Genomic DNA, 57,671 nt, shown 5'->3' with positions numbered 1-57,671 from the left:
CGGCGAGGCCGGCATGCGTCATTTCATGCAGCAATTCGGCCCGGCGCTAGAATTACCGTGGACCAAGCTGGTTGCGCCGAAGCTGACAGACGAACTTATCGACCGGGTCGTGGATGGCACGACGGATCAGCAAGGCACGCACTCCATCAAGCAACTGGAGCGTTATCGCGACGACTGCATCACGAGCGTGATGACTGCCATTGCGGAAGCGAAATCCCGCCACGGCATAGCGGACTAGAAAGGGCATTCGAGTGACGCAAAATCGCACTATCCATCGCGACACGGTGAGGCCCGAATGGGTCGACTACAACGGCCATCTCCGTGACGCGTTCTACATGCTGATCTTCAGCCTCTCGACCGATGCGTTCATGGACCGCATCGGTTTGGACGAGGCCGGCCGCGCGTCGCGAGGCCGTTCGTTGTTCACGCTCGAGGCGCACATCAACTACCTGCACGAGATCAAGGAAGGCACGGCGGTTCGCGTGGAGGCATCGGTGCTCGCATTCGATGCCAAGCGCGTCCACTTGTACATGGAGATGTTCGCGGACGAGGGAACGGAGCCCATCGCGGCGAGCGAACAGATGCTGCTTCACGTCGACACAACCAACGGCGCGAAGTCGGCGGCCTTCGATGCGGACATCGCCGGCCGTATCGAAGCGATGTTTCGCGATGCACCCAAGGAAGCGCGTTATGCGGGCCGCGTGATCGGCTTGCCGTCCGGGCCGCGAGCTTCGGCGTCCGCTGTTACCGGAACCAAGCCCGCCTGAGCACGCCATGTCCGCAACAACAACGCGTTCGTCACCACGCTCACGCTTGAAAACGCCATGGCGGCACCCGCGAGCATCGGATTGAGCAAACCGAACGCGGCGAGCGGAATCCCGATCAGGTTGTACACGAACGCCCAGAACAGGTTCTGCTGGATCTTGCGATACGTGCGCCGCGCGATATCGATAGCATCCGCCACCAACGCGGGATCGCCGCGCATCAGCGTGATGCCGGCGGCTTCCATGGCGACGTCGGTGCCGGTAGCCATCGCAATGCCGATATCGGCGGCGGCGAGCGCGGGGGCGTCGTTGATGCCGTCACCGGCCATCGCCACCGCGCCTTGCGCCGATGCCTTCAGTTGCGCGATCACGCGCGCCTTGTCGGCGGGAAGCATGTGCGCGTGAACCGCGTCGGCTGCAATGCCAAGCGATTTTGCGACGCTAGCCGCGGCGCCGGCGTTATCGCCGGTGAGCAGGACGCTTTTGATGCCCATCGCGCTCAATCGTTCGATGGCGGCGCGCGCCCCGGGTTTCAGCGAGTCGCCGAAAGCGAGCAGGGCGAGCACGCGCGGTGTCACAGCGCTTGAGAGACCGCTTCCGCCCAGATCCACCAGCCACGACACCGTATTTCCAAGCTGTTCCAGTTCCGCCGCCCGCGCAGCCAACCGCTCCGGCGCGGCGAGCCGCAACTCGTCGAGCCAGCGATCACTGGCTATGGCCAGATGGCGTTCACCCACGCGCGCCTCGACACCGCGGCCGGCCACCGCTTTCGCATCGGTCGCGGTAATAGCCTGAACTCGCGCCTCATCGGCGGCAGCAACGACTGCACGCGCCAGCGGGTGATCGCTGAGCCGCTGCACGGCCGCCGCCAGCCCCAGAGCCTCTGCCCGGTCCACGCCTTCATCGGCCTCGAACACCGTCATGGAAGGCTTGCCGACAGTCAGCGTGCCGGTTTTATCGAAGGCGACAATCCTGATCCGATGCGCCATTTCCAGCGCCTGCGGGTCCTTGATCAACACGCCATGCCGGGCGGCCACGCCCGTTCCTGCCATGATCGCGGCGGGCGTCGCCAGCCCGAGCGCGCAAGGGCACGCGATCACGAGCACCGCGACCGCGTTCAGCACGGCAGTTTCCACGCCCGCGCCCATCAACAGCCAGCCGGCCAGCGTCACGACCGCGATCACCAGGATGACTGGCACGAATATCCCCGATACCCGGTCTACCAGCCGCTGAATAGGCGCCTTCTCGGCCTGTGCCGATTCAACCAGCCGGATGATCCGCGCGAGCGTGGTCTCGGCGCCCGTCGCAGTCGTTTCGACCGCGATCACCCCTTCGCCGTTGATCGAACCCGCGGTCACGCGAGCCCCGGTTTCCTTCGCCACCGGCAGGCTTTCGCCGGTAATCAGCGATTCGTCCACGTGCGTGCGGCCTTCGCGGATCACACCATCGACCGGCAAGCGTTCACCCGGCCGCACAATTGCCACGTCACCGTTGCGCACATCCGCCAGCGCGATATCGCGTTCGGTCCCGGTCGCCGCATCGCGAATCCGGGCGCGCTCCGGGCGTAGCGCGTCGAGTGCGCGAATGGCGTCGGTGGTTTGCCGCTTCGCGCGTGCTTCAAGCCATTTGCCGAAGCGCACGAGCGTGATCACCACCGCCGCCGCCTCGAAATAGAGGTGCGCGGACTCGCCGGGATGCGCGACCAGTTCGTACACGCTCAGGCCCCACGCGGCCGACGTTCCGAGCGCCACGAGCAGGTCCATGTTGCCTTCACCCGAACGCGCCGCCTTGAAGCCGCCGACATAAAAGCGCGCGCCGAGCACGAATTGGACGATGCTCGCGAGCGCCAGCGACACCCAGACGCCGAGATGCAGGTCCACCCCAAGCATGGGCAAAACGAGCGGCAGGGTCAGCAGCGCCGACACGATCACCGCCACGAGTTCACCCGTGTGCGCAGGCGCGGCGACAGGCGCGGCTTCCGGTTCAATGAACGTCGCTTCGTAGCCGGCCTTCGTCACGGCGGCGACGAGTTGCTCGGGCGACACGGCGGAATCGGCATGGACGGTGGCTTTTTCGGTCGCGAGATTAACTGACACCTGTCCCACGCCTGGCACCTTCCCCAGCGCCTTTTCGACCCGCCGCACACACGACGCGCAAGTCATCCCGCCGATAGCAATCTCGGCGGTCGTGGACGCGGCGGCAGTAGTACTAGAAGCAGACATGACAAAACTTCCCGGTTCAGTGCGAGCCATCGAATTCAGCTCGATGCAACCAGTATCGACATTCCAATGATTGGAAGGTCAAGGCATATTTTCAATAGGGGGAGGCGTGTTCAGCATCGCGTCGGCGAGCGCTGTCGCGGCGTCTGTTTCACGCTGTCGCACGCCGTTGATCGCACCGATCCGGTCGGCCGCCGTCTCGTCCTGGCTCAGTTTCGCCTTTCCAGCGAGGCGCGTGACCTCGATTTCGATCCCGACGATGGCTTGCAGCATCGTCTGGATGAAATCGGGCGGCGCGTCGCCCATTTTCCAGGGCGCCGTTTCGCCGGCTTCCATTTTCCGGGTAAGGCGTGCAAGCACGCCGCGCACGAAAGTCTCGTCGTCGCGGATCGTGATTCGGCCGTGCGCGTGCACGATCGGGTAGTTATAAGTCGGCACTTGCCGATGCGTTTCCTGTTTGCCCGGATAAAAAGACGGCGATATATAACCCGACGCGCCCTGGAAAATAACCATTACGTCAGAACCGCTGTCAATTTCCTTACAAATGGGATTTGCACGCGCCACATGAGCGCGCAGAATGCCGTGTTCGCCCATACTTGGGTCGAACTCGAAAGGCACGTGGTTCGCATCCAGCCCGTTGGCGCCATGCGTGACAAGGGCTGCAAGCGGATTATCAGCCATGAGCCGATGTAAAACCTCGGGGCGTTTTTCTTCGAAGTGGGGAGGCAGGTACATCGGCGGTTCGTGGACGGATTAGAAAGAACTGGCTAAATAAAGCGAAAAAAATCATGTTACGCGATGCGCCCGCCGGCCGAAATTTTTCTGAAACCCCGGCGGACGCGTTCAAGGGTGTTACGCGCTCCTTGCCTATCGTCAATGGATAAGATAAAAACCGTTTTCAAGATAGATTAAGCGCCGCGGCGTGGATTGGCAGAAGACCGGAAGACGAGGACCGGCCCGCGCACTCGACGAATGAAGTGAAAGCCTTAAACAGATCCTTAAATCGAATGAAAAATAATCGACGCTGGGCAGTTTCGTTGTACACGGCGCTATGGGTGGCCGCTGGTTTGAGCAGTTTGGCAGTACTTGGGGGGTGCGCGACGCAAGCGCCCGTTGTGACCAGCGGGGATGGCTGGCGTAAGGATCAGGTAGCGGACGCCTATGTGTTTGGATATCCGCTCGTGGTGTCGGATCTCGCGCGGGAGAAGGCGACGGGCGGCGATGCATCCCGGCCCGGCCAGGCGCCCGTGAACACGTTGCGGCATGCGACGGCGTTGCCGCCGGTCGGCGCGTCGGGGCGGCCGAGCGTGGATACGCTCGAGTCGACCGCGTGGCTGGATGTCTCCAGTGGGCTGGTGCTGGTTTCGCTTCCCACGACACCGAACGCACCGCGCGGCCGTTATTTCGATGCCCGCGCCTTCGATGCGTGGACCAACGTGATCTACTCCAGCATCCCGCACGAGCCGGATCAGGCCGCGCCGGTGAGAAAGCTGACTGGGAAGGCGGCGCGCGCGGCCAGGCTGGCGGCGCAACAGGGCAACGTGATCGCGTTTGTCCCGGCGGGTTATACGGGAACGCTTCCTGACGGCGTGACGCGCGTCGAAACGCCGACACGTTATGTGTGGCTTTCCATTCGTGTGCGTGTGAATGGCCAGCGCGACGTGCGAGAGGCCCGCAAGCTGCAGACGGCGATGACCATAGAAGCGCCGTCCGCCGATAAAACCAGCGCCGCGACAGCCGGCAGTGCCTGGCCGAACGTGACGGCCAGCACGCCGACGGTGGTAACCGGCGCGGGTGGCGACAGGGCTGATTCGCTTGATGCCACTGCGTTTTTCACGCGTCTTGCGAACGCGATGCAAGACAATCCGCCGGCGCCTAATGATCCGCACGCCGTCCGTTTGCTGGCCGACCTTGGTGTGAAGGCGGGCGAGCCGGTGCAGTTCCGTCCGGCGGATGCCGGCTTGCTCGCGACCGGTCTTGCCGATGGCCGTACGCGGGTGGACACGGTGCCGTCGAATGCGATCAGCCGTAACGGCTGGGTGTGGTTCGGCGATGGCGCGGGCAACTACGACACTGACTACACGTTGCGCGCGTTCCTGGCGCGGCGTCAGCCGGGGACGGGCACGAGGGACGATGAGGTGAGGCCGGTGGCGTACTCCGACAGCGACGCTCATCCGCTGAACGGTGCGAACGAATATGTGCTGCATTTCGCGCCGAACCAGTTGCCGCCGGTGCGTGGGTTCTGGACGTTGACGGCGTACACGAAGAACGGTGAGTTGATCGACGACAAGGCGTTGCGGCTTTCGCTGAGCGATCGCGACCGGCTGAAGAAGAACCGCGACGGTTCCGTCGATATTTCCGTTTCGGCTGCGGCGCCTGCGAAGGCGCGTGCGTCGAATTGGTTGCCGGCGCCGGATGGTGATTTTCAGTTGATGTTCCGGCTTTATGCGCCGAAGCCCGAGGCTTCGAATGGGACTTGGGCGCCACCGGCAATCGAGCGGCAATAATATTTGGGTTTTTCGCTCGCGCTGGAGGGGTGTTGGGGTTGGGCGTGGTGGTCGGGGTTTATGCCGGGGTGCCAGGTTCCTGCGGTAGCGGTCGGGGTCTATGCCGGGTTGCTGCTTTCGGGGTTAGCGGTCTGCTTGAGTTAGCTATTTTCTTTATCACTTTTAGCCACTGCGCGTGGCGGCGCGTCATTTCTTTGTCCAAAGCGACAAAGAAACGAAGCAAAGAAAGCGCTTTCAAAACGCGGGCTCATAAGTTGACCTAGCGTGCAGTTTCCGCGTTTTTGGCACCCCAAAAGCACGGTGCTCGCAAGAGCGACGGATGTTTGAACCCCTCCTTCTCGCGAATTCTTACACGCACACGCTTCGCCCCGTACGCTCTCGGGCAAGCACCCTTGCCAAGAAACCCGCACGGCCTCACGCGTATTTACGGCTTCAGGTCTTCATCGGTTAGCTGCTTCGTCGGCATGATTGGCCCGGTTATTTTTGCGGGTGGGGCCTCATCTATCCGAGCACCTTGTTTCGAGGCGGGTTGGCGACGTGGTTCGACGTACGTACAAATTTGGTGGATGGTTGTCCGCGGATAGCGCGGGGTGCACCTTTGGCAGGTTCAGTCACTGGTGGCGAAGCGTGTGGGTATCGGTGTTCGGAGAAGGAGGGTTTCACACATCCGTCGCTCTGGCGAGCACCGTGCTTTTGGGGTGCCAAAAACGCAGGAACTGCACGCTGGGTCAACTTATGAGCCCGCGTTTTGAAAGCGCTTTCTTTGCTTCGTTTCTTTGTCGCTTTGGACAAAGAAATGACGCGCCGCCACGCGCAGTGGCTAATAGTGATAAAGAAAATAGCTCACTCACGCAGACCGCTAACCCTGAAAGCAGCAACCCGGCAATGACCCCGACCGCTAACGCAGGAACCTGGCAACCCGGCATAGACCCTGACCGCCAACGCAGGAACCTAGCAACCCGGCATCGACTCCGACCGCTAACCCTGGAACCTGGCACCCCCCGCCCCCACCCCAACCCCAAGTGCCAACGAACTCCCCCCTCGGGGTTCAATTTGCGTGCTTAGAGTCGTATACTCAGGCCTCCTGTCCCAAGGCTGCGCGTGGCTCGTGCCCGCGTGCGCAGCCGCGCTACGAGGCACGCATGGCAAGCCTGAACAAGACTTCCCTGACATCCGCCGGGCGTAGCCTGCTCAAAGGCGTGAACTCGGTGACGCAAGCCCGACGCACCCGGCGCATCGTAATCGGGCTGCTGCTCGCCGTTATCGTCATTGGCTTGCTCGGCTTTTTCGCCGCCCCGCCACTCATTCGGCATATCGCCGAACAACAACTCTCCGCACAACTCGATCGCCCGGCCAGCATCGAACGAATCGCGCTCAATCCCTATACGCTAAGCTTCGAAGCCGACCGCGTGCATATCGGCGAAGCGCCCGCCAACCTGGGCCCGGGAGCCAAAAGCGGCGATTTCGTCGATATAGAACGACTGATCGTGCGCCCATCATGGTCGTCGCTGTTTCGTCTCGCGCCGATCATCAACGAACTCAAGATCGATTCACCACGCTTTCATATCGTGCGCCTCGACGCGCAACGTTTTAATTTCTCCGATCTCGTCGAAAAGTTCTCGAAGCCTTCAGCCAATCCGTCCACCAAACCGGCGCGATTCTCGGTATCGAATATTCGCGTGGAAAATGGCCGGATCGATTTCGACGACCACCTGCTTAAAACTCAACACGTAATCGATCGCTGGTCGATCGGGATTCCGTTTATCGCCAATCTCGCGTCCACCACGGACTTGTTTGTGACACCTTCGTTGCAGGCGCGCATCGATGGTTCGCCGTTGTCCATCCACGGACGCACCAAGCCGTTCTCCGAGTCGCGCGAGTCGGAGATCGCGCTGCAACTCGATGGCCTCGACGTGCCGCAAATGGCGTCGTACGCGCCGGCTTCGCTGCCGGTCGCAATCAAGAGCGGACGCTTGTCGACGAACCTCGACGTGAGCTTCGAGCTGAGCGCCGACGCCCCCGTGGTTCGCATCAAAGGGACAGCAGATCTCGCGGACCTGGCCGTGACGGACAAACAGGACACGCCGTTGTTCGCCGCGCAATCGCTGCATGTGAACGCGGTGAATCTTGAGCCGCTGCGCAATGTGTATCAACTGGACGAAGTGCGGTTGACGCAGCCGGACGTAAAACTCTCCCGCGATAAATCCGGCGTACTCAACGTCGAAAAACTGAGCGCATCAACGCCAGCCTCCGCGCCGGCACCAACGCCCGCGAGCGACGCCAAGCCCGACGCCGCCGCGGCGCAACCGCTCGACCTCGCGATCAAACATCTGGCCATCGACCAGGGCCATATCGTCTTCGATGACCGCCTGATGAAGCAACCCTCCACGCTCGGACTGACGAACCTGGACGTGACGCTCGACGACTTCTCCACGCTCGCCAAACCCCCGGCGCGCTTTACGTTGAAGACGGCCTTCGATCACGGCGGCGGGCTCGACGCATCGGGTAATTTCACATTGCCGGGCAAGAACGCCGACGCGAAACTCGCGCTCACCGACCTGCCGCTGGCGCCGTTGCAACCCTACATCGCGAACGCGGTGGCCGCGCGTATCACCGACGGTTCGCTCGGCGTAAATCTGCCGCTGCAAGTGGACTGGTCGAAGCCTGAACCGTCCATCCAGGTCGGCGCCGGCGATGTCACGCTCAAGTCACTGAAGCTCGTTCCGCAGTTGAATACCGCAGGGGATACCTCGCCGATCGCGCTGGCGTCAGCGCAAGCGAAGATCCAGAAGATCGATGTCGCGGCACGCACGGCAGCGCTGGAGAGCGTGGTGCTGAACGGCCTTTCCGTCGATGCAAAACGCCTGAAGGACGGCAGTATCGACCTTGCCGCGCTCGCCGGTCCGCACGAAACCGCGCCGGAAGTCAGCGCGACCCGCAAGGTCCAAAAGGCGAACGAGGCGGGTCCGGCGTGGCGTTACGAGATCGCGCAGGTGTCGCTCAACGACAGCAGCGCCGACTTCACCGACGAATCCACGCCGCGCCCGGTAAAACTGCACATTGCGCCGTTGCAGTTGGGCGTGAAGCAGGTTTCCGATGACCTCACGAAACCGCTCGCCATCGACGGCAAGCTGACAATGAACGGCAAAGGCGCGCTCGGCGTGGCCGGCACGCTGACCGCAAAACCACTGAGCCTCGCGCTGCATATTGATGCGAACGCGCTCGACGCATCGGCGTTTGAGCCGTACTTCGGCGGCAACCTGAACGCGACGGTCTCGAGCGCGGAGCTGAGCGCGAACGGCGATGCGTCGTTTTCGGGCGAAGGACGCTCGCTAAAGGCCGGCTACAAGGGCGATGTATCGCTGTCGAACGTGCGCCTGACCGACCGGGCGAATCAGGATCAACTGGCCGGCTGGAAACTGCTCGGCCTGACAAAGCTGAATGCCCGCTACGACGAACGGGGCGCCGACGTCGAAGCCGCGCGCGTCACGTTCGCGAACTTCTACGGCCGCGTGCTGCTCGACGCGCAGGGCAAGCTCAATCTCCGCGATATCGTGGCGAAGGACAAGGAAGCGGCGGGCACGCAGGCAGCAGCTGCTGCGCCCGCATCCGCCCCGCACGCTGCCGAGCCCGCCGTGCTGAAAGCCGCGCCGAAAACCGCATCGTCATCGTCATCGGCGAATCTGCGCTTTGGCCAGCTGGTGCTGCAAAACGGCCGCGTGACCTACACCGACAACTTCATCAAGCCGAATTTCACCGCGAACCTGGTCGCGATCACGGGCACCATCGGCGCCTTCGGCACGCACTCGACCACGCCCGCGCCCGTCGATGTCGCTGCGAAACTGTCGGCGAACGGGCCGGTATCGATCAAAGGGGTCGTGAATCCGCTGATCGCGAAACCGTCGCTGGATCTCACCGCGAGCGCTCACGACGTCGAATTGCCGAATATTTCACCGTATTCGACCAAATATGCGGGTTATCCGATCACGAAGGGCAAGCTCAACGTCGACCTGCACTACATGCTCGCTGACGAACAGCTCACCGCGAACAACCATCTTTTCATCGATCAACTCACGTTCGGCGATCACGTCGACAACACCACCGCGACCCATTTGCCGGTGCGCCTCGCGGTATCGTTGCTGAAGAATTCGAAGGGCGAGATCGACGTCAACATTCCCATATCCGGCTCGCTCTCGAACCCGCAATTCTCGATCGGCGCGCTGGTGTGGACAGCCATCCTCCACTTGGTCGAGCGGGCGGTGACTGCGCCGTTCTCGCTGCTGGCGAATGCGTTCGGCGGCAAGAACCCCGAAGAACTCGGTTACGTGGAATTCGATCCAGGCTCGGCCACGTTGAGCGACGCGGCGAAGGAAAAACTCGACACCATTGCGAAAGCGCTGACCGACAAGCCGTCGGTGACGCTGGAGATATCGGCGCGGGTCGACCCGGCGCTGGACGAACCCGGTTTGCGCGCGGCCTACGTCGACCGGCAAGTGCGCCTCTCGAAGATGCAGGATGCGAACGAGGACAATCCGAACATCAATCCATCGAGCATCCCCATTTCCGCCGATGAATACAGCAAATTCCTCACGAAAGCGTATAAAAACGCGGACTTCAAGAAACCGCGCAACCTGATCGGCTTGACGAAGAGCGTGCCCGACGCCGACATGAAAGCCGCGCTCGAGGAGCATGCGCCCGTGGACGAGGGCGCGCTCGGTGCGCTGGCGCAGCGGCGCGCGTCGGTGGTGAAGCAATATTTCGAGGGCAAGATCGACAGCAAGCGGATCTTCATCGTCGCGCCGCACCTCAACGCGGAGGGGATCAAGGACAAGGGCGCCCCTACGCGGGTAGACTTTGGTCTGAAGTGACGACGGAGCGCAGAGGCGGATTCAGGCGAGCGGCACGTGCCGAACACATCCTGGGAAGCGTCCGGGCCATCGGCATTCTCGCCAATCCGCGCTACACTCTTTTCGTGAATGCGACGGCGCATCGCGGCGCGCATGACGGAACGCGAAGTGGTGGACCAGGAGCCAGGCAGCTTGATCTTGCCCGGTGTGCTGCCAGCCCGTTCCGGTACTCATCGCGCTTCATCGCAATGCCGTCAAACGAGCCGTATAAAGTAAGCGCTTTGCGCGAAGCGCCCACGGCGTTCAGGCTCTCCACACCCGAATCCAGCGCTGCACAACCTGCAGGAGAATCCCATGCTGTTGCATGAACTGGCTGACCGGTATGGCCCGGCAATCGTCTTTTTCAACGTAATGGGCGCAGCGCTCGGCCTGCCTGTTCCCGCCATGCCTACCTTGATCGTGGTCGGTGCGTCGGTGGCCATGATGGGCTTCAACGGCCAGGCCCTGTGGCCCCATCTTGCGCTGATGCTTGGCATCGCCACGCTCGGCGGGGTGCTGGGCGACCTCGTCTGGTTCCAGGGCGGCCGGCGTTACGGCGACCGCACGCTCAAGACCATTTGCAAGCTGTCCCTGTCGCGCGATACCTGCGTGAAAAAGACCGAGCGCTTTTTCGGCCAGTGGGGCGTGCGGGTGCTGCTGGTCGCGAAATTCATCCCGGGTTTGTCGCTGGTTTCGGTGCCGCTCGCCGGCGCCATGGGCGTGCGCACGCGCTCGTTCATCGCGCACGACGGCGTGGGCGTGGCGTTATGGGCCGCGGTGGGACTCGCGGTGGGCGTGATCTTCGCGGCTGAACTCGACATGGTGTTCGCCATGATCGCGCGGCTCGGGAAGCAGGCGCTCCTGGTCGTGGCGGTCGCGCTGGCGTGTTACGTGGCCTACCGCTACTGGCGCCGGAAGATGCTGATGAAGACGCTGGAAACGGCACGCATTACCGTCGACGAGCTGTACGCGCTGATGGAAGACGAACCGCTGCCCGCTATCTTCGATATCCGTTCCGCAGAGAAACGCGTGCTCGATCCTTTCGTGATTCCCGGCTCCGTTTTCGCCGATGAACGCGAACTGCAGAAGATCGTGGAAAGCTACCAGCCGGATCAGAAGATCGTGATTTATTGCTCGTGTCCGAACGAGGTATCGGCGGCGTGGATGGCCAAGGCGCTACGCAACGCGGGTTTCAAGGACGTCGTGCCGCTGACCGGCGGCCTCGACGCCTGGCGTCTCGCCGGTCTCGACCTCAAGCCGCTGACCGACTTCGGCGGCGCGCGCGAGGACCTGGGCGAAATGGCCGCCATGTGCCCGTGGCCCGCGAAAGCGGCGGCGGCCGGCAAAGGCGCGCTGCATGACGCCGTCTACCTGCATGGAGATCGCCCGGCATGAGCACCACGCCCGAAGGGATCAACGAACTGCCCAAGCATGGCCACGGTCATCCGGATTGGCGCGACAGTCCGTCGGCCGCGTCGGAAGACCTCAACTCGATCACGAACGACACCGCCACCGGGGCGCCGGCAGAAGCTGCGGCCGACGCGCCGTTCTCGCCGCTCCAAAGCCGCAAGCACCAGATGTACCCGTTTCTCACTGGCGAGGAAATCGACCGCATGCGGCGCTTCGGCAACGTCCAGTACTGGCGCGCGGGCGAATTGATGTTCGAAGTCGGCGTGCCCGGGCCGGGCATGTTCGTGCTGTTGAACGGCCGCGTGCGGGTGACGCGGCGCGACGGACTGGGCCACGTGCATCTGGTGACCGAGGCGGACCCCGGTCAATACCTGGCGGAGGTTGGCCAGTTGTCGGGCAAGCCGGCGCTGGTCGATGGTCACGCGATAGAAGACGTGGAAGCCATCCTGATCGTGCCCGAGCGGCTGCGCGCGCTGCTGGTGGCGGAAGCGGAACTCGGCGAACGGATCATGCGCTCGCTGATCCTGCGTCGCGTCGGTTTGATCGAAAAGGGCAGCGGTCCGATTCTCGTCGGCCCGTCGAACGATGCACGGCTCGTATCGCTGCAGGGCTTCTTGAGCCGCAACGGATATCCGCACACCGTGATCGACGCGTGTACCGATCCCGAAGCCATTGCATTGCTCGAACGGATCTCGACATCGAAGGCGGATTTCCCGCTCGTCATTTGCCCCGACGGCACGGTGATGCGCGCGCCCGATGAAAACCAGCTCGCGTCGCAACTTGGCTGGCTGCCGGAATTCGATCCGGCGCATATCTACGATGTCGCTGTCGTCGGCGCCGGTCCGGCCGGGTTGGCGACGGCCGTGTATGCGGCCTCCGAGGGCTTGTCGGTTGCGGTATTCGATTGCCGCGCGCCCGGTGGCCAGGCCGGCGCGAGTTCGCGGATCGAAAATTATCTCGGCTTTCCGACCGGTATTTCCGGTCAGGCATTGGCCGGGCGCGCGTTCGTGCAGGCGCAGAAGTTCGGCGCGCACATCGCCATTCCGACGGAGATCAAGGCGCTTCATTGCGACTGCATGCCGATCCAGATCGAGCTGATGAACGGCACACGCGTGAGCTCGCATACGGTCGTGATCGCGACCGGCGCGGCTTACCGGCGGCCGGACATTGCCGGGCTCGAAAAATTCGAAGGACGCAGCACGTACTACTGGGCGTCGCCGGTCGAGGCAAAGCTTTGCAAGGGCTCGGAAGTCGTGCTGGTGGGCGGCGGCAATTCGGCGGGCCAGGCTGTCGTGTATCTCGCCTCGCATGCGGCGCACGTGCATTTGCTGATCCGCGGGCCGGGACTGGAGCTGAGCATGTCGAGGTACCTGGTCGACCGGATCGCGTCGTTGCCCAACGTGACGGTGCATACGCGTACGCAGATCGAGTCGCTGCAAGGCGATGGCCGGTTGCTTGCCGCCGTGCATTGCAAGACGCCTGACGGTCCGCTCACGCTCGACGTGCGGCATCTGTTCCTCTTCACCGGCGCCAACCCGAACACGGCGTGGCTGCACGACTGCAACGTCAACACCGACGGCAAGGGTTTCGTGCTGACGGGACCCGCTGCGCACGGTGGCCACGCGGATGGCTCGACCTCGCTGGAAACCAGCGTGCCGGGGGTGTTTGCCATCGGCGATGTGCGCTCGGCATCGACGAAACGGGTGGCAGCGGCGGTGGGCGAGGGCGCGGCGGTCGTATCGCAGATTCACGGTCTGCTGGCCGAGCGTCAGGAACTGGCGCTCAAGGCCGGCGCGGCGGGAGAGGCGCAGCTAGACCTGGCGGGGCGGTGTAGCGGCAAACCGTAGGGTGAATTCGATCCAGCCGTCCGCTGAACAACTCACCGACGCCGACCCGCCGTGCAGCCGCATGATCGCCTGCACGATGGACAAGCCCAGGCCACTTGATTCCGTGAATTCGCTGCGGGCTGCATCGCCGCGATAAAAGCGGTCGAACAGGCGCGCGAGATCATCGGGCGCGACGGGCACGCCCTGGTTCCCGATTACGATCAACGCACCCTGCGCATCTTCGCTGCCGCTCAGGCGGATCGTGGTGCCGGCTTCGGCATAACGCACCGCGTTGACTACCACGTTGCTGATGGCGCGCCGGGACATGATTGCGTTGGCGATCATCTCGCCTTCGGCATGCACCTCGAAGCTCAGATTGCGTTCGTCGGCGAGTCCTTCGAAGTACGTTGCAATGGTTTCCAGCTGCTCGCGAATATTCAGCGGCGTGCGCTCCAGGTTCTGCCGCTCATGATCCGCCTGCGCGAGAAACAGGATGTTCTGCGCGATGCGTCCAAGCCGCTCCAGCTCCTCAAGGTTCGACTCCAGCACGCTCTTGTATTCGCTCTCGTTGCGGGTGTGCGCGAGCGTGACCTGCGTCTGTCCGATCAGCACGCCGATAGGCGTGCGTACCTCATGCGCCAGGTCCGCTGAGAATTGCAGCAGCCGTTCATAACCGGTCGACAAGCGATCAAGCATGGCATTGAACGACATTGCTAAACTTTGCAATTCGGTCGGCGTGTTCTTGATATCGAGTCTCGCGGACAAGGTGTCGGGCGTGATCCCGGCGACCCTGTCGGCCATTTTCCGCAGCGGCGCAAGACCGCGGCTCGATACCCACCAGGCGAGCAGCGCGGTGATCAGCACCGCGCTCACCACGGTGATCCAGACACGCAGGAGATACGTCGACAGGACCCGCGCTTCCTGGGTCATCACGTGTGCCGCGATGATCTCGATGACTTCGCCGCTGTCGCCCACTCGTGCTTGCGCCGCGACCCAGCGCATGCGCACGCCGTCGTGGCGCGTGCCTTCATAGAGCGCCTTGAGGTTGACGGCGCGTTGCACCGGCACCGGGACGAGCGGCGGCAACGGCATGTTTTCCGGGTTCACGCTGATGAACGGCGGAAGGCCGGGGCGCTGGAAAATGATCACGTCCTGACTGTCGCCGAGCATGGTTTCGAACAGCTTGGGCCGCGCTTCAATTTCCTTGATCGTGTAGAGATCGTGCAGCAGCGAGCGGAAATGTTCGACACGTCCGATCAACTGATAGTCGGCGCGCGTGGAGAGCGTGGCGCTGGTCGCGTGATACAGCGATCCGCCGACCATGCTCACCACCACGCACACGATCAGCGCGAACAGGTACGTGATCCGGACGACCAGCGAACGCGAACGCCATAGCGGACTCAATGCGCGTCCCCGGATGCACCGAACGAATAACCGATGCTGCGCACCGTGTGGATCAGCTTGATATCGAAGGGTTGATCGAGTTTCGCGCGCAGGCGTTTGATGGCGACATCGACTACGTTGGTATCGCTGTCGAAGTTCATGTCCCACACTTCCGATGCAATCAAGGTCCGCGACAGCGCTTCGCCTTGCCGCTTGCAGAAGAGGTGGAGCAGCGCGAATTCCTTGTTCGTCAATGCGATGTCTATACCTTGGCGCGTCACGCGTCGGCGCAGGACATCGACGTGAAGATCGGCGACCTGGAATACATCGGATTCGCGGATTACGCCGCGTCGCAGCAACGTGCGGATGCGTAGTACAAGTTCGGTGAACGAGAACGGCTTGACGAGGTAATCGTCCGCGCCGAGTTCGAGGCCGTGAATACGGTCCCGGACGTGATCGCGCGCGGTCAGGAAGATTACCGGCAGGTCACGCTTCGCGCGCAACGCCTGCATGATCTGCCAGCCGTCGAGGCCGGGCAGCATGACGTCCAGCACGATCAGTTCGTACGGATGCGCCAGCGCCTGATGCAAGCCATCGGCGCCATTGCGGATCAGGTCGACCTGATACCCGGACTCGGTGAGCCCCTTCTTCAGATAGTCACCGGTCTTGCGGTCGTCTTCTATAACCAGGATGGTCATGCTGCGGGCGCTTTGCTTGTGCGTGAGGTTTGGGTTGCAATTAAAGCCCATTCTATCCACCTGCCCGGACGCGTGGAAAAGATGACAAAAAAGTCATTAACGCGTCATCCGCAGATCAGTGTGCGGTCGCTAAGATGCAATCAAGACGAGGCCTTATCGTGTGTCGCGGCTCGGCGCGCTGGCTATCAAGTCTCCCCGAATCTGCGAGCTGCTGCGTACTGGTACCGTTTTCGATCCATCCCCTACGAGGCGAGCTTGAATTCATCATCGACTCAACGTTCCATTCACGTCACAGTCCAGCCCGGCTGGATTCGCATCACGCACTGGATCAACGCGCTCGCGGTCGTGGTGATGGCGACGAGCGGCTGGCAGGTCTATAACGCGTCGCCGATTTTCCGTTCGTTTGTTTTTCCTTCAAGCATTACGTTGGGCGGATGGCTGGGCGGCGCGTTGCTCTGGCATTTCGCGGCCATGTGGGTGCTGGTCGTGAACTTCCTGCTGTACGTGGGGATGAACATTTTCTCCGGACGTTTTCGCCGCAAGCTGTTTCCGCTCAGCGTCAAAAGCCTGTTCGGCGATCTGCGCGCCGCGCTGACCGGCAAGCTCAAGCATGACGATCTCACGCATTACAACGCCGTGCAGAAGGCAGCCTATCTCGCGGTGATCGTGGACATCGTGGTCGTCATCCTGTCGGGCTTGGCCGTCTGGAAGTCGGTGCAGTTCCCGTGGCTGCGTGAGCTTATGGGCGGTTATGACAACGCCCGCGTGGTCCACTTCTTCGCGATGAGTTTCCTGGTGGCGTTCTTTGTGTTGCACGTGGCGATGGTTGCGCTCGTTCCACGTTCGTTGTTGCTGATGATCCGGGGCCGCTGAACCATGCTGAACAGAAAGAGCGAGCTCATAGCCGCTAACGCGAAGCTCGATGTCGACAATATCCTCAAGGATGCGCGCAATGAACTGAAGGCGCCGGCGCGGCGTTTGTTCGGCAAGCGCATCCTGTCGCTGGGCGGCCTCATGATGCTGTCGGGCTGCAACATCTCGGACGATAAATCCGTGAACACCGTGCTGCGGACCATGTCCCGTTTCAACGACGATGCCCAAGCGTTCCTCTTCGATCCGAATAAGCTCGCGCCGACTTATCCCGAGTCGATGATCACGCGACCGTTCCCGTTCAACGCGTTCTATGACATTGACGATGTACCTATAGTCGATGCCGCCACCTACAAGCTGCCGGTCGGCGGCCTGGTGAAGGGCAAGAACGTGTGGACGCTTGAAGAGTTGCGCGCGTTGCCGCAGGAAAGCCAGGTGACGCGGCATATCTGCATTGAAGGATGGAGTGCGATCGGCAAGTGGGGCGGCGTGCGTTTCTCCGATTTCCTCAAGCGATCCGGCGCCGACACCACGGCCAAATACGTGGCGTTCCACTGCGCGGATAACTATTCAACGAGCATCGACATGCCGACTGCGCTGCATGCGCAGACGCTCCTGACGCTGACGTACGACGGGCAGGTCCTGCCGCCGAAGTATGGATTCCCGATGAAGCTGCGCATGCCGACGAAGCTCGGCTACAAGAACCCGAAGCACATCGTCGCGATTACCGTGACGAATGAATATCCCGGCGGTTACTGGGAGAACCAGGGTTACAACTGGTTCGGTGGTGCCTGAATTTTCTCGCGTCAAATACTAAAACTGGAGCTTCCATGTCTGTTATGTCATCCACTTCTTTGCGTTTGAAACTCGGTGCATCGGTTGCAGCGCTCGCGTTTGCCGGCGTTGCGTTTGCCCAGGCGCCGGCGGCTAAACCCTCGCGCATTCGTGGCGATATCGTCTCGTTGTCCGGCGATACGCTGACCGTGCATCGTCGCAGCGGCGACACCGTGACGATCGACTTGAAGCAGGACACGCCGGTCACGGCGGTGAAGAACATCAAGCTCGCCGATATCAAGCCGGGTTCGTTTATCGGCACGGCAGCGACCACGGGTACCGATGGCAAGATGACGGCAACCGAAGTGCTGGTGTTCCCGGAAGCAGCGCGCGGTACGGGTGAAGGTCACTATGCGTGGGATCTGTCGCCGAACAGCACGATGACGAATGCGAACGTCGATCAGGTTGTGACGGGCACGAGCGGTCGTGATCTGAAGCTGTCGTACAAGGGTGGCAGCAACACGGTGACGGTGCCGGACGGCGTGCCCGTTGTGACGTTCGCGCCGGCGGCGCGCACGGATCTGGTCGCGGGCAAGAAGGTGTTTATCGTGGCCGCGCCGGTGAGCGGTACGGAGTTCGCGGCCTCGCGCGTCGTGGTTGAGAAGGATGGCGTTGCGCCGCCGATGTAATGGTGTGATGCGGCGCTAGGCTGGCCTTGGCGCTGCTAGAAGATCTTCGATCTTCACCGGAAGATCGCGCACACGTACCCCCGTTGCGTGATAGACGGCATTCGTAATGGCAGGCGCAATGCCTGCCATGCCGATCTCTCCAATCCCGCGCGCGCCGAGCGGATTCAGCGCGAAGTCCGGGTAGTCCAGGAACGTCACGTCCATCTTCGGCGAGTCGGCGTGTGTCGTCATTACGTAGTCGGCGAGGTTGCGGTTCAGCGGCGCGCCTGAACGAGAGTCATAGTGCGTCTCTTCGAACAGCGCCATGCCGACGCCCATCACGATTGCTCCTTCGATCTGATTACGACCCGTGCGTGGATTGATGATCTTGCCGGCATCGACCACGCTGACGACCCGACTTACGCGTAAGCGCGCAGTTTCCGGCTGCCACGTAACTTCGATAAAGTGCGCGCAATACGAGTGAATCGACACTTTGTTCGCATTGGCGTCTGTCTGGCTTGCGCCGGAACGACCTCTCCCCATCAAGATGCTGACCTGCGCAGGCCCAAGGATGCGTTCGAATGGCACGCCTGCTCCGGGCGATGTCCCTTTGCGATAGACCATGCCTTGTTCGAATCCCAGCACGTCCACTGACTGCCCTTTGAACGGCGAGTTGTCCGCGCCGGCGGCGGTTGCAAGAAGCTGCTGGACGACAGCTTGCGTCGCTTGCGTCACGGCCGGAACCAGTGACGCTGTCACCATCGAGCCACCGGATAAAGGTCCCGGCGGCAAACGGGTATCGCCGATCACAACAGCAATCTTGTTGAGCGCGATACCCGTCAGATTGGCGACCATCTGGGCCAGGATGGTATAGGTGCCCGTGCCGATGTCTTGCGTCGCCGTCGATACACGCGCGGTCCCATCGCCATGCAGTTCGACGTTCACTTCCGCAGGCTGCCGCCGCGCCGCCCACGACCCCGCTGCCATACCCCATCCGATCACCAGGCCATCACGACGCATTGACCCAACGGTTGCGGTTCGGTTCGACCAGCCGAACTTGTCAGCGCCGAGCGTCAGGCACTCCGCGAGGTGTCGCGACGAGAACGGCACGTTCCGGCTTTCGTCGATGGCGGGCTCGTTGATCAAGCGCAAATGCAGCGGATCGACGTTGAGTTTGATGGCGAGTTCATCGACAGCCGACTCGATTGCGAACAGGCCCGGAACCGCGCCGGGGCCGCGCATGGATGTGCTGGGAGCAATGTCCCGGCGCGCGAGAGCAGCCGTCGCTCGCAGGTTCGGCGAGCTGTACAGATAGCCCGTCGTCTCGCCGCAGTTCTCCTTGCGTGTTTCCCGTCGAGCCGTCTGATAGATGTAGTCATGCTGGAACGAGGTGAACCGCCCATCGGGAGTGGTCGACAAACGCATGCGCTGCTGCGTGCTGGTACGGTGGCCCACGTTATGAAACATCATCTCGCGAGTCACCACCAGTTTGACCGGGCGCTGCAGATTACGCGCGGCAGCGCCTGCGAGCAACGAGTGCGACCATGGAAAAAGTTTACCGCCGAAGCCGGAGCCTAGGTATTTCATGATCACGCGCACCTGATCTTCAGACACGCCAAGCATCAGCGCCATGACCTGGCGCTGGTTGACTATCGACTGAGATGTTTCGTAAAACGTATAGTTCGTGCCATCGAATGCGGCGACCGTTGCGTGCAGTTCGATCGGGTTGTGCGTTTCGATCGGCGTGGTGTAGGTCTGATCGATCTTTAGCGCATCGGGGGCAGCGGCGAAGGCGGTGTCCGAGTCGCCTCGCTGCGTATCGACGGAAGGCTTTTCTTCCGCCGACATCTCCGTGCGCACATCGGGCTGGCTTGTCGAATAACTGACCTTCACCGCGCCGGATGCAGCGGTTGCCTGCTCGAAGGTATCGGCGACTACCACGGCAAGATACTGGCCGTAGTAGTAAATTTCATCATCTTCAAACGGCGGGCGTTTCTCGTCGATTCTCGCGTCCGACGCGAAACCGATCCTGTAGAACTTGCCAATGTTCTCGCGCGTGTAGACCGCCTTCACGCCGGGCATTTTCGCGGCCGCAGCGGTATCGAGCCGCGTCACGTGCCCCTTGCTGATCGTCGCGCAAACGGGCACGGCGTACAGCATCCCGGGCAAGGCAAAATCCGACGTGTAGGTCGCAAGACCGCTCACTTTGAGCGGTGCATCAATCCTTTGGAAGTCGCCGCCAATCGATGGCTGCACTTTCTTTGAAGCTAATAGCATTGTCTTCTCCGCGACGCGAACATCGAGTCAGGCAGTCTGGGTGGCAAGCGTGAGCGCGTGCTGAATGCAGCGTGTCGCCAGTTCGACCTTGAAGCCGTTCTGGCTTTGCGGGCGGGCCGACTGAAGCGCGGCCTCGGCTGCTGCACGAAACGCAGAGGCATCGGCTGCGCGTCCAATGAGCGCCGCTTCCGCCTCGCGTGAACGCCATGGCTTCACGCCCACACCGCCCAGCGCAATCCTGACCTGATCGATCCTGCCCGACGACACGGTCACGACAACCGCAGCCGATGCCAACGCAAACTCATACGATGCACGGTCGCGCAGTTTCAGATAGACGCTGCGGCTGCCGGGCATCGGAGCGGGAAGCGTCACGTGCGTGATCAGCTCACCTGCACGCAGCGATGTTTCGTGTTCAGGCGTAGTGCCGGGCAAGAGGAAAAAGTCGTCGATGGCGATGCTTCGTTTGGTATCCGAACTTTCGGTATGGACCGTCGCCTCCAATGCCGTCAGTGCGACATTCATGTCCGATGGATTGGTCGCGATGCAATGATCGCTCGTTCCAAGGATGGCGAGATTGCGATTGAAGCCATCGATCGCGGAACACCCGCTGCCCGGTTCGCGCTTGTTGCATGGTGTTGCCGTATCGCGGAAATAGACGCAGCGCGTTCGTTGCAGAAGGTTGCCGCCGGTTGTCGCCATATTCCGCAACTGCGCCGATGCGCCCGAAAGCAACGCCTGGGAGAGCACGGGATAGCGCGTCTTGATCAGCGGATGATTCGCGAGATCGGCATTGCGCACTGTCGCGCCTATCGTGACGCCGCCATCGTCGAGTGTTTCGACCTTATCGAGCGGCAGGCGGTGGATGTCAATGACCTGGGTCGGGCGCTCCACGTCGAGCTTCATCAAGTCGAGCAGTGTCGTGCCTCCGGCCAGGAAGCGCGTGGATTGCGTACTCGACGGACTGGCCGCGCTGGTCTGCGCCGTTGCCATGTCGAGCGCCTGTTTGACGTCGGCCGCGCGCTTGAGCTGAAAGTGTTCCATTCGTTCGCTCCGCTTAGATTTTCGTGCGAACGTGCTGGATCGCGGAGACGATGTTCGAATAGGCGCCGCAGCGGCAGATGTTGCCGCTCATCGCTTCCTTGACGTCCTCGTCGCTGTGGTCGTAGGGCTCCTTGAGCAGCGCGACGGCGGACATGATCTGCCCGGACGTACAGTAGCCGCATTGAAAGCCGTCATGCTCGACGAAGGCTGCCTGCATTGGATGCAGGTTGCCTGGCCGTCCAATGCCTTCGATCGTGGTGATGGCTTCACCTTCGTGAGTGGCTGCGAGGCTCAGGCACGAATTCACGCGCCTGCCATCCACATGGACCGTGCACGCGCCACATTGGCCATGATCGCAGCCCTTCTTGGTGCCGGTCAGGCGCAGATGTTCGCGCACGCAATCGAGCAGGGTGGTGCGTGGATCGATATCCAGTTCGTGCAGCGTGCCGTTGACGTTCAATTGAACATGAACGTTGCCATTCGTGGTCGCGTCGATGCCGCCTGGCGTATCGTTCTGGCTTGCGTCGTCGGAATCTGCGCGAGCAAGAGAATGAAGTTGCCCGGTGCTCACGGCGACACCCGCCGCTCCGACGCGCGTCAAAAATGAGCGGCGCGTTACGCGTTCGAACAGCGTCGCCGGTTCATCATCGGTAATGTCCGGTTGCTGAGGCTTGTCGTTCATGAGTCGAATTCCCGTTGAAGCACGGATAGAAGAGGACCGCCGTGGTCTTGGCGTTCGATGCTCATGATAGGCAACCGCGGTGGCGTCAAGATGGCCGCGAGATGGCGGCAACATGGCGGACGGGTGGAGAGCCGGTTTTTTATCCGCGTTTATCCAGCACTTCAACCGTCGCGATCAGATCCCCAAAATCCTGGACCAGCAGGTTAAGCACGAAGGCCAGCACCGTGTATTTCTCCATCGATTCACATGCATTTTTCGATACCGTTCTCAGCTTCTCGAACGACTCACGCGCAAGCCGGACCTTGTCGTCCTGATCGCTTTGATCGGCATCGAGCGTGGCGGCCAATGTGTTGGCAGCCTCCGTAAATGCGTCAGCGGTCACGTTCAGCGCGTCGCGATTGACCGCGCTCAGTCGTCCCGCGAATTGCGGATCACCGGTGAAAGCCTGACCGAGAAACAGCGCGTCCCGATGCAGCCGGGTCAGCATGGGAGCGACTTTGTCGACCACATCCCCCCGCGTACGCTTCACCGGCTCGATGATGTGCTCGCGGCCCGCCTCGGTAATGGCATCGTCGAGTGCCTGTTCCGCGGCGGCAGATCGCCGATGCAAGCGCTCGGCTTCGTTCGCGTCTTCGGGCTTGCGCAGCGTCAGTGTGATCAACTCGCCCAACGCGAGGACGATTTCGCTCGCGCGATTGTGGGCCGCATTGATCGCGCGATTCGGCATCAGGAACGCGACGAGGAGCGCCGCGCCCGCGCCGATCAGGATTTCAAGCACACGGTCGATCGGCCGTGCGAACGGTGAGCCCACGCCGCTTGCAGGAACCAGCACAACGACAACGAGCGTGACGCAGGCAAGCCGGAGCGTCGGCCGCCACGCGGCGAGTGCCGCGAGCGGCAGGAGTGCGATGGCGAACACGATGAGCGGATGTGCGCCATGCAGGATCGCGAACAAACCGACCACGCCGACCACTCCACCGGTCGCCGCCCCGATGATCTGGTCGCGGCCGGTGTTCAGCGCCTGGTTGAGGCTGGGTTGCGTGACGACAATCAGTGTGGTGATGACTGCCCAGAAAAGCTCCGGGAGCGTGGCGAGCTTGGCGACGTAATAGCTGAGCAGGCAACTGACGAGCGTACGGGCGAAGCGCCTGAGTTCGGGCGCGGGCGTGAGTTTTTTCGTAAGCACGAGGGGTTTATTGGCTGAATTCCGTCGGGGTTGTCTGACTCGGGCTTGGCCGTTTTAATGGCGGCTGCGGATGCGCAATCCTGGAATGCCGCCGCAATCAGTTTAAGTTCAAACCGATGAGAATGGCCGACGTAAAGCCGTCCACTGCGGCCCGCGTCAATGTCCCCAAACACCACCTCCAAGCAAAACCCTCGTGATCGCGTTACCATAAACGGTTAAATCGCCGGGTTTCGACGGTCGGGAACGGTGACTCAACCCCGGCGGCAGTTTTCCCAATAACCGTGAACACCACGAACATCAGGAGCCAAGCATGAGCGAAAGCACTTCATCGCGTCATTACCCGAGCACGCAGTTGTACATCGACGGCGCATGGCGCGCGGGTAGCCGCGACACCGCCGTGGTCAATCCGGCGACGGAAGCGGAAATCGGCCGCCTCTCGCTGGCCGGCGAACAGCATCTCGCCGAAGCAGCGGAAGCCGCCGGACGCGGTTTCGCGGCTTGGCGCAAGGTATCGGCATTCGATCGCAGCAAGCTCATGCGCCGTGCCGCGCAAAACCTGCGAGACCGCGCCGAGGAAGTGGCCGCGATCATGACCATGGAGCAGGGCAAGCCGCTGGCTGAATCGCGCGTCGAAGTGCTGGGCGCGGCGGACACCATCGACTGGTTCGCTGAGGAAGCGCGCCGGACCTACGGCCGCGTGATCCCGTCACGTGCGGGCAATGTGCGCCAGATCGTGACGCGTGAGCCGGTCGGCCCGGTTGCTGCGTTCACGCCGTGGAATTTCCCGATCAATCAGGCTGTACGCAAGGTGTCGGCGGCGCTCGCGGCAGGGTGCTCGGTCGTGCTGAAAGGACCGGAAGAAACGCCGGCAAGCTGCGCAGCGCTGGTTCAGGCTTACATCGACGCAGGCTTGCCCGCCGGCGTGCTGAACCTCGTGTTCGGCGTGCCCGCCGATGTCTCGAAGTTCCTGATCGCGCATCCGCTGATCCGCAAGATCTCGTTCACGGGTTCGACGGCAGTCGGCAAGTTGCTGGCCGCCATGGCCGGCGAGCACATGAAACGCGCCACGATGGAACTCGGCGGCCACGCACCCGCGCTGGTTTTCGCCGATGCCGACATCCCGCGCGCAGCCAAGCTTCTGGCCAGCGCCAAGTTCCGCAATGCCGGTCAGGTGTGCATTTCGCCGACGCGTTTTATCGTCGAGGAATCGGCTTACGAGGAATTCACGGAGCATTTCGTCGCGACGACGAAGAAGCTCAAGGTCGGCAATGGCCTGGAAGAAGGCGTACAAATGGGCGCGCTTGCCAACGGCCGCCGTTTGCAAGCGATGGAACGTCTGGTCGCCGATGCGGTGGAGCAGGGTGCCAAGGTGCTGACGGGCGGTGAACGCATCGGCCGTGAAGGGTATTTCTTCGCGCCGACGGTGCTCGCCAATGTGCCGATGTCAGCGCGCATCATGACGGAAGAGCCGTTCGGCCCGATCGCACCGATTTCGACTTTCAAGTCTTACGATGAAGCTATCGTGGAAGCGAACCGCTTGCCGTATGGGCTGGCAGCGTATGCGTACACGCGCTCGAGCGCGACGTCGGCGGCGGTGGGCGAGGACATCGAAAGCGGCATGGTGTCGATCAACCACCACGGGCTCGGCATTCCGGAAACGCCGTTCGGCGGCGTGAAGGACTCGGGCTACGGCTCGGAAGGCGGCAGCGAAGCGATGGAAGCGTATCTCGTGACGAAGTTTGTGAGCGAGGCGCGGTAATACCAATAGCTTCAGGTGAAAACGCGACGCGGCCTTTTGGCGCGTCGCGTTTTTCTTTGTTCGGCGGTTTCGCCCGGACTTTTACTAACGCCTTGTATCCGCTCAAAGTCGGAATCCAACCCGACATTTGGCATCGACATAAGGTGTTTGACGAACCTCGAATGTCGGGCTCGGCCCTCGGGCGTTTTAGCCTCTTCCGCTCGTTCGGCGGGCGACATGCGGATCTTTCTGGTGACAACTTTTTCCATTCTCTCTCCCTGATGTGACTGATCAGACGCATGATTGCATCGAAGGCCGTGTAATCATCATACGATACTAAAACACCCGGATCGAAGAATGAAATCTTTCACGCTCAAAGAGCTTCGCAGCAGCCTTAAAAAGATATTGAATGAGGTCGGCAACAGCCATGCGCCAACATTGATTACCCGGCGGAACGGCAAGCGCATCGTGATGATTTCGGAGCGTGACTACAACAGCATGCAAGAGACCCTGCATCTCCTTGGTTCGGCCAAGAATGCACAACGGCTGCGCGAATCGGTCGCTGAATTCAAGCGATAAACCCGAAAAAAAACCCGGCCGAAGCCGGGTTCAACGTTCCCGCGCCCTGATCTCAATAGGGCGCGGTCACCTGCAACAAATACTAAAAACTTACGCTGCCAGCAGCGAGCGCAGCACGAACGGCAGGATCCCGCCGTGCTTGTAGTAATCCACTTCAATCGGCGTATCGATACGCAGCAACACCGTCACGCGCTGCTCGCTGCCATCCTTGCGATGGATCACGAGCGTCACTTCCTGCTGCGGCTTGATATCGGACGTGAGACCTTCCAGATCGAACGTTTCTTCGCCCGTGATATTGAGCGACTGCACGCTGTCCGTGCCCTTGAACTGCAGCGGCAACACGCCCATGCCGACCAGGTTCGAACGGTGGATCCGCTCGAAACTACGTGCCACGACCAGCTTCACGCCGAGCAATTGCGTGCCCTTCGCGGCCCAGTCGCGCGACGATCCCGTGCCGTACTCTTCGCCCGCGAACACGATGGTCGGCGTGCCGGCATCGATGTACTTCATCGCTGCGTCATAAATCGACAATTCTTCGCCGCTCGGCTGGAATATCGTCAGGCCACCTTCCACGCGTGAACCGTCTGCCTTCAGCGGGATCATCAGGTTCTTGATCCGCACGTTCGCAAAGGTGCCGCGCATCATCACGTCGTGGTTGCCGCGACGCGAGCCGTAGCTGTTGAAGTCGGCCTTCTGCACGCCGTTCGCCTTCAGCCACACGCCTGCCGGCGAGCTTTCCTTGATCGAACCAGCCGGGCTGATGTGATCGGTCGTGACCGAGTCACCGAAGATGCCCAGCGGACGCGCGCCCTTGACTTCGGGAATGCTGTCGGCCGGCGTCATCGAGAAGTCGTTGCCGAAGAACGGCGGCTCGGCAATGTACGTCGACTTCGGCCAGTCATAGACCTGACCTGCTTCGCCTTCGATCTTGCTCCACAAGTCGCCGGTCTTCGTGAGCTCAGCGTAGTTCTTGCGGAATGCATCGGCGTCCAACGCGTACTTCAGCAGCGCGTTGACTTCATCGCTCGTCGGCCAGATATCGCCGAGGAAAATGTCCTTGCCGTTCTTGCCCTTGCCGACCGGTTCCGTCATCAGGTCGACCGTCATGTTCCCGGCAATGGCGTAAGCCACGACCAGCGGCGGCGATGCCAGGAAGTTGGCACGGATGTTCGGGTGAATACGCGCTTCGAAGTTGCGGTTACCGGACAGCACGGCGGCAGCCACAATATCGTTCTTCGTGATCGCGTCGTTCAGTTCCGGCGTCAGGTCGCCTGCGTTGCCAATACAGGTCGTGCAGCCGTAAGCGGCCAGCGTGAAGCCGAGCTGGTCGAGGTACGTCAGCAGGTTCGTCTTCGTCAGGTACTCCGTGACAATCCGCGATCCTGGCGCCAACGACGTCTTGATGTGCGGCGCCACGGTCAAACCGGCTTCCACAGCCTTCTTCGCGAGCAGCCCGGCAGCAAGCAGCACGCTCGGGTTCGACGTGTTCGTGCAAGACGTGATGGCGGCGATCAAGATGTCGCCGTTCTTCACATCGACCTTGTTCGTGGTCGTGTATTGCGTGGTCAGGTCAGCAGCCTTCTTGCCGAAGCCGTTGTCGCTGACAGCCTTCGAGAACAGCTCGGTGAAGTTCGACTTCACGTTGCCGATTTCGATACGGTCTTGCGGACGCTTCGGACCTGCCAGCGACGGAGCCACCGTGCCCAAGTCGAGCGTGAGCGTCTTCGTGTAGTCGATGTCACCGGCCTTCGGCACGCCGAACAGGTTCTGCGCCTTGAAATAGGCTTCGAACGCCGAGATTTCTGCGTCGGTACGGCCCGTTCCCTTGAAGTACTCGATGGTCTTTTCATCGACGGGGAAGAAGCCCATGGTCGCGCCGTATTCCGGCGCCATGTTGCCGATGGTCGCGCGATCCGGCAGCGACAGCGACTTCGTGCCTTCACCGAAGAACTCGACGAACTTGCCGACGACCTTCTCTTTACGCAGCATTTCGGTAACGGTCAGCACCAGGTCGGTCGCCGTCACGCCTTCGCGAATCTTGCCCTTCAGCTCGACGCCCACCACGTCCGGCGTCAGGAAATAGACCGGCTGGCCGAGCATGCCGGCTTCAGCTTCAATACCGCCCACGCCCCAGCCCACCACGCCGATACCGTTGATCATGGTCGTGTGGCTGTCCGTGCCGACGAGCGTATCCGGGTAATACACGGTATCGCCGTCGACGGTCTTCTTATGCACGCCACGCGCCAGATATTCCAGGTTCACCTGGTGCACGATCCCCACGCCCGGGGGCACGACCTTGAACGTATCGAAGGCTTGCATGCCCCACTTCATGAACTGGTAGCGCTCGTTATTGCGCTGGAATTCCAGCTTCATGTTCAGGTCGAGCGCGTCTTTCTGACGGAAGTAATCGATCTGCACCGAGTGATCGACCACCAGATCGACCGGCACGAGCGGCTCGATCGCCTTCGGGTCCTTGCCTGCGCGTTTTGCAACGCCACGCATGGCGGCGATGTCGGCGAGCAGCGGCACGCCGGTAAAGTCTTGCAGCACGACGCGCGAGACGACGAACGGGATTTCATCGGTACGATCGGCGACCGGCTTCCAGGTAGCCAGTTGCTTGATGTGCTCCTCGCCGATCTTCTTGCCGTCGTAGTTGCGCAGCACCGATTCCAGCACGATGCGGATCGACACCGGCAGGCGTTCGATCTTGACGTTCAGCGCCTTTCCGAGTGCGGGCAACGAGTAGTACTTGCCTTTGCCGGAACCGCTGTCGAATTCCTTGAGCGTTTTGTGGAGATTGTGGGCCATGTTTTTTTTCCCTTGGTTTAAACGAGGAAATACCTTCGAAACGTGCGATCTAAAAACGGGTGAAGAATCCTGACTAAATCACGTACAAATCAACATATTCATTGACCGGCATTGCTTCGAGCGTTGCCTGATCCAGCGATACCGCGAGGATCGCCTCTTGCTGCCTGGCTGGGAAACGCCGTGCCAGGTTGGTCCTGAACTTCTCGACCAGAAGGGGGATGCCGTCTTTGCGACGGCGCTTGTGTCCGATCGGATATTCGACGATCACCTCATCGAACTTGGAGCCGTCATTGAACTCGACCGTCAGCGCATTGGCGATCGAACGCTGCTCCGGATCGTGATAATCCTTCGTGAATTGCGGGTCTTCCACGCATTCCATCTTCGCGCGCAACGTGTCGATGCGCGGATCCTTCGCAACTGAATCTTCGTAATCGGACGCGCTCAGGCGGCCATAAATCAGCGGCACGGCGATCATGTATTGAATGCAGTGGTCGCGATCGGCGGGGTTATCGAGCGGACCTTTTTTATCGATGATGCGAATCGCCGCTTCGTGCGTGCGGATCGTGATCTTCTTGATGTCTTCGACCTTCTTGCCGGTTTCCGCAAGCTTGGCGTGCAAGGTCATCGCCGCTTCCACCGCGGTTTGCGAGTGGAATTCAGCCGGGAACGAGATCTTGAACAGCACGTTCTCCATCACGTACGAACCGTACGGGCGCTGGAACTTGAACTCGTTGCCCTTGAAGAGCACGTCGTAAAAGCCCCATGTTTTAGCGGTCAGAACGGACGGATAGCCCATCTCGCCGGTCTTCGCGATCAATGCGAGACGCACGGCGCGCGAGGTGGCGTCGCCGGCGGCCCACGATTTGCGCGAACCGGTATTCGGCGCATGCCGATACGTGCGCAGCGAATGACCATCGACGAAGGCCAACGAAACAGCATTGATCAACTCGTCGCGCGTCAGGCCGATCATCTGACCGACCACCGCCGTGGATGCCAGTTTCACGAGCAAAACGTGGTCCAGTCCAACCTTGTTGAACGAGTTTTCCAGCGCGATACAGCCTTGAATTTCGTGCGCCTTGATCATCGCGATCAAGACGTCTTTCATCGACAGCGGCTTCTTGCCCGTAGCCACCGCGTTACGCGAGAGCCAGTCGGCCGTTGCCAGAATGCCACCGAGATTGTCCGACGGATGGCCCCATTCGGCAGCCAGCCACGTGTCGTTGAAGTCGAGCCAGCGGATCATCGCGCCAATGTTGAACGCAGCCTGAACCGGGTCGAGCTGGAAAGAGGTGCCGGGCACCTTGGCGCCGTTGGGGACTATCGTGCCGGGCACAATGGGTCCCATCAGCTTGGTGCAGGCGGGATAGGTCAGTGCTTCGAGTCCGCAGCCGAGAGTATCGATCAGGCAGTTGCGCGCCGTGTCGAGCGCGAGCGTGCTGTCTACCTGAAAGTCGAGGACATAGTCGACGATATCGACTAGTACTCTATCCGGCTCGGGCCGGACGTTGGAAATCGGTGCGGACATCGAAAAAACCTCGGGCAAAAACTTACTTGACGTTCTTGATCAGTTCGTTGGATTGCGTCGGTGCCGGCGTGCCCGCTGCTGCCATGTCAGCGGTCTTGCAGTCGTCGGCGAGGCGCGAAGAGTCGCTGTCCGAGAACAACATGGCTTTAGTCGGGATTACGACCAGGTCCATGCCCGTTGCTGCGTCATGGAAGCGGTCCGCGCCGGTCGTGGTGTTTTCACGCGGCAATTGATAGTCCTTCTTCGCCCAGTTCACGGTGACGACCTGGTCACGCTTCATGTCGCCTTTCAGGTAGAAAGCTGTGCCTTCAGCGCAGGACCATTTCGTCGAGCCTTCCGGGATCGGGTCCACTTTGGCTGCCGCCTTGGCTTCTGCTGCGGGTTTGCGCTTGATCAGGCGGCGCGCAGGCGCCGGGCGTTTTGCCACTGCTTTCTTGGCCGTGGTGGTTTTGGTGGTCGTCGTGGTCGTTGCATCTGCAGCCAGCGCGCTCGTGGTGGAGAGGATGCCCGAGAGGGACAGGGCGCCGACAACGCTAGCGATCAGGAGTTTATTCATCAATGACAGCCTTTCAAAATTCGTTTAAGTGTTCAATCGGGGCGTTTGCAGCGCCAGTTCGGGGATGAAATGACCGCCTGCATTGACCCGTTTTGCGAAAGCACGCACGCCGATTTGGCCATCCGGCGCACGCAGCGCGCTATTTTCGCTTATTTATAGATTGGAACTTCAGATTTTCGGGACCGGTGTAATTTGCGCTCGGCCGGATGATCTTGTTATCGATACGTTGTTCAATGATGTGAGCGCTCCAGCCCGAGGTCCGCGAGATCACGAACAGCGGCGTGAACATGGCGGTCGGCACGCCCATCGCGTGATACGACACCGCGCTGAACCAGTCCAGGTTCGGGAACATTTTCTTCGCGTCCCACATGGTTGTTTCCAGGCGCTCGGCGATCTCGTAGAGCTTGGTGTCACCGGCTTCCTTCGCGAGTTTCTTCGCGATTTCCTTGATCACCTTGTTGCGCGGATCGGAGATCGTGTACACCGGATGACCGAAGCCGATCACGACTTCCTTCGCTTCCACGCGACGGCGGATATCGGCTTCGGCTTCGTCCGGCGTTTGATAGCGTGATTGAATGTCGAATGCGGCTTCGTTCGCGCCGCCGTGCTTCGGGCCGCGCAACGCGCCAATGCCGCCCGTAATGGCCGAATACATGTCCGAGCCCGTGCCCGCGATCACGCGGCAGGTGAACGTCGATGCATTGAATTCGTGCTCGGCGTAGAGAATCAGCGATGCATGCATCGCATCGACCCACGACTTCGACGGCGGCGTGCCATGCAGCAAATGCAGGAAATGCCCGCCGATGGAGTCGTCATCGGTCTCGGTTTCAATACGCCGGCCGTTATGCGAATAGTGGTACCAGTACAGCAGGATCGAGCCGAGCGAGGCCATCAGGCGGTCGGCAATATCCTTGGCGCCGGAGATGTTGTGGTCTTCCTTCTCGGGCAACAGGGTGCCGAGTACGGAGACGCCCGTGCGCATCACGTCCATCGGGTGGGCGGACGCGGGAATCCATTCCAGCGCGGCTTTCAGGTTCGCGGGAAGACCACGCAAACCCTTGAGCTTGGTTTTGTACGTCTTGAGTTCAGCGACCGTTGGCAGCTTGCCATGCACGAGCAGGTACGCGATCTCCTCGAACTCGGACGTCCCGGCAATATCGAGGATGTCATAGCCACGATAGTGCAAATCATTGCCCGTCTTGCCGACCGTGCACAGCGCGGTGTTGCCCGCCGTCACGCCCGACAGCGCGACCGATTTCTTCGGTTTGAAGCCGCCGGTAGCGGGTGCTTCTTTCTCTAACGTATCGCTCATTCGACCCAGTCTCCTGATATGTGGAATGCGTCATTTGTCGAGTGAAAAAAGCGTCTCTGCGCCTTCGGGCAGCACCTGTGCCGATGCTTTCGCGCGGCGCAGCACCGACCAGTAATACCGATAGCTCGCGCGATCGTGCAACGTGTCCTGATACCGCGTGGGTCCCCAATGCGCGTCTTGCGCGGCGAGCAGAATGTCCGTGGCGGTTGTAATTTCATCGCGGCGGGGCAGGAAGGCATCGACGATCGGCTGGATCTGATCCGGGTGGATGCTCCACATGCGCGTGTAGCCAAATTCATTGCGGGCGCGCTGAGCGTCGCTCGCGACCACGCTCATGTCGCGCACTTCCGTTGAGACGTTATGCGATGCCACCTTGCCATGCGCGTGGCAAGCCGCCGCGATCTCGAGCTTCGCGCGCCGCACGAGCGGATGATCGAACTGGCCGGGCGAGCGCATGGCGGTATCGGGGATCGCGCCGTTATGCGCCGACACAAAATCCATCAGCCCGAAACTCAGCGCTTCAACGCCGGGCAACGCCGCGAGTTCGAAGACTTCGGCCAGCGCGCCATGCGTTTCGATCAGCAGGTGACACGGGATGGCTTGCTTGATCCCATACTCGCACCGCGACGCTTCGACGAACGCGACCATCTCGGCGGCATCGAAAACGCTGCGAATCTTGGGCAGCGTGACATAGGCCGGCGCTTTCTTGGCGGCGCGCAGGATGATGCGCACGTCGTCGCGCCAGGCGCGGTTCTGGAAGTCGTGAATCCGCACGCCGACGCGGCCGAAGCGGTCCTCGTCACTGCCGAGAAACGATGCCACCAGCTCCGCATGCGACGCTTCCTGGCCGACTTGCGCGCCGTCCTCGCAATCGAGCGTGACGTCGAATACCGGGCCGAGTTGCGCCTGCAGGGCGAGCGATTTCCTGATCAGCTTTTCGCTTCCGGCATAGTGATCGCAAGGGGGCATCACAGCGGGTGGAACGTCGCCTTCAAACAGGACTTCGGCGGGGGTGAGAGCGCGCATCGTCGGCGTCGGGTTGCTTGTAAAGAGGGTGGAAACCGCGGATTCGGGTGGGTTCGGACGCTGCGTCAAACTACGTCAAATGTCTTCAAACGCCAAACGCACTCGAATCAGCAGCGAGCGCCGGCCTTGGCTGCCGGGCGCCCGCATGAAACGCAAAGTCTGTCAGACCCGCTTACTTGCCCAGCAGATGCGCAACGCCGTCACGCTCTTCGAGCAATTCGTTCAGCGTGCCGGTCATCTTCTCGCGCGAGAACGCGTCGATTTCCAGGCCTTCAACACGCTTGTATTCGCCGTTTTCGCACGTCACGGGAACGCCGTAGATGATGTCTTCCGGGATTTCGTACGAACCGTCGGACGGAACGCCCATGGTGACCCACTTGCCGTTCGTGCCGAGCAGCCAGTCATGCACGTGGTCGATAGCCGCGTTGGCAGCGGACGCGGCCGATGACAAGCCACGCGCCTCGATGATCGCTCCGCCGCGCTTGCCAACCGTCGGGATGAACGTGTTGCGGTTCCATTCGTCGTCGTTGATCAGCTGGGTCAGCGAGCCGCCGTCGACGGTAGCGAAACGGAAATCCGGGTACATGGTCGGCGAGTGATTGCCCCACACGGCCAGTTTTTCGATCGATGCGACCGGCTTGCCCGACTTCGCCGCCAGTTGCGACAGCGCGCGGTTGTGGTCCAGGCGCAGCATGGCGGTGAAATTCTTCTTCGGCAGGTCCGGCGCCGACTTCATCGCGATATACGCGTTCGTGTTGGCCGGGTTGCCGACCACGAGCACCTTGACGTCGCGGCTGGCCACGTCGTTGAGCGCCTTGCCTTGCACCGTGAAGATTTCAGCGTTGGCGGACAGCAGGTCCTTGCGCTCCATGCCCTTCGAACGGGGACGGGCGCCGACCAGCAACGCGACGTCGGCGTCCTTGAACGCGACCTTCGGGTCGTCGGTGACGACCACGCCGGCCAGCAGCGGGAACGCACAGTCTTCCAGTTCCATGACTACGCCCTTGACGGCGCCTTGCGCCTGCGGCAGGTCGAGCAACTGAAGGATGACCGGCTGGTCTTTGCCTAGCAGGTCGCCATTGGCGATGCGGAACAGCAACGAGTAACCGATTTGACCTGCGGCGCCGGTGACGGCAACGCGCTTTGCGGACTTAGCCATTGAGAACACTCCTGAACGGTGCGTGAAACGCTAGGGGAAAACGCCATTTTAGGCGCGTTACGCGAAGCGTTGATGAAGCATGTGAATCGAACTGCGCGGGTTGCCCTGTGGTTTGCCCCGCGGGTTACCCTGCGAATGACCCCAAAATCCAATGGCGACGCGCCTGAAGCGAGATTGTCATTGTCTTTCCGGTAGCATGCCGGCAATCGCCGTCCGACCCTCGTGCTGAGAATCCGGCTCTGTGAGCAGGGGATTTGCGCTGGATCCTGCCGGTTCAGCGCCGCCTGTGACGTCGATGCCGCCCATAACAACTCATGCCTCGTGCGTCGCGTTTCCGATGGCGCGGGCGTTGCGAGAGCGGGGCACTGGCAGCGGCAGCGGGCACGAAAGCGTTAGGCTGAAGCGGTGAGCGGCAGGGCGATCCGGGGCGTTCTGGTGACTGGCGCCAGGCTGGCCGGCGCACCGGGTGCGCCGCATGACACGTGCAGCATCCCGCAAACCCTTGCTCGCCAAGGAGTGTAGGATTCGATCAGGTCAAAGTCAACCGTATCATATGTCTTATATAAGACATAGGAATACCCGGGAAAACGCTAGACGCGGCTTGACGCTTTATGATGAAATGCGCGCATGAATTCGAACCCAGCGAGCACCACGAACCTTTCCGGCGCATCCGGTGCGACGGAGCTCGTGCCTGCCTCGTCGCCGACGTTCAGTCCGCTATACCAGCAGATCAAGGCGCTGATTACCCAAGGGCTTGAATCGGGCGAATGGAAACCCGGCGAAATGATTCCCAGCGAAGTCGAACTGGCCGCCCGCTACAAGGTGAGTCAGGGGACGGTGCGCAAAGCCATCGACGAACTCGCCGCCGACAACCTGCTCGTGCGCCGTCAGGGCAAGGGCACCTTTGTTGCAACGCACAACGAAAATCACGTACAGTTCCGCTTTCTCCGCTTGCTGCCGGAAGACGGCGACCTTCATCCTCACGTGAGCCGATTGCTGGAGTGCCGCCGTTTGCGCGCACCCGCCGAGATCGCGCGCCAACTGGACCTGAAGCCGGCCGACCCGGTCGTGTGTATCAAACGCTTGCTGCAATTCGACGGCGAAACCACCGTCTTCGACGAAATCTGGCTGCCCGGCGTGGTTTTCCGCGGGCTGACGGCTGAGCGCCTGGCGGATTACAAAGGCCCGCTTTATGCGATGTTCGAAACGGAGTTCGGTACGCGCATGATCCGGGCATCGGAGAAGATCAGGGCGGTGGGCGCGGACGATGCCGTCGCCGAATTGCTTGGCGTCGCCATCGGGTCGCCGTTATTGTCGGTGGAGCGGGTGTCGTACACGTATGGCGACCGGCCGGTGGAAGTGCGGCGCGGGTGGTATGTCACGAATGGCTATTACTATCAAAACGATTTGAGTTGAAGCAGAAGTTCAAACGGGACGTGGACGGCTTCGCGGCGAACCTCAAGGGGCGCCTTGGAGCCTTTCTCACGCGATTGGCAATAGCTTCTTGCGCGGCATTTCGCTGCAGCGCGATATAAAAAGGCGCTAAAATCGCGGACTAGTGTGATAACAAAGTTGGGGTCTAGCATGGCTGAAGCCGCAAAAAAACCAAGACCTGAGTACCGGAATATCGGAATCGCTCAGCTAGCAACCTACCGCTTGCCACTAGCGGGAAAGGTTTCAATTCTTCATCGCATCAGTGGTCTGCTGCTGTTCATCGCTCTGCCGTTTCTGCTCTATCTGCTGGACCAAAGCCTCACGTCGGAGATCAGCTTCGACGCCTTCAAGGGCTTTCTCGCCAATCCCCTCGTCAAGATCGTCGTCCTCGTGCTTTCGTGGTCCTTCATGTTCCACTTTTGCGCCGGCATCCGCTTCCTGCTGCTCGATACCCATCGCGCAGTGAGCAAGGAAGGCGGCAAGCAGACATCCATCGTCGTGCTCGCGGTGTCATCTCTGCTGACAATCGTCGTTGCGCTTAAACTCTTCGGAGCCTTCTGAGAATGGCAGCGAACAACAACAATCGAATCGGTCCCAAGCGGCTTGTAGTTGGCGCGCACTATGGTTTGCGCGACTGGCTGGCGCAACGCATCACTGCCGTCGTGATGGCTCTCTACACGCTGGTGCTGCTGTTCTGGTTCTTCGGCGCGCGTGATTTTTCATATGACGGCTGGGCCTCCATCTTCGCCATGCAATGGATGAAGCTCGCCACCTTCGTAGCCTTGCTCTCGCTTTTTTATCACGCGTGGGTTGGTATCCGGGACATCTGGATGGACTACGTGAAGCCGGTCGGCTTGCGCCTGTTCCTGCAAGTGGCGACGATCCTCTGGCTGGTCGGCTGTATCGGCTACGCGGCACAGATTCTCTGGAGAGTGTAAAGAATGGCTGCAATTAAAACGTCCCTGCCGCGTCGCCGTTTCGACGTCGTGATCGTGGGTGCAGGTGGTTCAGGCATGCGCGCGTCGCTGCAACTCGCTCGTGCGGGTCTGTCGGTCGCTGTGTTGTCCAAAGTGTTCCCGACGCGTTCGCATACCGTCGCAGCGCAAGGCGGTATTGGCGCGTCGCTCGGCAACATGAGCGAAGACAACTGGCATTACCACTTCTACGACACCATCAAGGGCTCCGACTGGCTCGGCGACCAGGATGCGATCGAATTCATGTGCCGTGAAGCGCCCGGCGCTGTCTACGAACTCGAACATATGGGCATGCCGTTCGACCGTAACGCGGATGGCACGATCTATCAGCGTCCGTTTGGCGGGCATACGGCGAACTACGGTGAAAAGCCGGTGCAACGCGCTTGTGCCGCCGCCGACCGTACCGGCCATGCGTTGCTGCACACGCTGTATCAGCAGAACGTCGCAGCCAAGACGCATTTCTTCGTTGAATGGATGGCGCTGGACCTGATCCGCGACGCCGACGGCGACGTGCTCGGCGTGACCGCCATGGAAATGGAAACGGGCGACGTCCATATTCTCGAAGGCAAGACCACGTTGTTCGCCACGGGCGGCGCGGGCCGGATCTTCGCGGCATCGACGAACGCGTTCATCAATACCGGCGACGGACTCGGCATGGCGGCCCGTTCGGGCATCGCTTTGCAGGACATGGAGTTCTGGCAATTCCATCCGACCGGCGTCGCAGGTGCGGGCGTGCTGATTACCGAAGGCGTGCGCGGTGAAGGCGGGATCTTGCGGAACTCGGACGGCGAGCGCTTCATGGAACGCTATGCGCCGACGCTGAAGGACCTGGCGCCGCGCGACTTCGTATCGCGTTCGATGGACCAGGAAATCAAGGAAGGCCGCGGCGTGGGTCCGAACAAGGACCACGTCTTGCTGGACCTGTCGCATATCGGCGCCGAGACCATCATGAAACGGCTTCCGTCGATCCGCGAGATCGCGATGAAGTTCGCTAATGTGGACTGCATCAAGGAACCGATCCCGGTCGTGCCGACCATCCATTACCAGATGGGCGGCATTCCTACGAACATTCACGGTCAGGTCGTGGGCACGCTGAAGGGCGGCTACGAAGAGCCGGTCAACGGCTTCTACGCGGTCGGCGAATGTTCGTGCGTGTCAGTGCACGGCGCGAACCGCCTGGGCACGAACTCGTTGCTGGACTTGGTGGTGTTCGGCCGCGCGGCAGGCAACCACATCATCAAGCATGCGTCGGAAATGAAGGAACACAAGCCGCTGCCGGCCGATGCCGCCGACGCCGCGCTTGAGCGCCTCGCCGTGCTGGAGAGGTCGTCGTCGGGTGAATACACGCAGTCGATCGCGAACGACATCCGCTCGACCATGCAGGCGCATGCCGGCGTGTTCCGGACGTCGAAGCTGCTGGCGGAAGGGGTGGACAAGGTCAAGGAATTGTCCGAGCGCGTGAAGCATGTGCATCTGAAGGACAAGTCGAAGGTGTTCAACACGGCGAAGGTCGAAGCGCTGGAACTGGCGAACCTGATCGAAGTGGCGCGTGCCACCATGGTCTCGGCCGAAGCGCGCAAGGAAAGCCGCGGCGCGCATGCGCAAAGCGACTTCGAAATTCGCGACGACGAGAACTGGATGAAGCACACGCTGTGGTTCAGCGAAGGCGACAGGCTCGATTACAAGCCGGTGCACATGACGCCGCTGACGGTCGAATCGGTGCCGCCGAAAGCGCGTACCTTCTAAGGCAAAGGAATCGAAATGGCAAAGCGTACTTTTGAAATCTACCGCTACGATCCGGACAAGGACGCGGCGCCCCGCATGCAGACCTACGAGATCGAGATCGACTCGCATGAGCGCATGTTGCTGGACGCGCTGCTGAAGCTGAAGTCGGTCGACGAAACGCTGTCGTTCCGCCGCTCGTGCCGTGAAGGCGTGTGCGGTTCGGATGCAATGAACATCAACGGCAAGAACGGTCTGGCCTGCTTGCAGAACATGAACGACCTGCCGCAGAAGATCGTTCTGCGTCCGCTTCCGGGCTTGCCCGTTGTGCGTGACCTGATCTGCGATTTCACGCAGTTCTTCAACCAGTATCACTCGATCAAGCCGTACCTGATCAACGACACGCCGCCGCCGGAAAAAGAGCGTCTGCAAACGCCTGAAGAGCGCGACGAACTCGATGGCCTGTACGAGTGCATCCTGTGTGCGAGCTGCTCGACTTCGTGCCCGAGCTTCTGGTGGAACCCGGACAAGTTCGTGGGTCCGGCGGGCTTGTTGCAAGCTTATCGGTTCATTGCGGATAGCCGTGACGAAGCGACGGGTGAACGTCTGGACAACCTGGAAGATCCGTACCGTTTGTTCCGTTGCCATACGATCATGAATTGCGTCGATGTGTGCCCGAAGGGACTGAATCCTACGAAGGCTATTGGCAAGATCAAAGAATTGATGGTGCGTCGCGCTGTCTGAGAAGGACTTGTGTCATGAATGACTCCGGGCATCAGTCCGACCCTCTACGTCGCGCGCGCCTTCGCTGGCGTGCGCGGCGCGGTCTGCTGGAAAACGATTTGATCTTCGAGCGTTTTTTCAGCCGATATGAGCATGACCTCAGTGACGTGGACGTTGGTGTGCTGACGCAACTGCTGGAACTGAGCGACAACGACCTGATGGACTTGCTGCTGGCACGCAAGGAACCAGAAGGCGAACTGGCCTCGCCGGATATGACCCGCGTGCTGGAGATGCTGCGCTCTGCCTGATTCAGGACACTGAGTTAGGCCACCGAGCCGGCCCACGAGAGTCGTGCAAGAGTCGTGCGAATTATCGAAAACCTGTTTCCATACTTCGATTGAGGATGTGCTATGACCCCGTCAGATGTTAAAGCCACGCTATCGTTCAGCGACAACTCGCCGAGCGTTGAAATGCCGATCTACAAGGGCACCCAGGGCCCGGACGTAATCGACATCCGCAAGCTGTACGGCCAGACCGGCAAGTTCACGTACGATCCGGGCTTCATGTCGACGGCGGCGTGCAATTCCGCAATTACCTACATCGACGGCGATAAGGGCGAGTTGCTGTATCGCGGGTATCCGATCGAGGAACTCGCGGTCAAGGCCGACTTCATGGAGACCTGCTACGCGCTGCTGCATGGCGATCTGCCGACGGTCAAGGAGAAGGCTGACTTCGTTGAAACCGTCACGAAGCACACGATGGTTCACGAGCAGATGCATTTCTTCTACCGCGGTTTCCGTCGCGATGCACACCCGATGGCGGTGCTCGTGGCGGCGGTCGGCGCGCTGTCGGCGTTCTATCACGACTCGCTGAATATCAACGATCCGCGTCATCGTGAAGTGTCGGCCATTCGCATGATCGCGAAGCTGCCCACGCTGGTGGCGATGGCGTACAAGTTCACGATCGGCCAGCCGTTCGTTTATCCGAAAAACGACCTGTCGTACAGCGCGAACTTCATGCACATGATGTTCTCGAACCCGTGCGAAGAGTACAAGGTCAACGATGTGCTGGTGCGCGCGCTTGATCGTATCTTGATCCTGCATGCGGACCATGAGCAGAACGCGTCGACGTCGACCGTGCGTCTGGCTGGGTCGTCGGGTGCGAATCCGTTTGCTTGTATTGCTGCGGGGATTGCTTGTCTGTGGGGTCCGGCGCATGGTGGCGCGAACGAAGCTGCGTTGAACATGCTGGAAGAGATCGGCTCTGTCGACAACATTCCTGAGTTCATCAAGCAGGTGAAGGACAAGAACTCGGGCGTGAAGCTGATGGGCTTCGGGCATCGCGTTTATAAGAACTACGATCCGCGCGCGAAGCTGATGCGTGAAACGTGCCACGAAGTGCTTGAAGAACTCGGTCTGCATGATGACCCGTTGTTCAAACTGGCGATGGCGCTTGAAAAGATCGCGCTGGAAGATGAGTACTTTGTGTCGCGTAAGCTGTATCCGAATGTCGATTTCTATTCGGGTATTGTGCAGCGCGCGTTGGGTATTCCGACGGCCATGTTTACGTGCGTGTTTGCAATGGCTCGGACGGTGGGCTGGATCGCGCAGTGGAACGAAATGATCGCTGATCCGGAACAAAAGATTGGCCGTCCAAGGCAGTTGTTTATCGGTGAGACGCCGCGCGAAGCGAAGGCGATTGAGAAGCGGTAATTTGAATTAAGTAGTGGTTTGAAGGAAGCCCCGGCGGGTGTTTGCCGGGGCTTTTTGCGTTGTTGGGCCCGATTGTTTCCTGAACTTCAAGTTTCCGTTTTACGCTCGCTCCCAACCCCACCCACCCAAGCCAAAACTCGCGCAAACACGAGCCATATCAACATCGGACTTGTGTAGTAATGCCAAGATATCCAGGCTTACTGACCCTGCGGGCTTGCCCGCAAACCGCATGAGGAGCTACCGATGTTTCCAGAATTTCGCGATCTGATTTCCACGCTCAAGACTGAAGATGCCCACTTCGCCCGATTGTTTCAACGTCACAACGAATTGGACCATCAGATCAAGAGCATGGAGGGTGGGCCGCTACCCGCGGACGGCCGAACTATCGAAACGCTCAAGAAGGAAAAGCTGCTTTTGAAGGACAAGCTCTATGTTGTCTTGAAGAAGGCCGCGACGCCGGCTTAAGCAGGCAGCGCCCCGTAAAACCTGAGAGGCGGGGCGCGAAGTTATAAGGAACAGACTTTGACATCACAGCACGATAAATCCGACACCCGACATTCAGCTGTGCGCAGCGTCGCTCGCGGCGACGTACTAGAGACCAGCACTCCGCGCGCAGCACAGATTGATGAAACCGGCCGCGCCGTCCAGGCGGCCAATGAGCAAATTTCAAGCACCCTGCAACACGTGTTGTCGACGGGTGCGGCGCAGGACCCGGGCGCCCTGATGGACACCATCAAGACATTGATGAGCGGCCTCTCCCCCGATGAAACCACCGCTTTGCGCAGCGTCATGCTGGAAGGCGATCCGGCGCTGTGGCACGCGCGCGCCTCACGTCATCCCGACGACGAATTGGCGCGTAACTGGCGTGCGGGTGGTTATCCGTATCGGAACCTGATGTCGCGTCACGCGTACGAAAAGCAGAAGTATGCGTTGCAGGTCGAATTGCTGAAGCTGCAGGCGTGGGTGCGGGAGACTGGCCAGCGTCTGGTGATCCTGTTCGAGGGACGGGATGCGACAGGTAAGGGTGGCGCTATCAAGCGCTTTATGGAGCATATGAACCCGCGTGGCGCACGTGTCGTCGCGCTCGAAAAGCCGACCGAGTCCGAGCGCGGCCAATGGTACTTTCAGCGTTACGTGCAACACTTGCCGACATCGGGCGAAATCGTGCTGTTCGACCGCTCCTGGTACAACCGGGCTGGCGTGGAACGGGTGATGGGGTTTTGCTCGGAACACGAATACAACGACTTCATGCAGCAGGTTCCCGAGTTCGAGCGGCAACTCGTTCGAAGCGGCATGCACGTCGTCAAGTTCTGGTTTTCGGTGAGCCAGGAAGAACAGCGCCGGCGTTTCAAGGAGCGTGAAATTCATCCGCTCAAGCAATGGAAGCTCAGTCCGGTGGATCTCGCGTCGCTGGATAAGTGGAACGAATACACGGACGCCAAGGAAGCGATGTTCGCGCAAACCGATACGGCAGATTCTCCGTGGGCGGTGGTTCGCTCTGACTGCAAGAAGCGGGCGCGGCTCAATGCGATGCGCCATATCCTGCACAAGCTGCCGTATGCGAATCGGGATGTTCGCGCGATTGGAACGGTCGATCCGTTGATCGTGGGGCGGGCTTTTTAGCGGGTGTTGAGGAGATTGTTGATACGGTCGACGGGTGCCAGTGCGTTAAGCACTCGCACCCGTCTTTGCATCTAGAGGCTAGTCGCCAGGAAGCGCTTACAAACACAGTCATCGGGAGCCGGGATATTCGAGACCAGGACAAAAATAGCGATGATCGAGCGGCTATCGACCACGCCGGCTTCGTCGCTGACCGCGTCCACCCGGCCCACGTTCCTCCGTGGATCGAAAAGTGCAGCCAATGCGCCAGTGTGAGCATTGTCGAGCGGCTAGCTGCTCCAGACGCGGCGGATACTAAATTCGAGGCACTCCCCTCAGGCCGTTTATTCCGCGCGGCCGACTTCTCCTGATTTGCCTTCTTAATAGGCTCGCGGCGCGGCTAAACGGCTGATTCTTTTCTGCATTCGGGTTAAACAGGCCATCCCGGTACTCCCCATACAGGTAGCTCCACTACCACCCTAACTCACTGTTTTATATCAGTTTTTTCTTCATCGATAGCGCAATGCGCTATCCTGCGTGGCATAATCATCAAACCAAAAAACACCCCCGCAGTCACAACACCTGAAAAGACCATGGCCCAGACTCTGTACGACAAGTTGTGGAACTCGCATGTGATTCACACCGAGGACGATGGTACGTCCATCCTCTACATCGACCGTCATTTGCTTCACGAAGTGACCAGCCCGCAAGCGTTCGAGGGTCTGAAACTGGCCGAACGGCCGGTGTGGCGGATCAGCGCGAACCTGGCGGTATCGGATCACAACGTGCCGACGACCGATCGTTCGCACGGCATCGCGGACCCGATCTCGAAGCTGCAGGTCGATACGCTCGACCAAAACTGCGACGCCTACGGCATCACGCAGTTCAAGATGAACGACTTGCGTCAGGGCATCGTGCACATCATCGGGCCGGAACAGGGCGCCACGCTGCCGGGAATGACCATTGTCTGTGGCGACTCGCATACCTCCACGCACGGCGCGTTCGGCGCGCTGGCGCATGGCATTGGTACGTCGGAAGTCGAGCACGTGCTCGCCACGCAGACCCTGCTGCAAAAGAAGAGCAAGAATTTGCTCGTCAAGGTCGAAGGGCCGCTGCCGCGCGGTTGCACCGCGAAAGACATCGTGCTGGCCATCATCGGCAAGATTGGTACGGCGGGCGGCAATGGCTACGCCATCGAATTTGGCGGTTCGACCATCCGGGCGCTGTCGATGGAAGGGCGCATGACGGTCTGCAACATGGCCATCGAAGCGGGCGCACGGGCGGGCATGGTCGCCGTCGATGAAACCACCATCAACTACCTGAAAGATCGTCCGTACTCGCCGCACGGCGCGGAGTTCGAGCAGGCGGCAACCTACTGGCGCACGTTCACCTCCGATCCGGGCGCGAAATTCGATCGCGTGGTGGAGCTGAATGCCGCCGAAATCGTGCCGCAAGTGACGTGGGGCACGTCGCCGGAAATGGTGACATCGATCGACGGTCGCGTACCGGACCCCGAGCGCGAAAAGGATCCGATCAAGCGCGACGCTATCGAACGCGCGCTGAAGTACATGGCGCTCGAACCGAACACGCCGATGCAGTCGATCAAGCCGGACAAGATTTTCATCGGCTCGTGCACGAATGCGCGCATCGAAGACTTGCGCGCCGCGGCGTATGTGGTGAAGACGCTCGGTCGTCGGGTTGCGTCGAACATCCGTCTGGCCATGGTCGTGCCGGGTTCCGGTCTCGTGAAGGCGCAGGCGGAACGCGAAGGGTTGGACAAGGTGTTCCTCGACGCAGGTTTCCAGTGGCGCGAACCGGGCTGCTCGATGTGCCTCGCGATGAACGCCGACCGCCTCGAGCCGGGCGAGCGCTGCGCATCCACATCGAATCGTAATTTCGAAGGGCGTCAGGGCGCAGGCGGTCGTACGCATCTGGTGAGCCCGGCGATGGCGGCTGCTGCCGCTATCGAAGGTCATTTCGTCGATATCCGCGAGCTGGCATGAAACGCGTCTTTACTCTAATGGCGTTGATCGCTGTCGTTGCCAGTGCTGCGGGCTGCAATACGGTCCACGGCTTTGGCGAGGATCTGCATCACCTCGGCAATTCGATCAGCAACGCGGCCGACAAGTAAGCGGCTCCAAAGAACGGTCAAGCTAACCAAACCGCAAACCGGTAAAGCATCATGGAAAAATTCATCGTACATAGCGGGCTCGTGGCGCCGCTGGATCGCGATAACGTCGACACCGACGCGATCATCCCGAAGCAATTTCTCAAGTCGATCAAGCGCACGGGTTTCGGCCCGAACGCGTTCGACGAATGGCGTTATCTCGATGTCGGCCAGCCGGGTCAGGACAACTCGAACCGGCCGCTGAATCCGGATTTCGTGCTGAACCAGCCGCGCTACAAGGGCGCGTCGATCCTGCTGACGCGCAAGAACTTCGGCTGCGGCAGCTCGCGCGAGCATGCGCCGTGGGCGCTGGACCAGTACGGTTTCCGCGCGATCATTGCGCCGAGCTTTGCGGATATTTTCTATAACAATTGCTTCAAGAACGGCCTGTTGCCGATCGTCCTGACCGAAAGTCAGGTCGACAGGCTGTTCAACGAAACCTACGCGTTCAACGGTTTCAAGCTGACGGTCGATCTGGAACGCCAGGTCGTGCTGACGGGCGACGGCACGGAATTCCCGTTCGAAGTGCCGGGTTTCCGCAAGTTCTGCCTGCTGAACGGCTTCGACGACATCGCGCTCACGCTGCGCCACGCCGACAAGATCCGTCAGTTCGAAAACGAGCGTCTCGTGAAGCAGCCGTGGCTGAATAACCGCCTCGTCGGCTGAGTACGAATAACGTTCGAATAACGGTCGAACGTGTGCAAATAAACAAGAAAAGGAAGGAAACACCATGAAGATTGCAGTGCTGCCCGGCGATGGCATCGGTCCGGAGATCATCAAGGAAGCCGTCAAGGTCCTGAATGCGCTCGACGAAAAGTTCGAGCTCGAAGAAGCGCCTGTTGGCGGCGCGGGTTACGAGGCGAGCGGACATCCGCTGCCGGAAGCCACGCTCGCGCTGGCGAAAGCATCGGATGCAATCCTGTTCGGCGCCGTGGGCGACTGGAAATACGATTCGCTCGAACGCCCGCTGCGTCCCGAGCAAGCCATCCTGGGTCTGCGCAAGCACCTGCAATTGTTCGCGAATTTCCGTCCGGCCATTTGTTACCCGCAATTGACGGCGGCTTCGTCGCTGAAGCCGGAAATTGTCGCGGGACTGGATATCCTGATCATCCGCGAACTGAACGGCGATATCTATTTCGGCCAGCCGCGCGGCGTGCGCTCATCGCCGGATGGCTTGTTCGAAGGCGCGAAGGAAGGCTTCGACACCATGCGTTATTCCGAGCCGGAAGTGCGTCGGATCGCTCACGTGGCGTTTCAGGCCGCGCAAAAGCGCGCGAAGAAGCTGACGAGCGTCGATAAAGCCAACGTGCTCGAAACCTCGCAATTCTGGCGTGACGTGATGATCGATGTATCGAAGGAATATGCGGACGTCGAGTTATCGCACATGTACGTGGACAATGCGGCCATGCAGTTGGTGAAGGCCCCGAAGGCTTTCGACGTGGTGGTGACAGGCAACATGTTCGGCGACATTCTCTCCGACGAAGCGGCCATGCTGACGGGTTCCATTGGCATGCTGCCGTCCGCTTCGCTCGATAAGAACAACAAGGGCTTGTACGAGCCGTCGCATGGTTCGGCGCCGGATATCGCGGGCAAGGGCGTGGCGAATCCGCTGGCGACCATCCTGTCGGCCGCCATGATGCTGCGTTATTCGCTCGGCAAGGCCGAACAGGCTGACCGGATTGAAACGGCGGTGAAAAAGGTGCTTGCGCAAGGTCTGCGCACCGGCGACATCGCGACGCCGGACGGCCGCACGGTCGGCACGGTAGAAATGGGCAATGCGGTTATCGCAGCACTCTAAGCTTCAGCACTGAGTAAGCGCTTTTTCATCGGAAGAGTTGGCCGCACGCGTCAGCGAAAAATTCCGGTGGAAAAGCGTCTCGCGGCGGACGTTTTTGTCGGATACTGACAATCGCGATATTTCATCTCGATTCGTCGCTTTTAGCGCACGAACCACGTCAAAAGGCGCGGAACGCTCGCGTGGAGGGACGAATATGCGGGTTATCGTGTATAGTCTTTTCTTATGGCGAAGATCTCTTCAATCTCTCTGGACTCGATTTCATGCGGCGGCATTCGCTCAGGCGCCCGCACGATTCGTCTCGCCATTACGCGTCTGGACACGCATCTGGGTACGGTTGCGCTGTCCAAACGCATTACGAAAACCATTTCCCTCAAAACGATCACGTTCAGCTGATCGCCCGTCGTGCCCGCCCATCTTCCCCGCGCGGTCACGCCGGCGGAGGGTCTGGGCCAAGCGGGGAAGTGTCCACACATAAGGTTAGTCATGAATGTAGGTCTCGTTGGTTGGCGCGGCATGGTCGGCAGCGTCCTGATGCAGCGTATGCAGCAGGAAGGCGATTTCGACCTGATCGAACCGGTGTTTTTCAGCACCAGCAATGCGGGCGGCAATGCGCCGTCGTTCGCGAAAAACGAGACGAAACTCAAGGATGCGACAAGCATCGACGACCTGAAAAAGTGCGACGTCATCATTACGTGCCAGGGCGGCGATTACACCAACGAGGTGTTCCCGAAGCTGCGCGCGGCCGGCTGGAAGGGTTACTGGATCGACGCAGCTTCGTCGCTGCGCATGAAGGACGACGCGGTCATCATCCTCGATCCGGTGAACCTGAGCGTCATCAAGGATTCGCTGGTCAAGGGCGGCCGGAATTTCATCGGCGGGAACTGCACTGTGAGCCTGATGCTGATGGCGCTGGGTGGCTTGTTCAACCAGAACCTGGTCGAGTGGACCACCGCCATGACGTATCAGGCTGCATCCGGCGCGGGCGCGCAGAACATGCGCGAACTGCTCCAGCAAATGGGCGTGCTGTACGGCGCGGCCAAGGAAGATCTGGCGGACCCGTCGTCGGCCATCCTGGATATCGACAAGCGCGTGCAGGCAGCCATGTCCAGTGACCGTATGCCTATCGATAACTTCGGCGTGCCGCTGGCCGGCGCGCTGATTCCGTGGATCGACAAGGATCTCGGCAACGGCATGTCGAAGGAAGAGTGGAAGGGCGGCGCGGAAACCAACAAGATCTTGGGGCTGCCTGCCATGGGCGAGCCGGGTTCGGTTCCCGTCGACGGCCTGTGCGTGCGGATCGGTGCAATGCGCTGTCACTCGCAGGCGTTGACCATCAAGCTCAAGAAGGACGTGCCGCTGGATGAGTTGCACGGCATTCTGGCATCGGCGAATGATTGGGTGAAGGTTGTGCCGAACGAACGCGAAGCATCGATTCGCGATTTGTCCCCGGCAGTGGTCACGGGTTCGCTGACGGTGCCGGTCGGCCGCTTGCGCAAGCTGGCTATGGGCGGCGAATATCTGTCGGCGTTCACGGTCGGCGACCAGTTGCTGTGGGGCGCGGCGGAACCGCTGCGCCGGATGCTGCGCATCCTGCTGGACAAGTAAAGTAAACTACGCGCCACGACGCGTAGCAGTTCATGGAAGCGTCGCGCTTGCGCGGCGCTTTTTCGTTGTGCGGCTGTTCTGCGGGTGGGTTGCTGATATTGCGCAATCGGTCTGCGGCCAGTTCTGGATGTCGCCCCGTTTTGTTGGTTTCTTGTTCGCTGTCCACTCGCCTGGAGTATCAATGATCGTTCGTCCGAGTCGGCCGCTTCATTCACAGCTACGCTTGCCCAGCCGCTCGCGGCGCGCGGCGCTGATCGCGGCAAGTGTCGCGAGTGTGCTGCTCGGGACATTCGTTTCCTCCGATGCCAGCGCCCAGGCCAGCAGCGCGTCTGCCGTTTCAGAGGCTTCGGCACCAGCGGCTGCATCGGCGGCGGGTGCTATCACGCAGTACAGCGTGAAACCCGGGCAGTCGCTCAGCGATATCGCTTCCCAGATCACCGGTTCGACCGACCGCGCCACGCGCGAAAAGATGTCGCGCGCACTCTTCGACGCGAATCCGAACGCGTTCATGGGTCATGACCCAAGTCGGTTGAAACTCGGATCGGTGTTGAACGTGCCGGTGGTTGAGGATGCGGGTGCGGCTGCTGCGGCTGCTGCGGCTTCCGGGGCTTCCGCGTCTGTGGCAGCTTCGTCGCCGGCAGTTGAGGCTAGCAGTTCGGCGGCTGCTGCGCCGGCCGAGGGGGCGTCGAATGTTGTCGGCGCGGTGAACGGAGCCGCGATGACCGCGAGTGGCGCTGTCGCTACGGTCGCGCCGAACGCATCGAGCGAGCCGAACGCGGCGTTGCCGACATCGGAAGCTCAATCCACGGCGAGCGCCAGCGAAGTGGCGCCTGCATCGGAAGTCGCGCCTGCAGCGAGCGCGCCTGCGGCGACTGTCGCACCGGTGAGCGCGCCGACAGAGACGGGGTCTGCGGCTACGTCGATGAACGGGCCGATCGGCTGGCTCATCGGGGCTGTCGTCGCGATCGGCTTGTTGCTGCTCTTGATGCGGGCCGGGAAACGGCGGCGTGCCGTAAGCGCCGCCGCTGCGGTGAGCACCTATGAACGCGCGCAGCAAGAACCGCCGCTGGTATCGACGCCGTCAGAGACAGGGCCGCTTCACGATGGATCGACGAGTCACGCGCAAGCGCCCACGGGCGCTGCCGATCTCGATGGGGCATCGGTTCAGCGCGCTCAAGGCGAGCTGAACGGGGTGGCTGCGAGCATGGAAAACTACGATGCCGCGCAGTCCTTCGATACCCCGACCGAAGACAAACCATTTCCGCCGGCCGAAAGCAATCCAATAGACGACGATGCCGACGGCACGCGAGTAACGCTGAGCGAGAGCCGCGCGCAAGATGCAGCAGCAAGTCCGACACGCGACACGGACAGCAAGCGGGCGCCATTCATGCCAGCTGCGCCTGCAGCGCTTCATCGCGATTTCACGCCGCCGCGCCCGGGGGCAATCGAGGCGGCGTTGGCTGCGGAACGGGCTGCGGCGGATCGCGCCGAGGCGTTGCGTGCGGAAATGGAGGCTCGGGAGCAAGAGCTCCGCGATGCGGCGGCGCTGGAACAGGCGACGCGAGAGGCCGTGGCGCAGGAAGCCGCAGCGCGAGAACGGGAGGCGCAAGAGGCGGCAGCGCGTGAGTTGGCGGCGCGAGAAGCGGAAGCTCGTGAGGCGGAAGCTCGCGAAGTCGCCGCAAGGGAAGCGGCAGCCCGTGAAGCCGCAGCCCGTGAAACGGAAGCACGCGAAGCAGAAGCACGCGAAGCCGCTGCCAGGGAAGCCGCAGCCCGCGAAGCCGCAGTGCGTGAGGCGGAAGCTCGTGAGGCGGAAGCTCGTGAAGCGGAAGCTCGTGAAGCGGAAGCTCGTGAAGCGGAAGCTCGTGAAGCGGAAGCGCGCGAAGCAGAAGAGCGCGAAGCCGCAGCCAGGGCAGCCGCAGCGCGCGAAGCAGAGGCCCGTGAAACAGAAGCTCGTGAAGTCGCCGCAAGGGAAGCCGCAGCTCGTGAAGCCGCAGCGCGTGAAACGGAGGCTCGGGAAGCAGAAGCCCGCGAAGCAGAGGCGCGGGAAGTCGCTGCTCGTGAGGCTGCAGCCCGTGAAGCGGAAGCTCGTGAAGTCGCCGCAAGGGAAGCTGCAGCTCGTGAAGCCGCAGCGCGTGAAATGGAAGCTCGGGAAGCAGAAGCCCGCGAAGTCGCTGCTCGTGAGGCTGCAACCCGCGAAGCGCAAGCTCGGGAAGCAGAAGCTCGTGAAGCAGAAGCTCGTGAAGCAGAAGCTCGTGAAGCAGAAGCCCGTGAAGCAGAAGCTCGTGAAGCAGAAGCTCGTGAAGCTTCGATGCGCGCATCCACGGCGCACGAAAGCGACGAACACGCGGCACCTGCCCATCCGGCTACATCCGAATTTGCAACGAACCACCCGAACCACGCTGAAGACGCATCCGCCTACGACGACGAACCTTCTCCAGCCTCCCGCTTCCCGCAGCCCAAATTCCCGCAAGAGGCTATCGAAGCCTTGAGTGCGCTCGATTTCGGTTTGCCGCCCCGTCAGGAGGCGCGTGCGCCTTCGGACGTCCAGAATTCCGCCGAACCCACCACGCAAAACGAAGCCCCGCTGGCTCCCGCGCCCGCCACGCCCCAGCCAATCGCTGACCCGGCCGTCTTTGATCACCAGAACGAGCAGCATCGCCACCCTGAATCGACCCCGCCGCCGCCATCCGCGAGCGAGCAAATCGAATCCGGCACGGCGGGTGCGGCATCGGTGGCGGGCCTTGGCGCATCGCGTTTCGGCCCCCTGAGCCTCGACTTCGACTTGAACTCGCCGTCGAGCCAGACCGAACCGCTACCGGCCTTCACCCCCGAGCAAATCTCGACGATAGCCCGCAACAAGCTCGAACTGGCCGTCGAATACATTGAACTCGGCGATTTAACCGGTGCGCGCACGTTGCTGCAGGAAGTGATCGAATCGAACGACCCGGCTACACGCCAGGCCGCCGCCTCGCTGTTATCGACGCTGGCGCCGCTGTCCTGAGATGCCTGTGAAACGCATTGCATTAGGCATCCAGTACGACGGTTCGGCGTTCAGCGGCTGGCAGACTCAATCGGACGTGCCGACCGTTCAGGACGTCCTTGAACGCGCGTTGGGGAAGTTCATGCAGACGCGCGTGCAGACGGTCGTCGCGGGGCGCACGGATACCGGCGTGCACGCGCTCGGCCAAGTCGTGCATTTCGATACCGAACTCGAGCGCACCGACTTCGCCTGGGTGCGCGGCACGAACGCGTTCTTGCCGCAGAGCGTCGCGGTGCAGTGGGCGCGCCCGATGCCCGACGACTTCCACGCCCGTTTCGGCGCCTACGAGCGCACCTATTACTACTCGTTGTACGTCCATCCGGTCCGCTCACCGATGATCACCGGCCACGCCGGCTGGTGCTACGCGGCGCTCGATGCCAACGCGATGCGCGAAGCCGCCGCCTGCCTGATCGGCAAGCACGATTTCACCGCGTTCCGCTCGTCCGAATGTCAGGCGAAGACGCCGGTGAAATACCTGCATCAGATCGATATCGTGGAGCAAGGGGATTTCATCCACTTCCGGTTTCGGGCGAACGCGTTTTTGCACCATATGGTGCGCAACCTGATGGGCTGTTTCGTCGCGATTGGCCGTGGCAAGCATCCGGCGTCGTGGATGGCGGAATTGCTGGAAGCGCGCGACCGCAAACGCGCCGCGCCCACCTTCATGCCCGACGGCCTGTATTTGGCCGAGGTCGGCTATCCTGAGAACTTCGCAGTGCCTGCACCGCGTCTGGGAAGTTACCCGTGGAGCGCGGTCTGGCAGGACAACAAAAAACGAGACCAAGCATGAGTGACGGTATCAGTAGCACGAGTAGCGATTTGCGCCGGACGAGAATCAAGCTGTGCGGTTTGTCGAAGACGGAAGATGTGGATACCGCCGTCTCGCTCGGCGCCGACGCCGTGGGTTTCGTCTTCTATCCGCCCAGTCCGCGTTCGGTCAGCGTGGGGCAGGCGGTGGAGCTGGCGGAACACGTGCCGCCGCTCGTCTCGGCGGTCGGTTTGTTCGTCAACGCCACGCCGGAATGGATTCGCGAAGTGACATCGAACGTGCGCTTGTCGCTGCTGCAATTCCACGGCGATGAAACCCCGGCGCAATGCGAGGCGCTTGCTGAAGTGGCCGGTTTGCCTTGGTGGCGGGCTGTGCGGGTAGGGCCTGATGCCACTGCACGCGATTTGGTAGAATCATCTCTTAATTATTCAGCAGCCAGCGGATTGCTCCTCGACACCCTTGTCGATGGCTACGGTGGCGGTGGAAAGGTATTCGATTGGTCACTTATCCCAACAGATCTCGGGCATCGGGCCGTTTTGAGTGGTGGGTTGAACGCGCAAAACGTCCTTGACGCCATCCGGCGCGTGCGCCCTTACGCAGTCGATGTCTCCAGCGGCATCGAATTGGCGGGGGTGAAGGGCGTGAAGGATCACGCCCGAATGGCGGCGTTTGTACGCGCAGTGCGCGAAGCAGACGCTGGATGATCAAGAAGGAACGACGTGGGCAAGCGCAACGCTGCCACGTACCGAGAGAGTGACATATGTACAACTTACCAGACGATCGGGGTCATTTCGGCCCATATGGCGGCACATTCGTATCAGAAACGCTGATCCACGCACTCGACGAACTCCGCGACGCCTATGCTGAATGCAGCAAGGATCCGGCATTTATCGCGGAATACGAATACGAACTGAAGCATTACGTCGGCCGTCCGTCGCCGATTTATCACGCCAAACGCTGGAGCGACATGCTCGGCGGCGCGCAAATCTTCCTCAAGCGTGAAGACCTGAATCACACCGGCGCGCACAAAGTGAACAACGTGATTGGCCAGGCGCTGCTCGCTCGCAAGATGGGCAAGCCGCGCGTGATCGCGGAAACCGGCGCGGGACAGCACGGCGTCGCCACGGCGACTATCGCCGCACGTTTCGGCATGGAATGCGTGGTCTACATGGGCTCGGAAGACGTGCGGCGTCAGGCGGCGAACGTGTACCGCATGAAGCTGCTCGGCGCGACGGTCGTGCCGGTCGAATCCGGCTCCAAAACGCTCAAGGACGCGCTGAATGAAGCCATGCGCGACTGGGTGACGAACGTGGAGAACACGTTCTACATCATCGGCACGGTGGCGGGGCCGCATCCTTATCCGATGATGGTGCGCGACTTCCAGCGCGTTATCGGCGATGAATGCAAGGTCCAGATGCCCGAAATGACGGGGCGTCAACCCGACGCGGTAATCGCGTGCGTTGGCGGTGGATCGAATGCGATGGGCATCTTTTATCCGTATATCGAAGATAAAGACGTGAAGCTGATCGGCGTGGAAGCCGCTGGCGATGGCATCAGCACCGGCCGTCACGCGGCATCGTTGATTGGCGGAAGCCCGGGCGTTCTGCACGGCAACCGTACGTATCTGCTGCAGGATGAAAACGGCCAGATCATCGAGACGCATTCGGTTTCAGCCGGGCTGGATTATCCCGGCGTCGGCCCGGAACATGCATGGCTGAAGGACGCGGGCCGCGCCGAGTACGTGGGCATTACCGATGAAGAAGCGCTGAAGGGTTTCCACGATTGCTGCCGGATCGAAGGGATCATCCCTGCGCTGGAATCGAGTCATGCACTCGCTTACGCTGCGAAGCTCGCGCCCACGCTGCCGAAAGACAAGCTGCTGCTGGTGAATCTTTCGGGCCGTGGCGACAAGGACATGCATACGGTCGCCGAGCGCACCGGCATCACGTTCTGAGCCCGCAACCGATGCGCGATGAAATCGATCATGCAGGTGCGCACGGCGCCGCCGGTGGTGATGTCCACAAGGACGTCCACGGCGGCATCGAGCGCGGCATCCACTTGCATCACCGCGATTTCTTAACCGATGCAGCGAACCTCCCGGACGGCTCGATCGACTTGATCGTGGCCGATCCGCCGTACGGCCTGGGCAAGGATTACGGCAACGACTCGGACATGCGTTCGGGCGATGCCTTCCTCGACTGGACTTACGGCTGGCTTGAACTGGCCATTCCGAAGCTCAAGCCAAGCGGTTCGCTCTACATTTTTTGCACGTGGCAATATGCGCCGGAGATCTTCGTGTTCCTCAAGCGCCGCCTCACCATGGTCAATGAGATCGTGTGGGACCGGCGCGTGCCGAGCATGGGCGGAACGGTGCGCAGATATACGTCAGTGCACGACAACATCGGTTATTTCGCGGTATCGAAGGATTACTTCTTCGATCTCGATCCCATCCGCATCCCCTACGACGCAGTGACGAAGAAGGCGCGTTCGCGCAAATTGTTCGAAGGCAGCAAGTGGCTGGAGCTGGGTTACAACCCGAAGGACGTATGGTCGGTGTCGCGGTTGCACCGGCAGCATGCCGAGCGGGTGGACCATCCGACGCAAAAGCCGCTTGAGATCGTCGAGCGCATGGTGCTGGCGAGTTGTCCGCGCGGTGGGCGCGTGCTCGATCCGTTCATGGGCAGCGGCACGACCGCCGTTGCCTGTGCGCGTCATGGGCGCGAGTTCATCGGCTACGAGATCAACGCCGACTATCACGCGATTGCCGAGAAGCGGGTCGCGGAGACGCGGTCCGTTGGCGTGCGGGTCGAACCAAATGCCGAGGCCGCCGTCGATCAAGCGAATGCCGCTTAACCGTCTGCCAAGTCACTGCAAAAAAACGCTAAAAGGCGCGGATTTCGCGCAAAGAGATTAACTCATGTCCCGTATTAAAAGCACATTTTCGGCGTTGGCCGAGCAGGGCAAGAAAGGTCTGATCCCGTTCATCACGGCAGGGGACCCGAACCCCGAGCAAACCGTCGAATTCATGCATGCGCTCGCCAAGGGCGGAGCGGACGTCATCGAACTGGGCGTGCCGTTTTCCGATCCGATGGCCGATGGCCCCGTGATCCAGCGCTCGTCGGAGCGCGCGTTGGCCAAGGGTGTCTCGCTCAAGCGCGTGCTCGCTGATGTGAAGCGCTTTCGCGAGACCAACACCACCACGCCGGTAGTCCTCATGGGTTACGCAAACCCGATCGAACGGATGGGCACCGAAGCCTTCGCCAAAGCGGCGAAGGACGCGGGCGTGGATGGCGTTCTGGTCGTCGATTACCCGCCGGAAGAGTCGGTTGAATTCAGCGAATCGATGCGTGCTGCCGGCATCGATCCCATCTTCCTGCTGGCGCCCACATCGACCGATGAACGCATTGCCGCGGTCGGTAAAGTGGCGAGCGGATATGTCTACTATGTGTCGCTGAAGGGTGTGACCGGTTCGGCAAATCTGGACGTGGCCAGCATCGCGAGTAAAATCCCGGCCATCAAGGCGCATGTCGCGTTGCCGGTGGGGGTGGGTTTCGGCATCCGCGACGCCGCGTCCGCGAGGCTGGTGGCCGATGTATCGGATGCCGTGGTGATTGGCAGCCGTCTCGTGCAACTGCTTGAAGAAGCGCCGCCGGAGAAGGCGGCCGGGTTGCTGACGAGCTTTATCGCTGAAATTCGCTCTGCGCTCGATTCTGCAAAATAACCTGTTATTGCGGCCCGGAGGTTAAAACCTCTCCAAATGGGCTGCAAAACACGCGAAACTACGAAGGACACACGATGAGCTGGCTCGACAAATTGTTACCGCCGAAGATCAAGCAAACCGATCCGAAAAGCCGCAAGGGCATTCCGGAGGGGCTGTGGATCAAGTGCCCGTCGTGCGAAGCGGTGCTGTACCGCAATGACGTCGAGGCGAATCTGCATGTCTGCCCGAAATGCAGCCATCACATGCGCATTGGCGCGCGCGAACGGCTTGACGGCTTGCTCGATCCGGAAGGCCGTTACGAGATCGGCCAGGAAATCCTGCCCGTCGATGCCTTGAAGTTCAAGGACAGCCGGAAGTACCCGGACCGCCTGAAAGAGGCGATGGAAGATACGGACGAAACCGACGCCATGGTTGTCATGGGCGGTGCGATCCACACCATTCCGGTCGTGACCGCTTGTTTCGAGTTCTCGTTCATGGGCGGCTCGATGGGCTCGGTGGTCGGCGAGCGTTTTGCACGCGGCGCGCGTAACGCGTTGGAGCAGCGCACGCCGTTCATTTGTTTCACGGCATCGGGCGGCGCGCGGATGCAGGAAAGCTTGCTGTCGCTGATGCAGATGGCCAAGACGACGGCCATGCTGACGAAGCTGGCCGAGGCCAAGCTGCCGTTTATCTCCGTTCTCACCGATCCGACCATGGGCGGCGTGTCCGCCAGTTTTGCGTTTTTGGGCGATGTGGTGATTGCCGAACCGAAGGCGTTGATTGGGTTTGCGGGGCCGCGAGTGATTGAGCAGACGGTGCGCGAGAAGTTGCCGGAAGGGTTTCAGCGTTCGGAATTTCTGATCCAGAAGGGCGCGATTGACATGATCGTGGATCGCCGGAAGATGCGCGAGGAAATCGCGCGCTTGATTGCATTGCTGACGTTGCAGCCGGCTGATGCAGTAGCCTGAGGGGGTTTCGTTCGCACTCGGTCGGGGGTTGGGCGGGGGTGGTGCTGGGGTGCCAGGTTCTTGCGTTAACGGTCTGAGTCATTGCCGGGTTGCTGCTTTCGGGGTTAGTGGTCTGCTTGAGTTTGATGTTTTCTTTAGCACTATTAGCCACTGCGCGTGGCGGCGCGTCATTTCTTTGTCCAAAGCGACAAAGAAACGAAGCAAAGAAAGCGCTTTCAAAACGAGGGCCCATAAGTTGACCTAGCGTGCAGTTTTTACGTTTTTGGCACCCCAAAAGCACGGTGCTCGCCAGAGCGACGGATGTTTGAACCCCTCCTTCTCGCGAATCCTGACACGAACACGCTTCGCCCCGTACGCTCTCGGGCAAGCACCCTTGCCAAGAAACCAGCACGGCCCTACGCGTTTCTGCGGCCGGGGCTTTTCATGGGTTAGCTGCTTGGCCGGCATGCTCGGCATGATCGGCGCGATTATTTTTGTCTGTAGGGCCTCATCTATCCGAGCGCCTTATTTCGAGGCGGGTTGGCGACGTGGTTCGACGCGAGTTCATATTCGGTGGGTGGTTGTTCGCGGATAGCGCGGGGTGTTCCTTGGGCAGGTTCAGTCACTGGTGGCGAAGCGTGTGGGTATCGGTGTTCGGAGAAGGAGGGTTTCACACATCCGTGGCTCTTGCGAGCACCGTGCTTTTGGGGTGCCAAAAACGTGGAAACTGCACGTTGGGTCAACTTATGAGCCCGCGTTTTGAAAGCGCTTTCTTTGCTTCGTTTCTTTGTCGCTTTGGACAAAGAAATGACGCGCCGCCACGCGCAGTGGCTAATAGTGGTAAAGAAATGAGCCAACTCAAGCAGACCGCTAAGGCCGAAAGCAGCAACCCGGCAATGACCCCGACCGCTAACGCAAGAACCTGGCAACCCAGCACCACCCCCGACCCCGACCAACCCCGAGTGCGAACGAAAAACCCTCAAAAGTACCAACCAGCATCAACCCCTAAGCCCGACACTCCCATCCATGGCGACTTCACCGTTCACCTTCCCCACCCTCGACGCGTGGCTGACCTATCTGGAATCGGCGCATCCAGTCGGCATCGACATGGGCCTGACGCGCATCAGCCAAGTCCGCGACGCGCTCGAACTAAAATTCACGTGCCCCGTGATCACCGTCGGCGGAACCAACGGCAAAGGCTCGACCTGCGCGATCATCGAAACCATCCTGGTTCGCGCGGGGTATCGCGTGGGCTGCCACACTTCGCCGCATTTGCTCGATTTCAATGAGCGTGCCCGGCTGAACGGCGTCGATGCCACAAACGACGAACTGCTCGAACATTTCGAAGCCGTCGAACAAGCGCGCATGAGCCTGGCCGAACCGGTCTCGCTGACGTACTTCGAATTCACCACGCTGGCGATCATGCGGCTGTTCGCAACCCGCAACCTCGACGCGGTGATTCTCGAAGTGGGCTTGGGCGGACGTCTGGACGCGGTCAATATCATCGATACCGATTGCGCGATCGTCACCAGCATCGATATCGACCATACGGAATACCTTGGCGACACCCGCGAGAAGATCGGCTTC

48 protein-coding genes (2 of these 48 cut by a window edge) are annotated in these 57,671 nt (G+C 60.9%); 33 read left to right on the top strand and 15 right to left on the bottom strand.

All coding sequences use genetic code 11. The features are described 5' to 3' along the window. Both ACSOSP_RS35155 and ACSOSP_RS35150 read left to right on the top strand, forming a co-directional pair. Nucleotides 1–238, top strand: partial view of an L-carnitine dehydrogenase gene (locus tag ACSOSP_RS35155; RefSeq protein WP_455315245.1) — the 3' end only. The gene continues 710 nt to the left of window position 1, outside the view; 238 of the gene's 948 nt are visible here — the last part of the coding sequence; its start codon lies off the left edge, out of view; the stop codon is at nucleotides 236–238. 13 nt (nucleotides 239–251) lie between these two features. After that, nucleotides 252–767 (top strand): thioesterase family protein, encoded by a 516-nt coding sequence (locus ACSOSP_RS35150; RefSeq protein WP_455315244.1) that lies wholly within the window; start codon nucleotides 252–254, stop codon nucleotides 765–767. On the opposite strand, the gene ACSOSP_RS35145 is transcribed toward ACSOSP_RS35150, so the two are convergent. Together ACSOSP_RS35145 and ACSOSP_RS35140 are read right to left on the bottom strand one after the other, a co-directional pair. After that, a complete protein-coding gene (locus tag ACSOSP_RS35145) occupies nucleotides 689–2,986 on the bottom strand; it encodes a heavy metal translocating P-type ATPase (protein WP_455315243.1) in 2,298 nt (765 codons plus the stop codon). The genes ACSOSP_RS35150 and ACSOSP_RS35145 overlap by 79 nt on opposite strands. 78 nt (nucleotides 2,987–3,064) lie before the next feature. Then, entirely contained in the window at nucleotides 3,065–3,718 is a 654-nt protein-coding gene (locus tag ACSOSP_RS35140; protein ID WP_455315242.1) for an FMN-binding negative transcriptional regulator, read from the bottom strand. A 272-nt stretch (nucleotides 3,719–3,990) separates the two neighbouring features. Between ACSOSP_RS35140 and ACSOSP_RS35135 the strand changes: the two genes are divergently transcribed. From ACSOSP_RS35135 to ACSOSP_RS35120, 4 genes are all read left to right on the top strand, one after another. Further along, nucleotides 3,991–5,490 (top strand): DUF1254 domain-containing protein, encoded by a 1,500-nt coding sequence (locus ACSOSP_RS35135; RefSeq protein ID WP_455315241.1) that lies wholly within the window; start codon nucleotides 3,991–3,993, stop codon nucleotides 5,488–5,490. Between the two features lie 1,142 nt (nucleotides 5,491–6,632). Next, nucleotides 6,633–10,358 (top strand): DUF748 domain-containing protein, encoded by a 3,726-nt coding sequence (locus tag ACSOSP_RS35130; protein ID WP_455315240.1) that lies wholly within the window; start codon nucleotides 6,633–6,635, stop codon nucleotides 10,356–10,358. Between the two features lie 336 nt (nucleotides 10,359–10,694). Continuing rightward, entirely contained in the window at nucleotides 10,695–11,771 is a 1,077-nt protein-coding gene (locus tag ACSOSP_RS35125; protein WP_455315422.1) for a DedA family protein/thiosulfate sulfurtransferase GlpE, read from the top strand. Further along, on the top strand, nucleotides 11,768–13,633 hold the full coding sequence (locus ACSOSP_RS35120) for an FAD-dependent oxidoreductase (RefSeq protein ID WP_455315239.1): 1,866 nt from the start codon (nucleotides 11,768–11,770) through the stop codon (nucleotides 13,631–13,633). Before ACSOSP_RS35125 ends, ACSOSP_RS35120 begins: the two co-directional genes overlap by 4 nt. Here the strand turns inward: ACSOSP_RS35120 and ACSOSP_RS35115 are convergent. Together ACSOSP_RS35115 and ACSOSP_RS35110 are read right to left on the bottom strand one after the other, a co-directional pair. Next, the gene (locus ACSOSP_RS35115; RefSeq protein WP_455315238.1) at nucleotides 13,598–15,016 is read right to left on the bottom strand and encodes a heavy metal sensor histidine kinase; all 1,419 of its coding nucleotides are present in this window, start codon (nucleotides 15,014–15,016) and stop codon (nucleotides 13,598–13,600) included. The two genes, ACSOSP_RS35120 and ACSOSP_RS35115, sit on opposite strands and share 36 nt — an antisense overlap. Then, on the bottom strand, nucleotides 15,013–15,693 hold the full coding sequence (locus ACSOSP_RS35110; protein WP_455315237.1) for a heavy metal response regulator transcription factor: 681 nt from the start codon (nucleotides 15,691–15,693) through the stop codon (nucleotides 15,013–15,015). The genes ACSOSP_RS35115 and ACSOSP_RS35110 overlap by 4 nt, the downstream gene beginning before the upstream one ends. A gap of 351 nt (nucleotides 15,694–16,044) precedes the next feature. On the opposite strand from ACSOSP_RS35110, the gene ACSOSP_RS35105 reads away from it, so the two are divergent. The 3 genes from ACSOSP_RS35105 to ACSOSP_RS35095 are packed head-to-tail and all read left to right on the top strand — an operon-like array spanning nucleotide 16,045 to nucleotide 18,026. Continuing rightward, nucleotides 16,045–16,566: a cytochrome b/b6 domain-containing protein gene (locus ACSOSP_RS35105; protein WP_455315421.1), complete on the top strand. Its 522-nt coding sequence runs from the start codon at nucleotides 16,045–16,047 to the stop codon at nucleotides 16,564–16,566. A 3-nt stretch (nucleotides 16,567–16,569) separates the two neighbouring features. Continuing rightward, complete coding sequence (locus ACSOSP_RS35100) at nucleotides 16,570–17,358, top strand: molybdopterin-dependent oxidoreductase (protein ID WP_455315236.1); 789 nt, start codon at nucleotides 16,570–16,572, stop codon at nucleotides 17,356–17,358. A 35-nt stretch (nucleotides 17,359–17,393) separates the two neighbouring features. Continuing rightward, nucleotides 17,394–18,026 carry a hypothetical protein gene (locus tag ACSOSP_RS35095; protein WP_455315235.1) on the top strand — a complete coding sequence of 211 codons (633 nt, stop codon included), beginning with the start codon at nucleotides 17,394–17,396 and terminating at the stop codon, nucleotides 18,024–18,026. A gap of 15 nt (nucleotides 18,027–18,041) precedes the next feature. Here the strand turns inward: ACSOSP_RS35095 and ACSOSP_RS35090 are convergent, their stop codons facing one another. From ACSOSP_RS35090 to ACSOSP_RS35075, 4 genes are all read right to left on the bottom strand, one after another. Next, nucleotides 18,042–20,282: a xanthine dehydrogenase family protein molybdopterin-binding subunit gene (locus ACSOSP_RS35090; RefSeq protein ID WP_455315234.1), complete on the bottom strand. Its 2,241-nt coding sequence runs from the start codon at nucleotides 20,280–20,282 to the stop codon at nucleotides 18,042–18,044. Nucleotides 20,283–20,309: 27 nt separating this feature from the next. Then, nucleotides 20,310–21,323, bottom strand: coding sequence for an FAD binding domain-containing protein (locus tag ACSOSP_RS35085; RefSeq protein WP_455315233.1), 1,014 nt, complete (start codon nucleotides 21,321–21,323; stop codon nucleotides 20,310–20,312). 13 nt (nucleotides 21,324–21,336) lie between these two features. After that, nucleotides 21,337–22,005 carry a (2Fe-2S)-binding protein gene (locus tag ACSOSP_RS35080; RefSeq protein WP_455315232.1) on the bottom strand — a complete coding sequence of 223 codons (669 nt, stop codon included), beginning with the start codon at nucleotides 22,003–22,005 and terminating at the stop codon, nucleotides 21,337–21,339. 139 nt (nucleotides 22,006–22,144) lie between these two features. Beyond that, complete coding sequence (locus ACSOSP_RS35075) at nucleotides 22,145–23,191, bottom strand: FUSC family protein (protein ID WP_455315231.1); 1,047 nt, start codon at nucleotides 23,189–23,191, stop codon at nucleotides 22,145–22,147. A gap of 310 nt (nucleotides 23,192–23,501) precedes the next feature. Between ACSOSP_RS35075 and ACSOSP_RS35070 the strand changes: the two genes are divergently transcribed. Then, nucleotides 23,502–24,950: an NAD-dependent succinate-semialdehyde dehydrogenase gene (locus ACSOSP_RS35070; protein WP_455315230.1), complete on the top strand. Its 1,449-nt coding sequence runs from the start codon at nucleotides 23,502–23,504 to the stop codon at nucleotides 24,948–24,950. 11 nt (nucleotides 24,951–24,961) lie between these two features. Here ACSOSP_RS35070 and ACSOSP_RS35065 read toward each other — a convergent pair whose 3' ends face one another. Further along, nucleotides 24,962–25,198, bottom strand: a complete 237-nt coding sequence (locus ACSOSP_RS35065; RefSeq protein WP_455315229.1) for a hypothetical protein — start codon at nucleotides 25,196–25,198, stop codon at nucleotides 24,962–24,964. An 88-nt stretch (nucleotides 25,199–25,286) separates the two neighbouring features. Between ACSOSP_RS35065 and ACSOSP_RS35060 the strand changes: the two genes are divergently transcribed. Beyond that, nucleotides 25,287–25,508, top strand: a complete 222-nt coding sequence (locus tag ACSOSP_RS35060; protein ID WP_455315228.1) for a type II toxin-antitoxin system Phd/YefM family antitoxin — start codon at nucleotides 25,287–25,289, stop codon at nucleotides 25,506–25,508. A 90-nt stretch (nucleotides 25,509–25,598) separates the two neighbouring features. On the opposite strand, the gene acnA is transcribed toward ACSOSP_RS35060, so the two are convergent. The 6 genes from acnA to ACSOSP_RS35030 form a co-directional block, all read right to left on the bottom strand. Then, the gene (gene acnA / locus ACSOSP_RS35055) at nucleotides 25,599–28,316 is read right to left on the bottom strand and encodes an aconitate hydratase AcnA (protein WP_455315227.1); all 2,718 of its coding nucleotides are present in this window, start codon (nucleotides 28,314–28,316) and stop codon (nucleotides 25,599–25,601) included. Nucleotides 28,317–28,389: 73 nt separating this feature from the next. Further along, nucleotides 28,390–29,841 carry a bifunctional 2-methylcitrate dehydratase/aconitate hydratase gene (locus ACSOSP_RS35050; protein ID WP_455315226.1) on the bottom strand — a complete coding sequence of 484 codons (1,452 nt, stop codon included), beginning with the start codon at nucleotides 29,839–29,841 and terminating at the stop codon, nucleotides 28,390–28,392. A gap of 22 nt (nucleotides 29,842–29,863) precedes the next feature. After that, nucleotides 29,864–30,397, bottom strand: coding sequence for a hypothetical protein (locus tag ACSOSP_RS35045; RefSeq protein WP_455315225.1), 534 nt, complete (start codon nucleotides 30,395–30,397; stop codon nucleotides 29,864–29,866). Nucleotides 30,398–30,536: 139 nt separating this feature from the next. Further along, nucleotides 30,537–31,709, bottom strand: a complete 1,173-nt coding sequence (prpC, locus tag ACSOSP_RS35040) for a bifunctional 2-methylcitrate synthase/citrate synthase (RefSeq protein WP_455315224.1) — start codon at nucleotides 31,707–31,709, stop codon at nucleotides 30,537–30,539. Between the two features lie 30 nt (nucleotides 31,710–31,739). Then, complete coding sequence (locus ACSOSP_RS35035; RefSeq protein ID WP_455315223.1) at nucleotides 31,740–32,735, bottom strand: HpcH/HpaI aldolase/citrate lyase family protein; 996 nt, start codon at nucleotides 32,733–32,735, stop codon at nucleotides 31,740–31,742. A gap of 172 nt (nucleotides 32,736–32,907) precedes the next feature. Then, a complete protein-coding gene (locus ACSOSP_RS35030) occupies nucleotides 32,908–33,894 on the bottom strand; it encodes a malate dehydrogenase (RefSeq protein WP_455315222.1) in 987 nt (328 codons plus the stop codon). Between the two features lie 627 nt (nucleotides 33,895–34,521). Here ACSOSP_RS35030 and ACSOSP_RS35025 point away from each other — a divergent pair. The 22 genes from ACSOSP_RS35025 to folC all read left to right on the top strand — a co-directional run. Then, the gene (locus ACSOSP_RS35025; RefSeq protein WP_455315221.1) at nucleotides 34,522–35,310 is read left to right on the top strand and encodes a GntR family transcriptional regulator; all 789 of its coding nucleotides are present in this window, start codon (nucleotides 34,522–34,524) and stop codon (nucleotides 35,308–35,310) included. A gap of 168 nt (nucleotides 35,311–35,478) precedes the next feature. After that, entirely contained in the window at nucleotides 35,479–35,889 is a 411-nt protein-coding gene (gene sdhC, locus ACSOSP_RS35020) for a succinate dehydrogenase, cytochrome b556 subunit (protein ID WP_455315220.1), read from the top strand. Between the two features lie 2 nt (nucleotides 35,890–35,891). Next, nucleotides 35,892–36,266 (top strand): succinate dehydrogenase, hydrophobic membrane anchor protein, encoded by a 375-nt coding sequence (gene sdhD, locus ACSOSP_RS35015; RefSeq protein WP_089162203.1) that lies wholly within the window; start codon nucleotides 35,892–35,894, stop codon nucleotides 36,264–36,266. 3 nt (nucleotides 36,267–36,269) lie between these two features. Then, a complete protein-coding gene (gene sdhA, locus ACSOSP_RS35010; protein WP_455315219.1) occupies nucleotides 36,270–38,048 on the top strand; it encodes a succinate dehydrogenase flavoprotein subunit in 1,779 nt (592 codons plus the stop codon). 15 nt (nucleotides 38,049–38,063) lie between these two features. Further along, a complete protein-coding gene (locus ACSOSP_RS35005) occupies nucleotides 38,064–38,768 on the top strand; it encodes a succinate dehydrogenase iron-sulfur subunit (RefSeq protein ID WP_031362534.1) in 705 nt (234 codons plus the stop codon). A gap of 14 nt (nucleotides 38,769–38,782) precedes the next feature. Further along, entirely contained in the window at nucleotides 38,783–39,055 is a 273-nt protein-coding gene (locus tag ACSOSP_RS35000) for an FAD assembly factor SdhE (protein ID WP_031362535.1), read from the top strand. 102 nt (nucleotides 39,056–39,157) lie between these two features. Next, nucleotides 39,158–40,459: a citrate synthase gene (gene gltA / locus ACSOSP_RS34995; RefSeq protein ID WP_455315218.1), complete on the top strand. Its 1,302-nt coding sequence runs from the start codon at nucleotides 39,158–39,160 to the stop codon at nucleotides 40,457–40,459. 243 nt (nucleotides 40,460–40,702) lie between these two features. After that, on the top strand, nucleotides 40,703–40,924 hold the full coding sequence (locus ACSOSP_RS34990; RefSeq protein ID WP_455315217.1) for a YdcH family protein: 222 nt from the start codon (nucleotides 40,703–40,705) through the stop codon (nucleotides 40,922–40,924). A 57-nt stretch (nucleotides 40,925–40,981) separates the two neighbouring features. After that, nucleotides 40,982–42,082, top strand: coding sequence for a polyphosphate kinase 2 (gene ppk2 / locus ACSOSP_RS34985; RefSeq protein ID WP_455315216.1), 1,101 nt, complete (start codon nucleotides 40,982–40,984; stop codon nucleotides 42,080–42,082). Nucleotides 42,083–42,651: 569 nt separating this feature from the next. Continuing rightward, nucleotides 42,652–44,061 (top strand): 3-isopropylmalate dehydratase large subunit, encoded by a 1,410-nt coding sequence (leuC, locus tag ACSOSP_RS34980; RefSeq protein WP_455315215.1) that lies wholly within the window; start codon nucleotides 42,652–42,654, stop codon nucleotides 44,059–44,061. Beyond that, entirely contained in the window at nucleotides 44,058–44,189 is a 132-nt protein-coding gene (locus ACSOSP_RS34975; RefSeq protein ID WP_455315214.1) for an entericidin A/B family lipoprotein, read from the top strand. Before leuC ends, ACSOSP_RS34975 begins: the two co-directional genes overlap by 4 nt. Nucleotides 44,190–44,240: 51 nt before the next feature. Further along, entirely contained in the window at nucleotides 44,241–44,891 is a 651-nt protein-coding gene (leuD, locus tag ACSOSP_RS34970; RefSeq protein WP_455315213.1) for a 3-isopropylmalate dehydratase small subunit, read from the top strand. Nucleotides 44,892–44,955: 64 nt separating this feature from the next. After that, nucleotides 44,956–46,023, top strand: a complete 1,068-nt coding sequence (gene leuB, locus ACSOSP_RS34965) for a 3-isopropylmalate dehydrogenase (protein ID WP_455315212.1) — start codon at nucleotides 44,956–44,958, stop codon at nucleotides 46,021–46,023. A 483-nt stretch (nucleotides 46,024–46,506) separates the two neighbouring features. Beyond that, complete coding sequence (gene asd / locus ACSOSP_RS34960) at nucleotides 46,507–47,628, top strand: aspartate-semialdehyde dehydrogenase (RefSeq protein WP_455315211.1); 1,122 nt, start codon at nucleotides 46,507–46,509, stop codon at nucleotides 47,626–47,628. Nucleotides 47,629–47,809: 181 nt separating this feature from the next. Then, a complete protein-coding gene (locus tag ACSOSP_RS34955; protein WP_455315210.1) occupies nucleotides 47,810–50,629 on the top strand; it encodes a histone H1-like repetitive region-containing protein in 2,820 nt (939 codons plus the stop codon). Nucleotides 50,630–50,636: 7 nt separating this feature from the next. After that, nucleotides 50,637–51,458, top strand: coding sequence for a tRNA pseudouridine(38-40) synthase TruA (truA, locus tag ACSOSP_RS34950; protein WP_455315209.1), 822 nt, complete (start codon nucleotides 50,637–50,639; stop codon nucleotides 51,456–51,458). Beyond that, nucleotides 51,455–52,141 (top strand): phosphoribosylanthranilate isomerase, encoded by a 687-nt coding sequence (locus ACSOSP_RS34945; RefSeq protein ID WP_455315208.1) that lies wholly within the window; start codon nucleotides 51,455–51,457, stop codon nucleotides 52,139–52,141. Before truA ends, ACSOSP_RS34945 begins: the two co-directional genes overlap by 4 nt. 56 nt (nucleotides 52,142–52,197) lie before the next feature. Continuing rightward, nucleotides 52,198–53,391 carry a tryptophan synthase subunit beta gene (trpB, locus tag ACSOSP_RS34940; RefSeq protein ID WP_455315207.1) on the top strand — a complete coding sequence of 398 codons (1,194 nt, stop codon included), beginning with the start codon at nucleotides 52,198–52,200 and terminating at the stop codon, nucleotides 53,389–53,391. Nucleotides 53,392–53,402: 11 nt separating this feature from the next. Next, entirely contained in the window at nucleotides 53,403–54,290 is an 888-nt protein-coding gene (locus tag ACSOSP_RS34935) for a DNA-methyltransferase (RefSeq protein WP_455315206.1), read from the top strand. 64 nt (nucleotides 54,291–54,354) lie between these two features. Next, nucleotides 54,355–55,158: a tryptophan synthase subunit alpha gene (gene trpA / locus ACSOSP_RS34930; RefSeq protein ID WP_455315205.1), complete on the top strand. Its 804-nt coding sequence runs from the start codon at nucleotides 54,355–54,357 to the stop codon at nucleotides 55,156–55,158. A gap of 74 nt (nucleotides 55,159–55,232) precedes the next feature. Then, nucleotides 55,233–56,105 (top strand): acetyl-CoA carboxylase, carboxyltransferase subunit beta, encoded by an 873-nt coding sequence (gene accD, locus ACSOSP_RS34925; protein ID WP_062086303.1) that lies wholly within the window; start codon nucleotides 55,233–55,235, stop codon nucleotides 56,103–56,105. 1,005 nt (nucleotides 56,106–57,110) lie between these two features. Further along, nucleotides 57,111–57,671, top strand: the 5' end (the start) of a protein-coding gene (gene folC / locus ACSOSP_RS34920; protein WP_455315204.1) for a bifunctional tetrahydrofolate synthase/dihydrofolate synthase. Its footprint extends 762 nt past the window's final position; 561 of the gene's 1,323 nt are visible here — the first part of the coding sequence; it begins with the start codon at nucleotides 57,111–57,113; the stop codon falls past the right edge of the window.

It is taken from the genome of Caballeronia sp. KNU42, assembly GCF_053760385.1.
The sequence above is the reverse complement of the archived record's forward strand: the minus strand, read 5'-3'. Positions and strand labels throughout refer to the sequence as shown.

Bases quoted from the DNA above. Each gene is read 5' to 3' on its own strand.
- ACSOSP_RS35145 (WP_455315243.1), bottom strand. From the start codon at position 2,986: ATGTCTGCTTCTAGTACTACTGCCGCCGCGTCCACGACCGCCGAGATT.
- ACSOSP_RS35140 (WP_455315242.1), bottom strand. From the start codon at position 3,718: ATGTACCTGCCTCCCCACTTCGAAGAAAAACGCCCCGAGGTTTTACAT.
- ACSOSP_RS35135 (WP_455315241.1), top strand. From the start codon at position 3,991: ATGAAAAATAATCGACGCTGGGCAGTTTCGTTGTACACGGCGCTATGG.
- ACSOSP_RS35130 (WP_455315240.1), top strand. From the start codon at position 6,633: ATGGCAAGCCTGAACAAGACTTCCCTGACATCCGCCGGGCGTAGCCTG.
- ACSOSP_RS35120 (WP_455315239.1), top strand. From the start codon at position 11,768: ATGAGCACCACGCCCGAAGGGATCAACGAACTGCCCAAGCATGGCCAC.
- ACSOSP_RS35110 (WP_455315237.1), bottom strand. From the start codon at position 15,693: ATGACCATCCTGGTTATAGAAGACGACCGCAAGACCGGTGACTATCTG.
- ACSOSP_RS35105 (WP_455315421.1), top strand. From the start codon at position 16,045: ATGGCGACGAGCGGCTGGCAGGTCTATAACGCGTCGCCGATTTTCCGT.
- ACSOSP_RS35100 (WP_455315236.1), top strand. From the start codon at position 16,570: ATGCTGAACAGAAAGAGCGAGCTCATAGCCGCTAACGCGAAGCTCGAT.
- ACSOSP_RS35095 (WP_455315235.1), top strand. From the start codon at position 17,394: ATGTCTGTTATGTCATCCACTTCTTTGCGTTTGAAACTCGGTGCATCG.
- ACSOSP_RS35090 (WP_455315234.1), bottom strand. From the start codon at position 20,282: ATGCTATTAGCTTCAAAGAAAGTGCAGCCATCGATTGGCGGCGACTTC.
- ACSOSP_RS35085 (WP_455315233.1), bottom strand. From the start codon at position 21,323: ATGGAACACTTTCAGCTCAAGCGCGCGGCCGACGTCAAACAGGCGCTC.
- ACSOSP_RS35080 (WP_455315232.1), bottom strand. From the start codon at position 22,005: ATGAACGACAAGCCTCAGCAACCGGACATTACCGATGATGAACCGGCG.
- ACSOSP_RS35070 (WP_455315230.1), top strand. From the start codon at position 23,502: ATGAGCGAAAGCACTTCATCGCGTCATTACCCGAGCACGCAGTTGTAC.
- ACSOSP_RS35065 (WP_455315229.1), bottom strand. From the start codon at position 25,198: ATGGAAAAAGTTGTCACCAGAAAGATCCGCATGTCGCCCGCCGAACGA.
- ACSOSP_RS35060 (WP_455315228.1), top strand. From the start codon at position 25,287: ATGAAATCTTTCACGCTCAAAGAGCTTCGCAGCAGCCTTAAAAAGATA.
- acnA (WP_455315227.1), bottom strand. From the start codon at position 28,316: ATGGCCCACAATCTCCACAAAACGCTCAAGGAATTCGACAGCGGTTCC.
- ACSOSP_RS35050 (WP_455315226.1), bottom strand. From the start codon at position 29,841: ATGTCCGCACCGATTTCCAACGTCCGGCCCGAGCCGGATAGAGTACTA.
- ACSOSP_RS35045 (WP_455315225.1), bottom strand. From the start codon at position 30,397: ATGAATAAACTCCTGATCGCTAGCGTTGTCGGCGCCCTGTCCCTCTCG.
- prpC (WP_455315224.1), bottom strand. From the start codon at position 31,709: ATGAGCGATACGTTAGAGAAAGAAGCACCCGCTACCGGCGGCTTCAAA.
- ACSOSP_RS35035 (WP_455315223.1), bottom strand. From the start codon at position 32,735: ATGCGCGCTCTCACCCCCGCCGAAGTCCTGTTTGAAGGCGACGTTCCA.
- ACSOSP_RS35030 (WP_455315222.1), bottom strand. From the start codon at position 33,894: ATGGCTAAGTCCGCAAAGCGCGTTGCCGTCACCGGCGCCGCAGGTCAA.
- ACSOSP_RS35025 (WP_455315221.1), top strand. From the start codon at position 34,522: ATGAATTCGAACCCAGCGAGCACCACGAACCTTTCCGGCGCATCCGGT.
- sdhC (WP_455315220.1), top strand. From the start codon at position 35,479: ATGGCTGAAGCCGCAAAAAAACCAAGACCTGAGTACCGGAATATCGGA.
- sdhD (WP_089162203.1), top strand. From the start codon at position 35,892: ATGGCAGCGAACAACAACAATCGAATCGGTCCCAAGCGGCTTGTAGTT.
- sdhA (WP_455315219.1), top strand. From the start codon at position 36,270: ATGGCTGCAATTAAAACGTCCCTGCCGCGTCGCCGTTTCGACGTCGTG.
- ACSOSP_RS35005 (WP_031362534.1), top strand. From the start codon at position 38,064: ATGGCAAAGCGTACTTTTGAAATCTACCGCTACGATCCGGACAAGGAC.
- ACSOSP_RS35000 (WP_031362535.1), top strand. From the start codon at position 38,783: ATGAATGACTCCGGGCATCAGTCCGACCCTCTACGTCGCGCGCGCCTT.
- gltA (WP_455315218.1), top strand. From the start codon at position 39,158: ATGACCCCGTCAGATGTTAAAGCCACGCTATCGTTCAGCGACAACTCG.
- ACSOSP_RS34990 (WP_455315217.1), top strand. From the start codon at position 40,703: ATGTTTCCAGAATTTCGCGATCTGATTTCCACGCTCAAGACTGAAGAT.
- leuC (WP_455315215.1), top strand. From the start codon at position 42,652: ATGGCCCAGACTCTGTACGACAAGTTGTGGAACTCGCATGTGATTCAC.
- ACSOSP_RS34975 (WP_455315214.1), top strand. From the start codon at position 44,058: ATGAAACGCGTCTTTACTCTAATGGCGTTGATCGCTGTCGTTGCCAGT.
- leuD (WP_455315213.1), top strand. From the start codon at position 44,241: ATGGAAAAATTCATCGTACATAGCGGGCTCGTGGCGCCGCTGGATCGC.
- leuB (WP_455315212.1), top strand. From the start codon at position 44,956: ATGAAGATTGCAGTGCTGCCCGGCGATGGCATCGGTCCGGAGATCATC.
- asd (WP_455315211.1), top strand. From the start codon at position 46,507: ATGAATGTAGGTCTCGTTGGTTGGCGCGGCATGGTCGGCAGCGTCCTG.
- ACSOSP_RS34955 (WP_455315210.1), top strand. From the start codon at position 47,810: ATGATCGTTCGTCCGAGTCGGCCGCTTCATTCACAGCTACGCTTGCCC.
- ACSOSP_RS34945 (WP_455315208.1), top strand. From the start codon at position 51,455: ATGAGTGACGGTATCAGTAGCACGAGTAGCGATTTGCGCCGGACGAGA.
- trpB (WP_455315207.1), top strand. From the start codon at position 52,198: ATGTACAACTTACCAGACGATCGGGGTCATTTCGGCCCATATGGCGGC.
- ACSOSP_RS34935 (WP_455315206.1), top strand. From the start codon at position 53,403: ATGCGCGATGAAATCGATCATGCAGGTGCGCACGGCGCCGCCGGTGGT.
- trpA (WP_455315205.1), top strand. From the start codon at position 54,355: ATGTCCCGTATTAAAAGCACATTTTCGGCGTTGGCCGAGCAGGGCAAG.
- accD (WP_062086303.1), top strand. From the start codon at position 55,233: ATGAGCTGGCTCGACAAATTGTTACCGCCGAAGATCAAGCAAACCGAT.